Genomic DNA, 55,455 nt, shown 5'->3' on the forward strand with positions numbered 1-55,455 from the left:
CCGTGAGCCACTGGCCGTTGTCGGGCGCCTTCGGGTCGGGCGAGGGAATGAGCCGGCGCGCCTGCAGCGGGTGCTTGATCGCGTCGCGCAGGTAGCGGCCGGTCTGCGACTCGGCCGCCTGCTCGATGTCGGCCACCGCGCCCTGCGCCACCAGGCGGCCGCCGCGCTTGCCGGCGCTCGGGCCGATGTCGATGATGTGGTCGGCGCGGCGGATCGTGTCCTCGTCGTGCTCCACCACCACCAGCGTGTTGCCCTTGTCGCCGAGCTTGTGCAGCGCGTCGAGCAGGATGCGGTTGTCGCGCGCATGCAGGCCGATGGTTGGCTCGTCGAGCACGTAGCACACGCCCTGCAGGTTGCTGCCGAGCTGCGCCGCGAGCCGGATGCGCTGCGCCTCGCCGCCGGACAGCGTGGGCGCGCCGCGGTCGAGCGTGAGGTAGCCCAGGCCCACCTCCTCGAGGAACTCGAGCCGGCTCTTGATCTCGGGCACCAGGTCGCGCGCGATCTCGGCCTCGCGGCCCGAGAGCGAGAGGTTCTCGAACCAGGTGCGGATGTCGGTCACGCTCATGCGCGCGAGCTCGGTGATGCCGATGCCGCCCTCGCCCCAGCCCGGCGTGCCGACATGCGCATGGACCGCGCCGCCGCCGAACAGCACCGCGCGCGCGGTGGGGTTGAGCCGCGTGCCCTTGCAGGTCGGGCAGGCCACGTCGCCCACGTCCTCGGCGTCGGGCTCGGCGAAGGTCTGCTCGCGTCCCTTCTGGTCGTCGGCCATCACCGAGTCGTCGAAGATCTTGCGCTGCTCCTTGCTGAGCTTGACGCCGGTGCCCACGCAGTCGGGGCACCAGCCGTGCTTGCTGTTGTAGCTGAACAGGCGCGGATCGAGCTCGGCATAGCTGGTGCTGCAGACCGGGCAGGCACGCAGGGTCGAGAACACGCTGACGCGGCCGATGCCGGCGGCCGTCACGCCGGCCATCATGGCGGCGCGCAGGCCGTCCATCTCGCTGAGCACGTGCACCACGCCCTTGCCGTGCTCGAGCGCCTTCGTGAGCGCCTCGCGCAGCTGGTTCTCGTTCGTGGGCAGCACGTCGAGGCTGGCCACCGGCAGCTCGATGCTGTGTTCCTTGAAGCGGTCGATGCGCGGGAAGCCCGCGGTCGGCAGGAAGTCGCCATCGACGCGCAGGTGCGTGAAGCCGCGCGGCCGCGCCCAGTCGGCCAGCTCGGTGTAAACGCCCTTGCGGTTGCTCACCAGCGGCGCGAGCAGGCCGATGTGCTGGCCCTTGAAGTTGCGCATCAGCTGCGCCGCAATGCTGTCGGGCGTCTGCGGTTGCACGGCCGCGCCGTCCTTCACGCAGTGCTGCACGCCGAGCTTCACGAACAGCAGGCGCAGGAAGTGCCAGACCTCGGTGGTGGTGCCCACCGTGCTCTTGCGGCCGCCGCGCGACAGGCGCTGCTCGATCGCCACCGTGGGCGGAATGCCGTAGACGGCATCGACCTCGGGCCGGCCCGCGGGCTGCACGATGCTGCGCGCATAGGCGTTGAGCGATTCGAGATAGCGGCGCTGGCCCTCGTTGAACAGGATGTCGAAGGCCAGCGTGGACTTGCCCGAACCGCTCACTCCCGTGACCACGCTGAACTTGCCGCGCGGGATGTCGACGCTGAGGTTCTTGAGGTTGTGCTCGCGCGCGTTCACGATCTCGACCGCGTCGGCGCCCGGCGCCTTCTTGGCCTGCGCGATGTAGCGGCGCGCCGCGCGCTCGGCCACCTTGTAGGCACCGGGGCCGATCGCGAGCTCGTAGTCGGCCAGCGCGGCGCCCGTGAGCGAGGCGCGGTTCTCGCGCAGCTGCTCGGGCGTGCCCTCGGCCACCACCTGGCCACCGCCCTCGCCGCCTTCGGGGCCGAGGTCGATGCACCAGTCGCTGGCGCGGATCACGTCGAGGTTGTGCTCGATCACGATCAGCGAATGGCCGGCGTCGAGCAGCTTGCGCAGCGCGCGCATGAGCCGCGCGATGTCGTCGAAGTGCAGGCCGGTGGTGGGCTCGTCGAACAGGAACAGCGTGCCCTTGCGCGCCACCGCCTGCTTGCTCGAGGTCGCGCCCTTGGCGGCCTCGGCCAGGAAGCCCGCGAGCTTCAGGCGCTGCGCCTCGCCGCCCGACAGCGTGGGCACGGGCTGGCCCAGCTTGACGTAGTCGAGGCCCACGTCCGAGATCGGCTGCAAGACGCGCAGAACGTCGCGGTCGGCATCGAACAGCGCCGCGGCCTCGGCCACGGTCAGCTCGAGGATGTCGGCCACGTTGTAGCTCCTGCCATGGCGCTCGATGCGCACCTCGAGGATCTCGGGCCGATAGCGCTTGCCGTCGCAGTCGGGGCAGCGCAGGTAGACGTCGGAGAGGAACTGCATCTCGACGTGCTCGAAGCCCGAGCCGCCGCAGGTGGGGCAGCGGCCGTCGCCCGAGTTGAAGCTGAACTTGCTCGCGGTGTAGCCGCGCTGGCGCGAGATCGGCGCGGTGGCGAAGATCTCGCGGATCGCGTCCCAGGCGCCGACGTAGCTCGCGGGGTTGGAACGCGCGGTCTTGCCGATCGGCGACTGGTCGACGAACACCACGTCGCCGAGGTGGTCGGCGCCGAGCAGGCGGTCGTGCACGCCGGGCGTCTCGGTGGCCTTGCCGAAGTGGCGCATCAGCGCGGGCGCGAGCACGTCCTGCACCAGCGTCGACTTGCCCGAGCCGCTGACGCCGGTCACGCAGACCAGGCGCGCGAGCGGGAACTCCACGCTGATGTCCTTGAGGTTGTGCTCGCGCACGCCCTCGAGGATGAGCCGGTGCGTGTTCTCGCTGACCAGCCGCTTGAAGCCCATGCCGATCTTCTTGCGCCCGCCCAGGTACTGGCCGGTCAGCGTGTCGGCGTCGCGCAGCGCGTCGGTGCTGCCGTCGAACACGATCTGGCCGCCGCGCGCGCCGGGGCCCGGGCCCATGTCGATCACGCGGTCGGCCGCCAGCATCACGGCCGGGTCGTGCTCGACCACCACCAGCGTGTTGCCCGCATCGCGCAGCCGCAGCATGGCCTCGGTGATGCGGTTCATGTCGCGCGGATGCAGCCCGATGCTGGGCTCGTCGAGCACGAACAGCGTGTTGACCAGCGAGGTGCCGAGCGCGGTCGTGAGGTTGATGCGCTGCACCTCGCCGCCGCTGAGCGTGCGGCTCTGGCGGTCGAGCGTGAGGTAGCCGATGCCGACGTCGTGCAGGTAGCGCAGCCGGGTCGTGATCTCCTCGAACAGCAGCTTGAGCGCCTGGGCCTCGCCGGCCGCGCTCGGACGCTGCGTCTCGCCGGCCGCGGCGGCGCCGCCGGTCGTCATGCGGTCGAACAGCTGGCGCAGCCGCTCGATCGGCAACAGCATCAGGTCATGCAGGCACAGGCCCGGCAGCGCCTCGAGCTGCGCGCGCGTCCACTTCACGCCGACCGGCAGGAAGCGCTTCTCGGGCGGCAACACCGCGTCGGCGTCTTCCTTGCTGCCGATGCGCCACAGCAGGCTTTCGAGCTTGAGCCGCGCGCCCGCGCAAGTGGGGCACGGCGTGTAGCTGCGGTACTTCGACAAGAGCACGCGGATGTGCATCTTGTAGGCCTTGCTCTCGAGGTAGCCGAAGAAGCGGCGGATGCCGTACCACTGCTTGTTCCAGTTGCCCTCCTTGTAGTTGGGCGTGCCCTCGATCACCCAGTGCTTCTGCTCGGCGGTCAGCTTGTTCCACGGCGTGTCGCGCGGAATGCCGGCGGCCTCGGCGTGGCGCATGAGGTCGTCCTGCGCCTCCTTCCAGGCCGGGGTCTGGATGGTCTTGATCGCGCCCGCGCGCAGGGTGAGCTTGTCGTTCGGGATCACGAGGCCGAGGTCGACGCCGATCACGCGGCCGAAGCCGCGGCAGGTGTCGCAGGCGCCGACGGCCGAGTTGAACGAGAACATCGACGGGATCGGGTCGCCGTAGCGGATGTCGCTCTCGGGGCAGTGCAGGCCGGTCGAGAACTTCCATACATCGGTCGGCGCGTTCTCCTCGGCGCCCGTCGCATGCACCGTCACGCGCCCGCTGCCGCGCTTGAGCGCGACCTCGATCGCCTCCACCACGCGCGAGCGCTCGGCGCTCGAGGCGCGGAAGCGGTCGGCCACCACGTCGAGCACCTTGCGCGGCCCGGTGGGCGTGGCCACCTCGCGCTCGGACTGAACGCGCGTGAAGCCGCTGGCCGACAGCCACTGCGTGACCTCGTCGGCCGTGGTGCTCGCGGGCAGCTCGACCGGGAAGGTCACGACCAGCCGCGGATCGCCCGCGGCCGCCGCGCGTTCGACGATCTGCGCATAGATGCTGTCGGGCGAGTCGTGGCGCACCGGCAGCGCGGTCTCGCGGTCGAACAGGTCGGCCGCGCGTGCGTAGAGCAGCTTCAGGTGATCGTTGAGCTCGGTCATCGTGCCGACCGTGGAGCGCGAGGAGCGCACCGGGTTGGTCTGGTCGATGGCGATCGCGGGCGGCACGCCCTCGACCTTGTCGACCGCCGGCTTGTCCATGCGGTCGAGGAACTGGCGCGCGTAGGCGGAGAAGGTCTCGACGTAGCGCCGCTGGCCCTCGGCGTACAGGGTGTCGAACACGAGGCTCGACTTGCCCGAGCCGCTGGGCCCGGTGACCACGGTCATCTCGCCGGTGCGGATGTCGAGGTCGAGATTCTGGAGGTTGTGCTGGCGTGCGCCACGGATGCGGATGGAGCCCTGTGTCATGAGTGCCTTGGGGGTGGGGCAAACATTCTAGGGAGTGGTCCATGACGCTCCCGTGCACTGCGTCACAAGGTCGGTGCGGTCGCAGGGGTTTGTCCGAATGGCCTTCGGAATACTTTTGGAAACAAATAAGGCGTTGGTTTGCAACGGTGGCGACGCCATCGACAACGGGGGACGACCACATGACGAAGAAGCACGGCCGCCTGCGCGCGGTCCTGATCGCGCTCGGTGCGCTGCTGTTGCTGCCCGCGCAGGCGCAGCTGCTGATCGGCCAGACCGCCGGCATGACCGGCCCGGTGGCCGCCAGCGTCAACGAGACCATCGGCGGCGCGCAGCTCGTGATCGATGCCGCCAACGCGCAGGGCGGCGTGCACGGCGAGAAGATCGAGGTGGTCCGGCTCGACGACGGCTTCGACGTGAAGCGCGCGGGCGAGAACGGCCGCGCGCTGATCGAGGACAGGAAGGTGCTCGCGCTCTTCATGAGCCGCGGCACGCCGCATTCGCAGGCCATCATTCCCTGGCTCGACAAGCACGGCGTGGCGCTGATCGGGCCTTCCACCGGCGCGATGGTGCTGCACAAGCCGGTGCAGCGGAACGTGTTCAACGTGCGCGCCACCTACCAGCGCGAGGCCGAGAAGGCGGTGCAGCACCTGCTGACCATCGGCATGGTGCGCATCGCGGTCGTGCACGTGACCGACTCCTTCGGCGCCGACGCGCTCGAGGGCGCGATGACCGGCTTCGGCAAGGCCAAGGCCCAGCCCGCGGCCACCGTGCCGGCCGACCGCGACAAGCCCGACTACGCGGCCATCGTGCCCGCCATCGTCCAGGCCAAGGCGCAGGCGGTGCTGTGGATCGGCTCGGGCAGCGCGGTGGTCGACGGCATCAAGGCGCTGCGCGCGGCCGGCTCGGCGGCGCAGGTGGTCACGCTGTCGAACAACGCTTCCTCGGGCTTCATCAAGCAGCTCGGCGAGGCCAGCCGCGGCGTGGTGGTCACGCAGGTGTTCCCGAGCGAGCGCTCGATCAGCTACCCGATGGTGAAGGAGGCGATCGCGCTCGCGAAGGCCAAGGGCCAGAACGAGCTCTCGCCCGCGGCGCTCGAGGGCTTCGCCTCGGCCAAGGTGCTGGTGGAGGCGCTGCGCCGCGCCGGCCCCAAGCCCACGCGCGCCCGCGTGGTGGCCGCGCTCGACGGCCTGCGCGACTACGACCTCGGCGGCCTCGAGGTCAGCTACTCGCCGCAGGACCACAGCGGCATCGATTTCGCCGACCTCGCGATCATCAGCGAGGGCCGCTTCAAGCGCTGAAGCGCCGCCCTTCCCCCTTGACCAAGCCGGGCCGCGTGCCCGGCTTTTTGCTTTTGCAAACAACGGTTTGACAGGGTTTGCACGAGGAATCGCATGTCACGTCTGGCTACACATAATTGCATTTGCTGACATGGACACGAATCCCGACGGGAAAGGTTTTGTCGATGAAGAAGAAGAAAAGCAACCCGCGCCTGCGCGCCGCCGCCTTGCTGCTCGCACTCGCGGCGACCGGCGCCTCGGCCCAGATCGTGATCGGCCAGTCGGCCGACCTGTCGGGACCGGTGGCGGCCAGCGTGAAGGAAACGATCATGGGCTCGCAGCTGGTCATCGACCAGGTGAATGCCCAGGGCGGCATCAACGGCGAGCAGATCGAGGTCATCCGCATGGACGACGGCCTCGACGCCAAGCGCTCGCTCGAGAACTCGCGCATCCTGATCGAGGACAGGAAGGTGGTCGCGCTGCTGCTCAACCGCGGCACGCCCAACACGCTCGCGGTGATCCCGCTGCTCGACAAGCACGGCGTGCCGCTGGTCGGCCCCTCGACCGGCGCGATGGCGCTGCACAAGCCGGTGCAGAAGAACATCTTCAACGTGCGTTCCACCTACCAGCGCGAGGCCGAGAAGGCGGTGGTGCACCTGCAGACCACGGGCATCCAGCGCATCGCGGTGGTGCAGGCCGACGACTCCTTCGGCAAGGACGGGCTCGAGGGCGCGAACCGCGGCTTCGAGAAGGCCAACCTCAAGCCGGTGGTGATCGCGCTGGCCGACCGCAACAAGCCCGACTTCGCGGCCATCGTGCCGAAGCTGGTCGAGGCCAATGCGCAGGCCGTGCTGTGGATCGGCTCGGGCACCTCGGTGTCCGATGGCGTGAAGGCGCTGCGCGCCGCGGGCTCGGCCGCGCAGGTGGTCACGCTGTCGAACAACGCGGCCTCGGGCTTCATCAAGGACCTCGGCAGCGCGAGCCGCGGCGTGATCGTCACGCAGGTGTTCCCCTACGAGCGCTCGTTCGGCAACCCGCTGATCAAGGAGGCCCTGGCGCTCGCCAAGGCCAAGGGGCAGGAGGAGCTGTCGCCCGCGCTGCTCGAAGGCTTCGTCGCGACCAAGGTGCTGGTGGAGGCGCTGCGCCGCACCGGGCCCAAGCCCACGCGCGCGCGGCTGCTGGCCACGCTCAATGCCTTCCAGTACGACCCGGGCGGCGGGCTCGATATCTCGTATTCGCCGACCGATCACACCGGCATCGAATACGTCGACCTCTCGATCGTGAGCGACGGCCGCTTCAAGCGCTAGGCAGCGCTTCGGAGATTTACTTCGGCGCGCTCGCCGCAGCCGCGGGCGCCGCAGGCGCCGTTTCGTGCGTCACGCCGTGCTTCTCGCCCGACATGTCGACCTTGTCGCCGGCCTTCGAGATCACGTACAGCGCGATGGCCGCGAAGATGGCGAAGCCGACTGCGATTTTCCACATGGGTTCTGTCTCCTGAGATGGGTAATGCGGGGTTCAAGAAAAAGGCCTCATGCCGAGGGTCGGCATGAAGCCTCTTTGTTGAACGGAGGGCGCGCGGCGCCCTCCTCTCTGTTCGATGGCGCCGCGGCGCTCAGTCGTGGGCGTAGATGTCCACGTCCTTGGTCTCGCGGATGAACAGCGTGCCGATCACCAGCGTGATGAACGCGATGATGATCGGGTACCAGAGGCCGTTGTACATGTTGCCGGTCGAGGCCACGATGGCGAAGGCGGTGGTCGGCAGCAGGCCGCCGAACCAGCCGTTACCGATGTGGTATGGCAGGCTCATCGAGGTGTAGCGGATGCGCGTGGGGAACAGCTCGACCAGCATCGCGGCGATCGGCCCGTAGACCATGGTCACCAGCAGCACCAGCCAGAACAGCAGCAGCACCGTCAGCACCTTGTTCATCTTCGCGGGGTCGGCCTTGGCCGGGTAGCCCGCGATCTTCAGGTCTTCGGCCACGCCCTTCTTGAAGGCGGCGATCTCCTTGGCCGAGGCCTCGTCGAACTTGAGGTTCACGACGTTGCCGATCGGTGCTTCCACCGTCTTGTCGCCGATCTTCACGACGGCCTTCGAGCCCGGCGCGCCGGCCACGTTCTCGTAGCTCACCGAGTTCTGCACCAGGTAGCGCTTGGCGATGTCGCAGGAGCTGCGGAAGTCGATCTCGCGCGCCACCGGGTTGCCCTGGAACGAGCAGGTCGCGGGGTCGGCGGTCACGGTCACGCCGGCGGTGGCCTGGGCCTTGGCGAGGTCGGGGTTGGCGGCCTCGGTCAGCATCTTGAAGACCGGGAAGTAGGTCACCACGGCCAGCAGGCAGCCGGCCATGATGATCGGCTTGCGGCCGATCTTGTCCGACAGCGTGCCGAAGACCACGAAGAACGGGGTGCCCAGCAGCAGCGCGGCGGCGATCATCAGGTTGGCGGTGGTCGCATCGACCTTGAGCTGCGCGGTCAGGAAGAAGAGCGCGTAGAACTGGCCCGAGTACCAGACCACGGCCTGGCCGGCCGTCAGGCCCACCAGCGCCAGGATCACGATCTTCAGGTTCTTCCACTGGCCGAAGGATTCGGCCAGCGGCGCCTTCGAGGTCTTGCCCTCGGCCTTCATGCGCTGGAACGCCGGCGATTCCGACAGCGACAGGCGAATCCACACCGAGATGCCCAGCAGCAGGATCGAGACCAGGAACGGAATGCGCCAGCCCCAGTCGTTGAACACCGCTTCGCCCAGGCCTTCGCGCACGCCCAGGATCACGATCAGGCTCAGGAACAGGCCGAGCGTGGCCGTGGTCTGGATCCACGAGGTGTAGGCACCGCGCTTGCCGTGCGGCGCGTGCTCGGCCACGTAGGTGGCGGCACCGCCGTACTCGCCGCCGAGCGCGAGGCCCTGCAGCATGCGCAGCGCGATCAGGATCACCGGCGCCGCGACGCCGATGGTCGCGTAGCTGGGCAGCAGGCCGACGATGAAGGTCGACAGGCCCATGATCAGGATCGTGACCAGGAAGGTGTACTTGCGCCCGATCATGTCGCCGAGCCGGCCGAACACGATGGCGCCGAACGGACGCACCAGGAAGCCGGCCGCGAAGGCCAGCAGCGCGAAGATGAAGGCCGCGCCCGCATCGAGGCCGCTGAAGAACTGCTTCGCGATGATCGCCGCGAGCGAACCGTAGAGGTAGAAGTCGTACCACTCGAACACGGTTCCCAGCGAAGAAGCGAAGATGACCTTCTTCTCCTCCGCCGACATGGGCCGGGGGGCCGGATGCGGCACTCCCCGTGAATCTAGTGTGGCTGCCATTGATCGTCTCCTGTGTATGCGTTCATGCGGCGCCCGAATTCGGGACCGTGGGGCATTCTTGGAGGCGCGACTGACCCGAGCCTTTCGCGAAACTGAACGGGCGCTTACGGATTAAGGTGAAACCCTCGACGCCCGTTTCAGCCTGTAAGAAATGCAGCGTCGGTGCTGAAGATGCTCAGTTTTTGCTGCTGCGCAGCAGGGCCGGACGCTGGTCGGCCTCGGCCCATTGCGGGCCATCGAACCAGGCATCGCCCGCGAGGTAGGCGCGCAGCATCGCGAGGCCGTCGAAGCCCCAGAACAGCCGGCCGTCGACCGCATAGGCGGGCGTGCCGAACACGCCGAGCGCGATCGCGTCCGCGGTGTTGCGCTGGAGCAGGGCCTTGCTCTCGTCGCTGCCGGCATCGCGACGCGGTTGCAGTTGCGCGGTGAGCGCGGCCAGCCGCGCGGGATCGGCCGCCTCGAGGCCGCCGCGCCAGACATGGCGGAACACGGTCTCGGCCACCAGCCGGCTCACGCGGCCGTCGTCGGAGGTGGAGAGCGCGAGCCGCAGGTGCGCGAGCGGGTTGTAGGGATGCGAGGCCGGCATCGCGATCTCGATGCCGTGCTGGTGGCCCAGCCACAGCACGTGGCGGTAGGTCCAGCCGCGCTTGGCGGGAATCTCGGCCGGCCCGAGCTGGCCGTGCGCCTTGAGCACCGCGCCCAGCAGCACCGGGCGGTAGTCCACGCTGCAGCTCAGGCCCTCGAGCGCCTGCGGCAGCTGCTCGAACGCGAGATAGGCATAGGGCGAGATGAAGTCCAGGTAGAAGTCGATGTGCTTCATGCGTCGATGTCTCCGATGGCCGGGGCGCGCCAGATGCCGGCCCGGGCCCGCCACTCTATCGCGCGCCAGACCTGCCGCCGCTCGTCGTCCTCCATGCGGCTCCAGCCCGCGATCTCGGGGATGGTGCGCAGGCAGCCCTCGCAGAAGCCGCTGAGCCGGTCCATGCGGCACACCGAGCTGCAGGGCGAGGGCACCGGCTCGGCCCGCTCGCGCAGGTCGGCGGCGCGGTCGGCCAGGGCCTGCGCTTCGGCGACGTTCACGCCGCGGCCACCACCACGTCGGCCACCGGTGCGCCCGTGAGCGTCTCGAGGTCGTGCGGGCGCAGCTGGAACACCGCGTGCGGATGGCCCGCGGCGGCCCAGATCTCCTCGAAGCGGAACAGCTCGCGGTCGATCAGTACCACCGGCTTGGTCACATGGCCCACGGGCGACACGCCGCCGATGGTGAAGCCGGTGCGCGCCTTCACGAAGTCGGCGTCGGCGCGGCCGGTCTTGCCGACGATCGCATCGACCTTCTTCTCGTCGACGCGCCGGTCGCCCGAGGTGATGACCAGCACCGCGACCTCGTCGCTCTTGCGCCGGAAGATGATGCTCTTGGCGATCTGGCCGACCGCGATGCCGAGCGCGTCGGCCGCCTGCTGCGCGGTGCGGCAGGCGTCGTCGAGCATGCGCGGCGCATGCGGATGGCCGGCGTCCTGGAGCACGCGCGCAACGCGCTGGACACCGTCGGGAAGGGAATGGAGTTCGGAGCCGCACATGGCTTGGGTCTTCGGAGGTTCGTGGGGGCGCGTGCCCCGCGTTGCAGGCTCCCGAGCATACGAAAAAGCCTGCGGCACCGCACCAATGCGGAGAACGCGGCACCGCCGCCGCGCCGATTCGGGTGCGATTCCGGTGCACGCGCGGGCCGCGGCCGGTCTTTTGGGGCGGCATGGATATTGCTGAACCTCGTCGCGGACCTCCCGGCCTGGGTGGGTCCGCAGTGCCTCCGCTAACGACGGCGGGGTTCGAACGACCCGATGGCGATGAGCCGCCGGATTCGTTTGTCCATCCGATTACTCGCATCCGTTCCGTCGCGGAGGCCTCCTGCCGCTGTCGTCCGACAGCCTTGGTGGCCCGCCCTCGAGGACCGGCTGCCCCCGCAGGACCTCAGCATGAAAATCGCAGTCATCGGCCACGGCATGGTCGGCCACAAGTTCCTCGAGCAGCTCCATGCGCTCGGCATTCCCGGCGCGGAAGTCACCGTCCTGTGCGAGGAGCCCCGGCCGGCCTACGACCGGGTGCACCTGTCCGAATTCTTCGCGGGCAAGACGGCCGAAGACCTCTCGCTGGTCGAGCCCGGCTTCTTCGAGCGCAGCGGCTTCACGCTGCGCCTCGCGGCGCGCGCGGTGGCGGTCGAGCGCCGCAACAACACCGTCACCACGGCCGACGGCGAAGTCGTGGCCTACGACAAGCTGGTGCTGGCCACCGGCTCCTTCCCCTTCGTGCCCGCGGTGCCGGGCCGCGACCGGCCCAACTGCTTCGTCTACCGCACCATCGAGGACCTCGAGGCGATGAAGGAATGCGGCGCGCGCTCGCGCAGCGGCGTGGTGGTGGGCGGCGGCCTGCTCGGCCTCGAATGCGCGAAGGCACTGCGCGACATGGGCCTCGAGACCCACGTGGTGGAGTTCGCGCCGCGGCTGATGGCGGTGCAGGTCGACGAAGGCGGCGGCCGCGCGCTGCGCGAGAGCATCGAGGCGCTGGGCCTGCACGTGCACACCGGCCGCAACACGGTGGAGATCGTCGACGGCGCCGCCGCGCGCCACCGCATGGTGTTCGCCGACGGCAGTTACCTCGAGACCGACATGATCGTGTTCTCGGCCGGCATCCGCCCGCGCGACGAGCTCGCGCGCCAGTGCCTGCTGGCCGTGGGTCCGCGCGGCGGCGTGGCGGTCGACGACCATTGCCGCACCAGCGACCGCAACGTCTACGCGATCGGCGAATGTGCCTCGTGGAACGAGCAGACCTTCGGCCTGGTCGCGCCCGGCTACGACATGGCGCGCGTGGCGGCGCGCCACATCGCGGGCGAGCACGAGGCCGCCTTCACCGGCGCCGACATGAGCACCAAGCTCAAGCTGATGGGCGTGGACGTGGCGAGCATCGGCGATGCGCACGGCAGGACGCCGAAGTCGCGCGCCTACCAGTTCATCGACGAGCGCAAGAAGGTCTACAAGAAGATCGTCGTCAGCGAGGACGGCAAGCTGCTGCTCGGCGCAGTGCTGGTGGGCGATGCCGCCGAATACGGCACCCTGCTGCAGATGGCGCTCAACGGCATCGCGCTGCCCGAGGATCCCGAATTCCTGATCCTGCCCTCGAGCGACGGCAAGGCCAAGCCGGGCCTGGGCGTCGAGGCCCTGCCCGACAGCGCCCAGATCTGCTCGTGCAACGACGTCAGCAAGGGCCGGATCTGCGAGGCCGTGGGCCAGGGCGCCTGCACCCCGGCCGCGATGAAGGCCTGCACCAAGGCCGGCGCCACCTGCGGCGGCTGCGTGCCGCTGGTCACGCAGGTCATGAAGATGGAGATGGCCAGGCGCGGCATGGCCGTCGACAACCACCTCTGCGAGCACTTCCCCTATTCGCGCCAGGAGCTCTACCACCTGATCCGCGTGGGCGAGATCCGCAGCTTCGCCGACCTGCTCGCGAAACACGGCAAGGGCCTGGGCTGCGATATCTGCAAGCCCGTGGCCGCGAGCATCTTCGCCTCGTGCTGGAACGAGTTCGTGCTCAAGAAGGACCTGGCCGCGCTGCAGGACAGCAACGACTACTTCCTCGGCAACATCCAGAAGGACGGCACCTATTCGGTGGTGCCGCGCATGCCGGGCGGCGAGGTCACGCCCGACGGGCTGATCGCGGTCGGCCAGGTGGCGAAGAAGTACGGCCTCTACACCAAGATCACCGGCGGCGCGCGCGTGGACATGTTCGGCGCGCGCGTCGAGCAGCTGCCCGCGATCTGGGAGGAACTGATCGCGGCCGGCTTCGAGTCGGGCCATGCCTACGGCAAGTCGCTGCGCACGGTGAAGAGCTGCGTCGGCTCGACCTGGTGCCGCTACGGCGTGGACGACAGCGTGGGCCTCGCGGTCGAGCTCGAGAACCGCTACAAGGGTCTGCGCGCGCCGCACAAGATCAAGTTCGGCGTCTCGGGCTGCACGCGCGAATGCGCCGAGGCGCAGGGCAAGGACGTGGGCGTGATCGCCACCGACAAGGGCTGGAACCTCTACGTCTGCGGCAACGGCGGCATGAAGCCGCGCCATGCCGAGCTGCTCGCGAGCGACCTGTCGAAGGCCGAGCTGATCCGCCTCATCGACCGCTTCCTGATGTTCTACGTGCGCACCGCCGACCGGCTGCAGCGCACCAGCACCTGGCGCGAGAGTCTCGAGGGCGGCCTCGACTACCTCAAGGGCGTGCTGCTGCAGGACACGCTGGGCCTCCACGCCGAGCTCGAGGCCCAGATGCAGGCCGTGGTCGACACCTACCAGTGCGAGTGGAAGACCGCCGTCAACGACCCGGCCACGCGCCAGCGCTTCCGCTCCTTCGTCAACAGCGACAAGCCCGACGAGCACATCGTGTTCGTGAGCGAGCGCGGCCAGAAGCGGCCGGCGCGCGCCGAGGAACGCAGCGAGGCGGCCGACGTCTCGATGGCCTGAAGCACAACGAAAGAGGAAGCCCCATGACCCAGCAAGACCTGCACTGGACCGCCGTGTGCGCGGCCACCGACATCCTGCCCGACACCGGCGTGTGCGCGCTGGTCGAGGGCGTGCACGTGGCGATCTTCCGCGTCGGCCGGGAGGCCACGCTCTACGCCATCGACAACGTCGACCCGAAGGCCGGCGCCAGCGTGCTCTCGCGCGGGCTGGTCGGCAGCCTCGGCGACCGCGTCGTGGTCGCCTCGCCGCTCTACAAGAACCACTTCGACCTGCGCAGCGGCGAATGCCTCGAGGCGCCCGAGCACTCGGTGCGCGCGCATGCGGTGCGCGAGCACGAGGGCCGCGTGCTGGTCGCGCTGGCCTGAGCCTCATCCCCCTTCTTCCCCGGCATTCCATTTCTTCCCAAGGATCCCCATGGCCTATCTAGCCCCCGCCGAGTTCGTCACCAAGATGGTCGATGCCGGCGAATCCAAGCTGCTCATGTCCACGCGCGACACGCTGATCCGTTCGTTCATGGCCGGCGCCATCCTCGCGCTGGCCGCGGCCTTCGCGGTCAGCATCACGGTCAACACCGGCAATGCGCTGGTCGGCGCGATGCTGTTCCCGGTCGGTTTCATCATGCTGTACCTGCTGGGCTTCGACCTGCTGACCGGCGTCTTCACGCTGGCGCCGCTCGCGGTGCTCGACAAGCGCCCCGGTGCCACCTGGGGCGGCGTGATGCGCAACTGGGGCCTGGTGTTCGTCGGCAACTTCGCGGGCGCGCTCACGGTCGCGGTGTTCATGGCGATCATCTTCACCTTCGGTTTCAGCGAGGCGCCCAACGCGATCGGCGAGCGGCTCGGCCACATCGGCGAGGGCCGCACGGTCGGCTACTCCGCGCACGGCGCGGCCGGCATGCTGACGCTGTTCATCCGCGGCGTGATGTGCAACTGGATGGTGTCGACCGGCGTGGTCGCGGCCATGATGTCGACCACCGTCTCGGGCAAGGCGATCGGCATGTGGATGCCGGTGATGATCTTCTTCTACATGGGCTTCGAGCATTCGATCGTCAACATGTTCCTGTTCCCCACCGGCCTGATGCTCGGCGGCAAGTTCACGCTGATGGACTACCTGATCTGGAACGAGCTGCCCACGGTGATCGGCAACCTGGTCGGCGGCCTGAGCTTCGTCGGCCTCACGCTCTACGCCACGCACTACAAGACGGCGCCCAAGCGCGTCGCGGGCTGATCGCGCGCCCATGGCCGCCGGGCGCCCGCCGCGCGTCACGCTGGGCCAGCACTCGCTGGCCGGCGTCGGGTCGGCGGTCAACCAGGACTTCCATGGCGCGATGCTGCCCGAGGGGTCGCTGCGCGCCGCCAAGGGCATCGCGCTCGCGCTGGCCGACGGCATCGGCTCGAGCCGCGTGAGCCAGGTCGCGAGTGCGGCGGCCGTGCGCGGCTTCCTCGAGGACTACTACGCCACCTCCGATGCCTGGTCGGTGCGCCGCGCGGCGCAGCGCGTGCTGGGCGCCACCAATTCCTGGCTGCATGCGCAGACCATGCGCAGCGACGCGCGCTTCGACAAGGACAGCGGCTACGTCTGCACCTTCAGCGCGCTGATCCTCAAGGGCCGCGAGCTGCACCTGCTGCACGTGGGCGATGCGCGCATCTACCGCGTGCACGCGAGCGCGCTCGAGCAGCTCACCGACGACCACCGCGTGCATGTCTCGTCGGTGGAGTCGTACCTGGGCCGCGCGCTGGGCGCGGGCCCCAACGTCGAGATCGACTACCGCTGCTGGGAGGCCGAGGCCGGCGAGGTCTACCTGCTGGCCACCGATGGCGCGCATGCGCACCTCGATGCCGCCGCCGTCAACGACGCACTGGCGCGCTGCGCCGGCGACCTCGACGCGGCCGCGCAGCGCCTGGTGCAGATCGCCCGCGCGCGCGGCGGCCAGGACGATGCCACCGTGCAACTGCTGCGCATCGACGAGCTGCCCGCGCCCGATGCGCCGGCGCCGGCGCTCGAGCGCGAAGGGCTCGCGCTGCCGCCAGCGCTGGCGCCGCGCGACCGCTTCGAGGGCTTCACGCTGGTGCGCGAGATCCACCTGAGTTCGCGCAGCCATGTCTACCTCGCCACCGACGACGCCAGCGGCCGCCCCGCGGTGCTGAAGCTGCCCTCGGTGGACCTGCGCGAGGACGCCGCCTACCTCGACCGCTTCGTGCTCGAGGAATGGGTGGCGCGGCGCATCGACAGCCCGCACGTGCTCAAGGCCTGGCCGCTGGAACGCACGCGCGGCCACCTGTTCGTGGCGATGGAATACGTGGAGGGCCAGACGCTCGCACAGTGGATGGTCGACCATCCGCGGCCCTCGCTCGACAGCGTGCGCGCCATCGTCGCGCAGCTCGCGCGCGGCCTGCAGGCGATGCACGGCAAGGAGATGCTGCACCAGGACCTGCGGCCCGAGAACGCGATGATCGACCGCGCGGGCACGGTCAAGCTGATCGACCTGGGCGCCACCCACGTGGCCGGGCTCGACGACGGCGGCGGCGAGCCGCGCGCGCTCGCGATCGAGGGCACGCCGCAGTACACCGCGCCCGAGTACTTCACGGGCCAGGGCGGCACGGCGCGCTCCGACCTGTTCTCGCTGGCCGTGATCGCCTACCGCATGCTGAGCGGGCAGCTGCCCTACGGGCTGCAGGCTTCGCGCATCCGCGGCACGGCCGATGCCCATCGCCTGCGCTATGTGCCGCTGCGCCAGTTCCGGCCCGAGCTGCCGGCCTGGGTCGACGCGGTGCTGCAGAAGGCGCTGCATCCGCAGCCCGCGAAGCGGCAGCAGGCGGTGTCGGAGTTCGCGCACGACCTGCAGTCACCGGGCGCCGAGTTCCTGCGCGCGCGAGCGCCGGCGCTGATCGAGCGCCGGCCGGTGCTGTTCTGGCAATGCACCACGGTGCTGCTGGCCGTGGCGGTGGTGGTGCTGCTCGGTCTGCGCGCCTTCGGGCGCTGACGACGCTCAGCCCGCGCGCTTGGTGCGGATCGCCTTCGAGGCGCGCGAGTTCGGCTCGCGGCCCAGGGCCTCGCTGATGTAGACGCCGGCGTCGATCAGCTTGTCGAGGTCGATGCCGGTCTCGATGCCCATGCCGTGCAGCATGTAGACCACGTCCTCGGTCGCCACGTTGCCGGTCGCGCCCTTGGCATAGGGGCAGCCGCCGAGGCCGGCCGAGGAGGACTGGAAATTCCACACGCCCAGCTCGAGCGCCGCCAGCGTGTTGACCAGCGCCTGCCCGTAGGTGTCGTGGAAGTGGCCGGAGATCGCGTCGACGCCGAAGTGGGCCAGCGTGGCCTCCATCGCCGCCTGCACCTTGCGCGGCGTGCCCACGCCGATGGTGTCGGCCACGTCGACGCGCTGCACGCCGATGCCCTTCATCAGCTGCGCGAGGTAGCCGACCTTGGCCGGGGCGATCTCGCCTTCGTAGGGGCAGCCGACCGTGCACGACATCGCGCCGCGCACGCGGATGCCCTTGTCGAGCGCCGCGGCCACCACGGGCGCGAAGCGCTCGATGCTCTCGGCGATCGAGCAGTTGATGTTCTTCTGGCTGAAGGCCTCGCTCGCGGCGCCGAACACCACGATCTCGTCGGGCCATTCCTCGCGCGGCGCGGCGATGGCGGCCTCGAAGCCCTTCAGGTTGGGCGTGAGCACCGAATAGCGCACGCCGGCCTTGCGCTGGATGCCGTGCATCACCTCGGCGTTGTCGGCCATCTGCGGCACCCACTTCGGGCTCACGAAGCTGGTGACCTCGATCTCCTCGAGGCCGGCCTCCTGCAGCCGATGCACCAGGCCGATCTTGGTCTCGGCCGAAACCGGCTGCTTCTCGTTCTGCAGCCCGTCGCGCGGGCCGACGTCGACGATCTGGACGCGGGTGGGGAGTTTCATGGCTTGTCTCTGGTGTCGCGGGAGGATGGAAAAGCAAAATCCATTGTCCGGCAGATGGGCCCGGCCTGCCTGGTACACAAGGCGCGGAAGGTAGCAATGCGCGCCACAGCGGTTGCAAATGGTGCCAGTCGTTGGCTAGCCGTCGCTGCGCTCGAGCATGCTGGTGCGGAACGCCATCTTGCGCACGATGGCCGCGAAGGCGCGCGTGGGCGCCGCCTCGCGCGCCTTCGGTGCCCACAGCATGCCGGGCGTGCGCACCGGCGTCGGGCTCTCGAGCCGCACGGTCGCGAGCCCCGAGTTCGGCAGCACCGCGTTGGCCGAGACGATGGCCGCGAGCCGCGTCTTCGCCACCAGGCCCATGATCGGCGCCAGCGTGTTGATCTCGGCCACCACCTGCGGCTCGGCGCCGCAGGAGCGGAAGCACTCGTCGAGCATCTGCCGCGTGGCGAAGCTCGCGGGCAAGAGCGCCATCGGCAGCCGGTGCAGCTCGACCATGCGCAGGCGCTTGCGCCGCGCCAGCGGATGGTCGTGCGCCACCACCAGCACCATCTCCTCGTTGTAGAGCGGCTCGAACTGCAGCGGCCCGGGCTGGGCCGGGCGGTAGGCGATGCCGAGGTCGAGCGTGCCCTGCTGCAGCCGCTGGCCGATCAGGTCGGCCGCGAGCTCGTCGACCCTCACGCGCACGCGCGGATAGCGCTGCTGGAAGCCCGCGATGCAGTCGGGAATGAAGCCGAGGTTGAAGGTGTGGGTGGAGCCGATGCGCAGCTCGCCGGCCGCCTCCTGCGGGTCCTCGCGCAGCGCGCCGAGGCCGCGGTCGATCTCCTGCAGCGCGCGCGTGGCGTGGTGCAGGAAGGCCTCGCCGGCCTCGGTCAGCGCCACGCGCTTGCCGATGCGGTCGAACAGCGGCCGGCCCAGCTCCTCCTCGAGCTGCTTGATCTGGTGCGACAGCGTGGACTGCGTGACGTGCAGCCGCTCGGCCGCGCGCGTGAAGTTGAGCGAGCCCGCCAGGGCGCTGAAGTAGCGCAGGTGCCGCAGTTCCATGGAGGCCTTCCGTTGCGTCGAATGATCGATGCCATCGATGGTATCCATGCAAAACCATCATTGTTAAAAAACGGGCCGCCTGCATAGAGTTCGCTCCCATCCCGCGAGGGCATGACACGACAGCAGGAGACACACGAGTGCACAAGGTCCTCAGCGGCATCAAGGTGCTGGAGCAAGGCACGTTCATCACCGGGCCGGCGGCCGGCATGTTCCTGGCCGACCTCGGCGCCGAGGTGGTCAAGGTGGAGCAGCCCGGCAGCGGCGATCCGTTCCGTTCGTTCCGCGGCGGGCTCTACAGCCCGCACTTCCAGACCTACAACCGCAACAAGCGCAGCGTCACGCTCAACCCCAAGCTGGCCGAGGACGCGGCGGTGTTCGACGAGCTGGTGAAGGACTCGGACGTCTACATCCAGAACTTCCGCCCCGGCGCGGCCGAGCGGCTGGGCGCGGGCGAGACGCGGCTGCGCGAACTCAATCCGCGGCTGATCTACTGCGCCATCAGCGGCTTCGGCCAGACCGGCCCGGCCGCGGCGCGCCCGGCCTACGACACGGTGGCGCAGGCGGCCAGCGCCTTCCTCAAGCTGCTGGTGAACCCGGCCAATCCGCGCGTGGTGGGCCCGGCCGTGGCCGACGCGATGACCGGCTTCTACGCGGCCTACGGCGTGCTCGGCGCGCTGGTCGAGCGCGGGCGCACCGGCCAGGGCCGCAAGGTCGAGGTCTCGATGCTCGAGGCCATGTGCCACTTCAACCTCGACGCCTTCACGCACTACTTCTCCGAGAACGAGATCATGGGTCCGTTCAGCCGGCCCAGCGTCTCGCAGTCGTACGTGCTCGAGTGCGCCGACGGCCTGTGGATCGCGCTGCACATGTCCTCGCCCGAGAAGTTCTGGCAGGGCCTGGCCAACGCGATCGAGCGGCCCGAGCTGTTCCAGGACGCCCGCTTCGCCACGCGCGAAGGCCGCATCGCGCACCAGAACGACCTGATCGCGCTGCTCGACGGCCTGTTCCGCGCGCGCACGCGCGCCGACTGGTGCGCGCGGCTCGAGGCCGAGGACGTGCCGCATGCGCCCATGTACGACACGCGCGAGGCCATGGAGGACCCGCAGGCGCGCCACCTGCAGCTCGAGGTCAGCGCGCCCCATCCCGAGGGCGGCGACTGGCGCACCATCCGCTCGCCCGTGAGCTTCGACGGCGAGCGCGCGCTCGAGGTCACGGCGCCGCCGGTGCTGGGCGCCGACAACGCGGCGATCGTCGAACCCATACGCCGGCGCCTGCGGCAGCGCTGACGCATTCCCACCCCAGAAGAAAAGAACGGAGACAAGCCCCATGACCCCATCGAACGCCGACGAACTGACCCGGGCCGCGCTGCAGCGCCTGGACGGCGCGGCCGACCCGCGCTTCGCGCGCATCATGCAGTCGCTGATCGAGCACCTGCACGCCTTCATCCGCGAGGTCGACCTGCAGCCCGACGAATGGATGGCGGGCATCGAGTTCCTCACCGCCGTCGGCCAGGCCTGCGACGACAAGCGCCAGGAGTTCATCCTGCTGTCGGACACGCTGGGCGCCTCGATGATGGTGGTGATGCTCGACCAGCTGCGCGCCGCCGCGCGCGCCGGCAGGAACGGCGAGGCGCTGCCCGCGACCGAGACCACCGAGGCCACCGTGCAGGGCCCCTACTACTGGGATGGCGCGCCCGAGCTGCCGCTGGGCGCCGACATCGCGCCGGGCGTGCGCGGCGAACCGGCCTTCTACAGCGGCCGCGTGAGCGACACGCGCGGCGAGCCGCTCGCGAACGCGCTGCTCGACATCTGGTCGGGCGACGGCGAAGGCGTCTACGACATGCAGGTCGAGGGCGCGGGCATGGCGGCCCGCGCGCGCATCCGCACCGACGCCGAGGGCCGCTACTGGTTCTGGTCGATCAAGCCCTCGTACTACCCGGTGCCGGTCGACGGCCCGGTGGGCCGCATGCTCGACGGCATGGGCCGCCATCCGAACCGGCCCGGCCACATCCACATGAAAGTGGCGGCCGAGGGCCACGTGCCGGTGACCACGCACCTGTTCGTCGCGGGCAGCCCCTACATCGACTCCGACGCGGTGTTCGGCGTGCGGCCCAGCCTCGTCGTCGACTTCGAGGCCCATGCGCCGGGCCGCGCGCCCGACGGCCGCGCGCTCGAGCAGCCGTACTGGTCCGCGCACTACGACTTCCATCTGCAACCCGCCACCGCGAACGCCCTCCCATGAAAATCGGCAAATCCACCGTCCCGCGCACCGCCATCTGCACCTCGGACGAACACACCATCGTCGTGCGCGGCCAGGACCTCTGCCGCGACCTGATCGGCCGCGTCTCGTTCTCGGACTACTTCTTCCTGCTGCTCACCGGCCGCCGTCCCGATGCCGCCTGCAGCGCGGTGCTCGACGCCACGCTGGTGGCGATCGCCGAGCACGGCCTGGTGCCCAGCGTGCAGGCCAGCCGCATGACCTTCGCGGCCGCGCCCGATGCGCTGCAGGGCGCGGTGGCCGCGGGCATCCTGGGCTGCGGCTCGGTGATCCTCGGCGCCTCGGAGACCGCGGGCCGGCTGTTCGCCGGCGTGGCGGCGCGCATCGACGCGGGCGAGTCGCTCGACGCCGCGGCCGCCGACACCATCCGCGCGCTGAAGGAAGGCCGCCAGGCCATCCCCGGCTACGGCCATCCGCTGCACAAAGCCAACGATCCGCGCGTGGACCGGCTGATCGAGGTCGCGACCGAGGCCGGCGCCGACCTGCGCTACGTGCAGATCGCGCAGGCGCTCGAACGCGCCATCCCCGCCATCGTGGGCCGCGAGCTGCGCATGAACGTCTCGGCCGCGATCCCGGCCGTGCTGCTGGGCGTGGGCTTCCCGGTGGCCTCGCTGCGCGGCGTGCCGATCCTCGCGCGCACCGCGGGACTGATCGCGCACCTGGCCGAGGAGGCCGAGACGCCGAGCGGCTTCGCGCTGTCCTACCAGGCCACGCGCGAGCTGCAGTACGAGGGCGAGCTGCCCGCCGGCTTCGGGAGCGCGGCATGAAGCGCCGCCTGCTGCTGGCCGGCGCGCTGCTGGCCACGGGCGCGGCGCTCGCGCAGGCGCCGGGCGCGGCACGGCCGCTGAAGATCGTCGTGCCCTTCGGTGCCGGCACCTCGACCGACATCGTCGGCCGCATCCTGGCCGACGCGCTGGGCCGCCAGCTCGGCACCGGCGCGATCGTCGAGAACAAGCCCGGCGCGGGTGGCGCCATCGGCAGCGAGCAGGTCGCGCGCGCCGGCGCCGACGGCCAGACCCTGCTGCTGGGCACGGTCGGCACGCACGCCATCAACCCCTCGCTCTACAAGCGGCTGAGCTACCAGCCGCTGCGCGACTTCGTGCCGCTGGGCTTCATCGGCGCCACGCCCACGCTGCTGGTGGTGCCCGCCGGCTCGCCGTGGAAGCGCGTGGCCGACCTGGGCAACGCGAGCGGCAACGTGAACTTCGCCTCGGCCGGCAACGGCACCTCGGGCCACCTGGCCGGCGAGCTGCTCAACGTGCGGCTCGGCAAGAGCTTCATGCACGTGCCCTACCGCGATGGCGCGCAGGCCATGACCGAGCTGATGGCCGGCAACGTGCAGTTCATGTTCTATCACCCGGCCGCGGTGCTGCCGCAGGTGCGCGCGGGCAAGCTGCGCGCGATCGGCGCCTCGGGCGCGAAGCGCAGCGCCGCCGCGCCCGAGGTGCCCACGCTGATGGAACAGGGCGTGAAGGACTTCGACCTCGTCGCCTGGTTCATGTTGTACGCGCCCGCCGGCATGCCCGCCGCGCAGCGCGACCGGCTGCGCGAGGCCACGCGCCAGGTGCTGGCCCAGCCCGAGGTGCGCGAAAAGCTCGCGCAGCAGGGCATCGAGCAGGCCGAGATGAATGCCGACCAGCTCGACGCCTTCGCGCGCACCGAGATCGCCAAGTGGGGCGAGGCGGTGCAGCGCTCGGGCGCGCAGGTGGATTGATCGGTTCGATAAAAAAGAGCGGGACCTCCCGCGACAGGAGACAGACATGCGTACCCGATTCCAATGGCTGGCCGGCCTCTTCCTTGCCCTGGCCTGCAGTCTCGCCCTGGCCCAGGGCGCGGCCTGGCCCGGCAAGCCGATCCGCATCGTGGTGGGCTTCGCGCCCGGCACGCCGCCGGACATCTTCGCGCGGCTCTACGGCGACTACATGGGCAAGCAGCTCGGCGTGCCGGTGGTGATCGACAACAAGCCGGGCACGGCCGGCAACCTCGCCTCCGACACCGTGGCCAAGGCGCCGCCCGACGGCTACACCTTCCTCTACAACCTCTCGACCGCGTTCACGATCAACCCCTACATCTACGCCAGGCTGCCCTTCGATCCGCAGAAGGACCTGGTGCCGGTCGCCACCACGATGCGGCAGGGGCTGGTGCTGATCGCGAGCCCGAAGCTGCCCGCGAAGTCGATCAAGGAATTGCTGGCCGCCGCGAAGGCGAAGCCGGGCTCGATCTCGCATGCCTCCTACGGCGCGGGCAGTCCCTCGCACCTGATCGTGGAATGGCTCAAGGACGAGACCGGCACCGACATGCTGCACGTGCCCTACCGAGCGAGCCCGGTGGCCGACGTGATCGGCGGCCAGGTCGACACGGTGATGGAGCCGATCGCCACCGGCTATCCGCTGATCAGCAGCGGCCGCGTGCAGGCGCTGGCCTATTCGGGCCCGAGCCGGCATCCTTCCATGCCCGAGGTGCCCACGCTCGCCGAGGTGGTGCCGGGCCTCACGATGACCTCGTGGCACGGCCTGTGGGCGCCGGCCGCGACGCCGGCGGCGATCCAGCAGCGCTTCAACGCCGTGATGATCGAGGCCAGCAAGGACCCCGATCTCGCGAAGCGCATCCGCGAGCTCAACAGCGAGCCGCTGGGACTCACGCAGGCCGAGATGGCCGCGGCACTGCGGCGCGACGCGGAGATCTACAGCCGCATCGTGAAGGCGAAGAACATCCGCGTCGACTGACGCTCAGTAGGACTTCGGCAGCCCGAGCGCCTTCTCGGCGATGAAGTTCAGGATCATCTGCGGGCTCACGGGCGCGATGCGCGGGATGTAGCTCTCGCGCAGCAGCCGCTCGACGTGGTATTCCTTCGCGTAGCCCATGCCGCCGAGCGTGAGCACTGCGTTCTGGCAGGCGTCGTGCGCGGCCTCGGCCGCGAGGTACTTGGCGGCATTGGCCTCGATGCCGCAGGGCTCGCCCGCGTCGTAGAGCGTGGCGGCCTTGAGCATCATCAGGTCGGCCGCCTCGAGGTTGGCCCAGGCGCGCGCGAGCGGATGCGCCACGCCCTGGTTCTGGCCGATCGGCCGGCCGAACACGACGCGCTCCTGCGCGTACTGCGAGGCGATGCGCAGTGCCGCGCGGCCGATGCCGATGGCTTCCGCCGCGATCAGGATGCGCTCGGGATTGAGCCCGTGCAGGATGTACTCGAAGCCACGGCCCTCCTCGCCGATGCGGTCCTCCTGCGGCACCTCGAGCCCGTCGATGAACAGCATGTTCGAGTCGACCGCCGCGCGGCCCAGCTTGTGGATCTCGCGCACCTCGACCTTGCTGCGGTCGAGCGCGGTGTAGAACAGCGTGAGGCCCTGCGTGGGCTTCTTCACCTGCTCGAGCGGCGTGGTGCGCGCGAGGATCAGCATGCGGTCGGCCACCTGCGCGGTCGAGATCCAGATCTTGCGGCCGTGCAGCCGGTAGCCGCCGTCGGCCTGGCGCAACGCCTGCGTCTTCAGCCGCGTGGTGTCGAGCCCCGCGTCGGGCTCGGTCACGGCGAAGCAGGCCTTCTCGCGGCCCGCGATCAGCGGCGGCAGGAAGCGCTGGCGCTGTGCCTCGCTGCCGAACACCACCACCGGGTTAAGGCCGAAGATGTTCATGTGCACCGACGACGCGCCCGACATGCCGGCGCCCGAGGCGCTGATGGCGCGCATCATCAGCGCCGCCTCGACGATGCCCAGGCCCGCGCCGCCCTGCGCCTCGGGCATGGCGATGCCGAGCCAGCCGCTCGCGGCCACGGCGCGGTGGAATTCGTGCGGAAACTCCGCGCGGTCGTCGTGCTCGCGCCAGTACTCGGCGGGGAAGTCTTCGCACAGCCGTTCGATGGCCGCGACCAGCGAGCGCTGGTCGTCATTGAGGGAGAAGTTCATTCGCTGTCCTTCGCGGGATCCGGTTGCAGGGTGACGCCGCGCGCGAGCAGCCCGGCGATCGCGTCCTCGGCATAGCCGGCCTCGCGCAGCAGCTCCACGCTCTGCTCGCCGATGCGCGGCGCCGGGCGGCGGATCGAGGCCGGCGTGGCGCCGTAGCGGCCGACCGGCGCGAGCGTGCGGATGCGGCCCTCGCTCGGATGGTCGAGTTCGGGGAAGAAGCCGACGGCGCGCAGGTGCGGATCGTCGAGCAGGCTCTCGGTGCTGTGCAGCCGCGCGACCGGGATGTCGGCCGCCTCGAGCAGCGCGATCCATTCCTCGCTGCCGCGCGTGGCCATCACCTCGGCCACGAACGCATAGACCGCGCCGATGTTCGCGGCGCGCGCGGTGTGGGTGCCGAACATCGGCGAGTCGCGCAGCTCGGGCCGGCCGATCAGCGCGAAGAAGGCCTGCCAGTGCTTGTCGTTGTAGATCAGCACGCCGAGGTGGCCGTCGGCCGTGGCGTAGGGCTTGCGGTGCGCGGCCAGCAGACGCGCGTAGCCGGTGGGGCCCAGCGGCGGCTCGAAGCTGTGGCCGCCGAGGTGGTCGCCCATCACGAACTGCGACAGCGCCTCGAACATCGGCACCTCGACCGCCTGGCCGCGCCCCGTGCGCTGCGCATGCAGCACCGCCGCGAGCAACGCGATCGCGGCCTGCAGGCCCACCGCGCGGTCGGCCAGGGTCACGGGCGCGTAGCGCGGCTCGCCGCCGCTTTGCTGCGCGAACAGCGAGGCCACGCCGGCCGCGCCCTGGATCAGGTCGTCGTAGGCGGGCTTGCCGGCATAGGGGCCGTCTTCTCCATAGCCGAAGGCGCCGAGGTAGACGATCTTCGGGTTGACCGCGGCCACCGCCTCGTAGCCCAGGCCGAGCCGCGCCATCGCCTGCGGCCGCGTGTTGTAGATCAGCGCGTCGCAGCCGGCCGCGAGCCGCAGGCAGGCCTCGCGGCCCTCGGGCTGCTTGAGGTCGAGCACGATCGAGCGCTTGTTGCGGTTGAGGTGCAGCGCCATCGCGCCCATGCCCGCATGGCGCATCGGGCCGACGGCGCGCAGGTTGTCGCCGCCGGGCGGCTCGACCTTGATCACGTCGGCGCCGAGGTCGCCGAGGATCTGCGTGGCATAGGGCCCCATCACCACCGCCGTGAGGTCGAGGATGCGGATGCCCTGCAGCGGGCCGGTGGCGGCGGTCGCTTCGCTCATTCGGGCTGGATCCCCGCGGCCTGGATCAGCTTCTTCCACTTCGCGAGCTCCGCCACCGTGAACGCGCCCAGTTCCTCGGGCGTGCTGCCGAAGGCATCGAAGCCCAGCTTGCTCACGCGCTCGCGGAAGGCCGCGCCGTTGGCCATCGCCGCGAGCACCTTGTTGAGCTTCTGCACCACGTCGCGCGGCGTGCCGGCCGGCGCGAACACGCCGTTCCAGGAGGTGATGTCGAAGCCCTTGAGCTCGGGCGTGTCGGCCAGCGGCGGCAGCTCGGGAAAGAGCTGGGTGCGCTCCTGCGTGGTGACCGCGATCGCGCGCATCTTGCCGGCCTTCACCGTCGCCAGGCCGGCCGCGAGGTCGACCACCATCATCGACACCTGCCCGCCGATCAGGTCGGCGATGGCCGGCGGCGTGCTCTTGTAGGGCACGTGCAGCATCGGCACGCCGCTCATGCGCGAGAGCGTGGCGCCGCTCACGATGCCGGTGCTGTTGCCGCTCGCGTAGCTGAGCTTGCCCGGATGCGCGCGGCCCCAGGCCAGCAGCTCGGCCACGTTCTTCACGGGCAGCTCGTTGTTGACCACCAGCATGAACGGCAGGTTGCCCATGCGGCTCACGGGCGCGAAGTCCTTCACCGGGTCGTAGGGCAGCGACTTCATCAGGCTCGGGTTGGCCGAGTGCGTGGTGTTGGTGGTCATGAACAGCGTGTAGCCGTCGGGCGGCGCCTTGGCCACGAGCTCGGCCGCGATCACGCCGTTGGCGCCCGCGCGGTTGTCGACGATCACCGAGCCCTTGAGCGCCTCGCCGAGCATCTGCGCCGTGATGCGTGCCACCGCGTCGGTGCCGCTGCCGGCCGCGAAGGGCACGATCATCTTGATCGGCTGCTTCGGATAGCCGTCCTGCGCGAAGGCCCAGGGCGCGGCGCCCACGAGGCCGGCGGCGGCGCCGATGGCAATGAAACGGCGGCGCTGCGCCACCGCGACCGGTTCTGTCGCGTTCTTCGTCTGCATGGTGGTTGTCTCCGGGTGGTTGTGGTCAGGGCCGGATCACGCGCTCCGGCGATTCCTCGTAGGGCGGGCTGTAGATCACCAGCACGCGCACCGGCTCGTCGCTCACCACCGTGAAGGTGTGCATCGCGTCGGCCGGAAAGAAACAGCTGTCGCCCGGGTGCAGCTCCTGCCGCTGGCCGCCGACCTCGGCCACCGCGCGGCCTTCGAGCAGGTAGCAGACCTGCTCGATGCCCGGGTGCGCATGCGGCAGCGCGCCCTTGCCCTTCTGGATGTGGCCCACCAGCACCTCGAGCTGCTTCGCGCCCACGGTCTCGGGGCCGATCAGCCGCTTGTTGAGCGTGCCCGTGTGGTTGGCGGGGTGGTAGCCCTCGATCTCGGCTTCGCGCACGAAATAGCGGGGGGCGGTGGGGGTCGTCATCGGGGGTTCTCCGTCTTGGGTTCGATCGCGAGGCAGGCCGAGCGCAGCATCGCGGCGATCTCCTCGATGCGCGCCTCCATGCGGTAGCGCGGGCCGGCGACCGAGATCGCATAGGCCTCGCCGCCGATGCGCAGCGGCCAGGCCAGGCCGATCAGGTCGGGAATGCTCTCGCCGAGGTTGCCGTACCAGCCGCGCGTGGCCGAGCGCTGCAGCTCGGCCTCGATCGCCTCGACCGTGGTCAGCGTGGCCTCGGTCAGCGGCGCCAGCGCCATGCCCTCGAGCAGCAGGCGGCGCGCGTCGGGCGCCAGCGTGGACAGCAGCGCGCGGCCGATGGAGTTGGCGTAGGCCGGGCGCGTCTCGCCCGACTCGGCCGTGTAGCGGATGCTCTGCGGCGCGCTCAGCACCTCGAGGTAGACCACCTGGCCCGCGTCGCGGAACTTGCCGAACACCACCGTCTCGCGCGCCGCGTCGCGCAACTCCTCGAGCGTGGCCTTCACGCGGTCGAGCACCGGGTCGTGCGCCGCGATGACCTGCGCCATCGCGAGCAGCCGGCCGGTCGGGTAGTAGCCCTGGCGCCGGCCGGTCTCGTACATGTAGCCCTGCTCCTCGAGCGTGCGGATCAGGCCCAGGCAGCTCGACACCGGCATGTCGAGCAGGCGCGCCATCTCCGAGAGCGCGAGCGGCTGCTTCTCGCGGGCGAAGAGCTCGACGATCTCGATCACCCGGAAGGCGGTTTTCACAATCATGAAAAGATTTTCATACTTGTGAAAAATTATTGCCCCAGGGTTTCCCCTGCCCGCGGCGCATTCCGGCGGGCGACGGAAGGATTCGTTGGCTCAGTAGCCGCGCACCGGGTCGACCACGCCCGCGATCGGCAGCCCCTGCTCCATCGCGCGGATCTTCCCGGCGATCTGCGCGATCGACTCCTCGCGCAGCGTGCGCGCCGAGCCGTGCGGCGTCACGACGATTCTTGGATGGCGCCAGAAGGCATGGTCGGCCGGCAGCGGCTCGACCTGGAACACGTCGAGCGTGGCGCCCGCGAGCTGGCCGCCGTCGATCAATGGAATGAGGTCGTCCTCGACCAGGTGCGCGCCGCGCGCGATGCTGATCAGGTAACCCTCGGGCCGCAGCTTGCCGAGCGTCTCGCGGTTGAGGATGCCGCGCGTGGCCTCGGTCAGCGGCAGCAGGTTGACCAGCACGCGCGTGGACGACAGGAACTCGTCGAACTGCGCCTCGCCGCTGAACACGCGCACGCCCTCGATCTGCTTGGGCGAGCGGCTCCAGCCCAGCACCGGGAACTCGAACTGCGCGACCGCCTTCGCGACCCGCTCGCCGAGCACGCCCAGGCCCATGATGCCGACCGGGAAGTCGCTGCGCGCCTTGGGCCGGCGGTAGCTCCACTTGCCTTCGCGCGCATCGGCCTCGTAGGCATCGAACTCGCGGAAGTGGCGGATCAGCGTGTGGCACACGTACTCGGCCATCTGCACCGACATGCCCGCGTCGTCGAGCCGCACGATGCGCGTGCCGGTTGGAATGCGGAGCTTGAGCAGCGCGTCGACGCCGGCGCCGATGTTGAAGATGCCGCGCAGCGCGGGCTGCTCGTCGATGAACTGCTGCGGCGGCGCCCACACGACCGCATGGTCGGCCTGCGGCGCGCCGGGGCGCCAGGCTTCGATCTCGGCGTCGGGCAGTTCGGCCTTCAGGCCTTCGATCCAGGGGTCGGGACGGTTGTCGGTGAGGTAGACGGTGATTCGCATGGAGCGAATCTTAGGGGCGCGCGGCGAACGCCGCCGTCGCCGAGGCGGCCCGCGTCACCACTCGCGCCATTCCTCTGTGATGTCCTCGCCCTCGGTCTCCAGGCCCGCATGGCTCGCGGCCGCGATGATCAGCTCGCACAGGTCCTCGCGCTGGTCGGTCTCGATCAGGCTGCCCTCGCTGTCCTCGTTGAGGCGGTTGAGCTGCAGCACCACGCGCTCGACGGCCGCGAGGATCGCGGCGTCGCGCTTCGCCTCCGAGGCCTCGTCGATCGCCGTCAGCGTCGCGAGGTACTCGTCGACGATCTCGGCGCAGCGGTCGACCTCGGCCTGCGTGTAGCCGGGATCGAATTCGGGATCGTGATCCGGGTCCTCCTCGTCGTTGCGCATGTAGTCGACCATGCTCGCGAGGGTCTTGTCCTTCAGGGCTTGCAGTTCGGGTGTCATGGTTGCGTCACTCGGTGGGTCCAGGGGTCGTACCGATGGCGACAGCCCACGCCTTGTGTGCCCATGCGCCATCTCCTATGCTCGATCGTTCAATCCGGAGACCCTACCCATGATCAAAGTCAGTGTGATGTACCCCTACACCGAAGGCGCCCGCTTCGACCACGACTACTACCGCGACAAGCACATGCCCCTGCTGAAGGCGCGCATGGGCGATGCCTGCAAGTCCTACACCATCGACAAGGGCCTGGCCGGCGGCGCGCCCGGCGCCAAGCCCACCTACGTCGGCATGTGCCACGTGTTCTGCGATTCCGTCGAGGCCTTCCAGGGTGCCTTCGGCCCGCATGCCAAGGAGATCCTCGGCGATGTGAGGAACTACACCGACATCGCGCCGGTGATGCAGATCAGCGAGGTCGTGGTCGGCTGAACGGCCACCCACGCACCCTCGCTTCCCTCGTGCCGGTGCCGCCGCCTCAGGCGGCCCTGGCCTGGCGCCGGCGCAGCCACAGCCGGCGCACGCCCCACAGCACGGGCACCAGCAACAGCAGCCACGGCAGCACCGCCGCCACGAAAGTGATCAGGCTGCCCACGCTCTCGGCCAGCACGCGGCCCGCGTTGCGCAGGGCCTGCGTCATCGGGTTGTAGCTCTCGCCGCCGCCGACCAGCGCGCGCACTGTCGTGAACTGGATCTGGATGTGCTGCTTGCTGGTCTGCTGCTGCAGCACCTTGCGCTGCGTCGCCGAGGCATCGAGCTCGGCCTGGGTGTCGGCCAGCGTGCGCTGGATCTGCAGCAGGTCGGCCATGGTGCGCTTGGTGGTGGTGTCGCGCAGCATGACGCGCAGGCTGTCGCGGAACTCGGTGCGGTTCTTGATGCGCGCCTCGACGTCGATCACCTCGGCGGTCTTGTCCTCGCTGGTGGTGTTGTGCGCCACCACCTTCGCCACGCCCGCGAGGCCGGCCAGCAGCTTCTCGACGTCGGCCGGCTCCACGCGCATCTCGAGCGTGGCATTGCCGGCCTGCTGCGGCGTCTCGCGCAGCAGCGAGGACGACAGCAGCTCGCAGCGCAGGGTGCCGCAGAGGTCGCGCACCTTGCCCCAGGATTCGGCGAGCTGGTCGGGCGCGACCTCGACGTTGAGGTCCTGGCGGATCGCGAGGTAGCGCTGCAGCGGCGCGCTCTCGCCCGCCTGCTTCCCGGCCTGCTGGTCGAGCGACATCGCGGCGGGCGCGGGCGGTGCCGGCTCGGCCATGCGCATGCGCCTGGACTCCATCGCGCCGCCGGCCGCGTAGTTGCCCGAGGGCCGGGCCGCGGCGGCATCGACTTCCGCGGCCGCGTCGCGCCGCTCGCAGGCGCTGAGCGTCAGGGCCGCGGCCAGCGCGAGCAGCAGCATGCGGGGGCGGGCGCCGAGGCGCTGGAAGGGAGAGAACGAGGAAGGCTGCGGCTGGCGATGCGTCATGAAGAATCCTTCAAGAGAAGTGGGCATCGCGGTGATACGGCCTGTGGGCGGCGCCGGGGTTAAAACCGGCGTCGCCATCTGGTAACAGCTTGCAAGCCCCGTGACCGGGGCCGCGGATTCAGGCCGCTGATTCAGGCCGTTGCGGCCATGCGCAGCAGCTCGTCGCCCTCGGCCACCTGCTCGCCCGGCGCGAACAGCAGCTCCTCGACCGTGCCGTCGGCCGGCGCGGCGATGGTGTGCTCCATCTTCATCGCCTCCATCACCGCCAGCGGCTGGCCGCGGCTGACCTTGTCGCCGGCCTTGACCGAGAAGGACACGACCTTGCCCGGCATCGGTGCCGTGAGGCGACCGCCCTCGGCCTGCGTGTCGCCGGCATGGGCGAGGCGGTCGATGGCGGTGATGCGGGTCGCGCCGGCCGCGGCGAACACATGGGCCGTGGCATCGTCGAGGTAGACGTCGAGCGTCTGGCGCTGGCCCGCGAACTCGAGCTCGATCTCGCCCGTGGGCAGGCGGCCGACGACCAGCGGACCGGCCACGCCGCCGGCCTCGAGCCACAGGCTGCCGTCGCGCTTGTAGGTCAGCAGCGCGCTCTGCTCGGCGCCGCGGAATTCGAAGTCGAAGCGGCGCGTGTACTCGCCGAGCGCGCGCCAGCCGTCGCGGCGCGCGAAGGGGTCGATGCTGCCGGCCGGCGCCGCGGCGAGCGCGGTACGCGCCACGGCCGCGGCCGCCGCCAGCGGCAGGCCCAGGGTCTCGCGGTCGAACAGCACGGCGCGCTCGCGCTCGATCAGCGCGGTGTCGAGGTTGGCCTTCGAGAACGACTCGGTGGCCAGCACGCCGCGCAGGAACTGCACGTTGGTCGCCACGCCCACGATGTGGGTCTGCGCCAGTGCCGCGTCGAGCCGCGCGAGCGCCTCGTCGCGCGTGGCGCCGTGCACGATCAGCTTGGCGATCATCGAGTCGTAGAAGGGCGAGATCTCGCCGCCCTCGCGCACGCCGTCGTCGATGCGCACGCGGCTGCGCTGGAAGGCCGTGGCCTGCGGCTTGCGGTAGATGCGCAGGGTGCCGGTGGCGGGCAGGAAGTTGTTGTCGGGGTTCTCGGCGCAGATGCGCGCCTCGATCGCATGGCCGTGGATCCGCAGTTCGGACTGCTGCGCGGGCAGCGTGCCGCCCGCGGCGACGCGCAGTTGCCATTCGACGAGGTCGAGGCCGGTGATGGCTTCGGTCACCGGGTGTTCGACCTGCAGGCGGGTGTTCATCTCCATGAAGAAGAAGTTCATCTCGCCGCCGTCGCGCTGCTCCACGATGAACTCCACCGTGCCCGCGCCCACGTAGTCCACGGCGCGCGCCGCGGCCACCGCGGCCTCGCCCATCTGCTGGCGCATCGCCTCGGTCATGCCGGGCGCGGGCGCTTCCTCGAGCACCTTCTGGTGGCGCCGCTGCACCGAGCAGTCGCGCTCGAACAGGTAGACGTAGTTGCCGTGGCTGTCGCCGAAGACCTGGATCTCGATGTGGCGCGGGCGCTGCACGTACTTCTCGATCAGCACCGCGTCGTCGCCGAAGCTGTTGATGGCCTCGCGCTTGCACGAGGCCAGCGCGGCCTCGAAGTCGGCCGCCTTGTCGACCGCGCGCATGCCCTTGCCGCCACCGCCCGCGCTGGCCTTGATCAGCACCGGGTAGCCGATGCGGTCGGCCTCGCGCTGCAGCAGCGCCGGGTCCTGGTCGTGGCCGTGGTAGCCGGGCACCAGCGGCACGCCGGCCTTCTCCATCAGCTGCTTCGACTCGGCCTTCAGGCCCATGGCCTTGATCGCCGAGGGCGGCGGGCCGATGAAGACCAGGCCGGCGTCGGCGCAGGCCTGCGCGAACTCCTCGTTCTCGCTGAGGAAGCCGTAGCCCGGATGCACCGCCTCGGCGCCCGTGGCCTTGGCGGCCTCGAGGATCTTCTCCCAGCGCAGGTAGCTGTCCTTCGGCGCGCTGCCGCCCAGGTGCACCGACTCGTCGCAGGCGCGCACGTGGTTGGCATGCGCGTCGGCATCGGAGTACACGGCGACCGTGCGGATCGCCATGCGGCGCGCGGTGGCGGCGACGCGGCAGGCGATCTCGCCACGGTTCGCAATCAGGATCTTCTTAAACATTGGACGAGTCTCCCGGAGGATTCTTTTTCAGTTGAAACGCGGGCACGACGCCCGGATCGGGCCGGCCGCTGAAGATGCGGGCGACGCGGGAGAACAGCGCCCTGAGGAAGCGCCAGCTCTTGCGGATCAGCCACACGCTCGCGACCAGCACGAGCACGAACAGCACGAGGAAGACGAAGGGATGCGCCACGGCCAGCCACAGGCCCGCGGGCACCATGGTGTCCTCGACCAGCGAGGCGCCCACGTTCGAGAACGGTTCGGGCGAGGTGTTGATGGCCGCGCGCGTGGTGGCCTTGGCCGCATGCGCGGTGGCCGCGAAGCCGCCGCCGAGCAGCGCCGCCACCAGCGCCATCGCGCCATGGTCGACGCCGAACACGCTGGCCGCGAGCGCCGCGCCCGCGGGGATGCGGATCGCGGTGTGGACCACGTCCCAGAGCGAATCGAGCCCCGGGATCTTGTCGGCGAAGAACTCGACGAACACCATGAAGCCGCTGGCCGCGATCACCACCGGGTGCGCGAGCAGCTGCAGCCCGCCCGGCAGCGGCACCCAGCCGAGGTAGCCGACCAGGCCCGTGAGCAACACCACCAGGTACAGCCGCACGCCGCTGGCCCAGCCGATGGCGGCGGCCAGGGCGAGCAGCTGGGGCATGTCGAGCGAAGTCATGCGGTACGCCGGTCAGAGAACGAAACCGGGAGCGGACAACCGAACGCAGAAGTCGCGAAGGTTTCGCAGAGGTCGCAGAAGGAAAAACCAGAAATGGTTTTCTTCTGCGACCTCTGCGTCACCTTGGTATTCCTTCTGCGTTCGGCTGTTCGTATTCATGAGCTCATCCACGAAGGCTTGCGCTTCTGCAGGAAGGCCTGCACGCCCTCGCGGCCCTCGTCGCTGGCGCGGATGTCGGCGATGCCCTCGACCGTCTTCGCGATCAGCGCATCGTCGATCTCGCGGCCCGCCACGTCGGCCACCAGCTGCTTGCAGGCGCGCACGGCGGCCGGGCTCGCGCCGGTCAGCGCCTTCAGCAGCTCGTCGACCTTGGCATCGAGCGCATCGGCCGCCACCACCTCGTGCACGAAGCCGATGCGGTGCGCCTCGGCGGCGCCGAAGCGCTCGGCCGTGAGGAAGTAGCGCTGCGAGGCGCGCGTGCCCATGGCGCGCAGCACGTAGGGGCTGATGGTGGCGGGCACCAGGCCGATCTTGACCTCGCTCAGGCAGTACCAGGCGCTGTCCACGCTCACGGCCATGTCGCAGGCCGCGACCAGCCCCATGCCGCCCGCGTAGACGTCGCCCTGCACGCGCGCGATGGTCGGCTTGGGGCACTCGGCGATGGTGCGCAGCATGGCGGCGAGCTTGCCGGCGTCGGCGATGTTCTCGTCGCGGCTGTAGTCGGCCATGCGGCGCATCCAGTTGAGGTTGGCGCCGGCGCAGAAGGCCGGGCCGTTGGCGCCCAGCACGATGGCCTTGACCTGCGGTGCCGCGCCGGCCTCGGTGAAGGCCCGCGTCAGCTCGGCGATGACCACGTCGTCGAAGGCGTTGCGTGCCTCGGGCTGGTCGAGCCAGATGCGCGCGACGGCGCCGTCGATCGTGAGTTGCAGCTTGGTGAAGTCGCTCATGCCGCGTTCCTCCTCACATGCGGAAGATGCCGAACTTCGGCTCGGGGATCGGCGCGTTGCGCGCGGCCGCCAGGCCCAGCGCGAGCACGCGGCGCGTGTCGGCCGGATCGATGATGCCGTCGTCCCACAGCCGCGCGGTGGCGTAGTAGGGATGGCCCTGGTCCTCGTACTGCTGGCGGATCGGCGCCTTGAAGGCCTCTTCCTCGTCGGCGCTCCACTGGCCGCCCTTGGCCTCGATGCCGTCGCGCCGCACGGTCGCGAGCACGCTCGCGGCCTGCTCGCCGCCCATCACGCTGATGCGCGCGTTGGGCCACATCCAGAGGAAGCGCGGGCTGTAGGCCCGGCCGCACATGCCGTAGTTGCCGGCACCGAAGCTGCCGCCGATGATGATGGTGAACTTCGGCACGTTGGCGGTGGCCACGGCCGTCACCATCTTGGCGCCGTGGCGCGCGATGCCTTCGTTCTCGTACTTGCGGCCCACCATGAAGCCCGTGATGTTCTGCAGGAACACCAGCGGCGTCTTGCGCTGGCAGCACAGCTCGATGAAGTGCGCGCCCTTCTGCGCCGATTCGGAGAACAGGATGCCGTTGTTGGCGACGATGCCCACCGGCATGCCCTCGATCTCGGCGAAGCCGCAGACCAGGGTGGCGCCGAAGCGGGCCTTGAACTCGTGGAACTCGCTGCCGTCGACCACGCGCGCGATGATCTCGCGCACGTCGAAGGGCTTGCGCGTGTCGGTGGGGATCACGCCGTAGAGCTCCTCGCGCGGGAACGCGGGCTCGCGCACCGCGGCCTTGGCCGGGCCCTCGGCCGCCTTCGCGTTGAGGTTGGCCACCGCCGAGCGCGCGAGCGCCAGCGCATGCAGGTCGTTCTGCGCCAGGTGGTCGGCCACGCCCGACAGCCGCGTGTGCACGTCGCCGCCGCCCAGGTCCTCGGCCGTCACCACCTCGCCGGTGGCCGCCTTCACCAGCGGCGGGCCGCCCAGGAAGATGGTGCCCTGGTTCTTCACGATGATCGATTCGTCGCTCATCGCCGGCACGTAGGCGCCGCCCGCGGTGCACGAGCCCATGACCACGGCGATCTGGCCGATGCCCTGGGCGCTCATGTTGGCCTGGTTGTAGAAGATGCGGCCGAAGTGCTCGCGATCGGGGAACACCTCGTCCTGGTTCGGCAGGTTGGCGCCGCCCGAGTCGACCAGGTAGATGCAGGGCAGCCGATTCTGCTCGGCGATCTCCTGCGCGCGCAGGTGTTTCTTCACCGTCATCGGGTAGTAGGTGCCGCCCTTCACGGTGGCGTCGTTGCACACCACCATGCAGTCGACGCCGTTGACCCGGCCGATGCCCGCGATGATGCCGGCGCCGGGCGCGTCGCCCTTGTACATGCCGTGCGCGGCCAGCGGCGACAGCTCGAGGAAGGGCGTGCCCGGATCGAGCAGCTCGGCCACGCGTTCGCGCGGCAGCAGCTTGCCGCGCGCCGTGTGCTTGGCGCGCGCGGCCTCGCCGCCGCCTAGCTCCACCCTGGCGAACTGCGACTGCAGGTCGTCGACCAGCGCGCGCATGGCGGCGGCATTGGCCTGGAAGTCGGCCGAGCGGGCGTTGAGTTTGGTTTCGAGTTGGGTCATGGTGCAGTCAATGTCGGGAACGGGGCGCGCGGGCCCCCGTGTTCAGGCGGTGCGCGCTTCGTCGAGGCCGAGCTCGGCCTTCATCTCGTCGCGGATCTTGAACTTCTGGATCTTGCCGGTCACGGTCATCGGGAAGGCCGGCACGAAGCGGATGTACTTCGGCACCTTGTAGTGCGCGATCTGGCCCTTGCAGAAGTCGCGCACCTCTTCCTCGGTGACGCTCTGGCCGGGCTTGGCGATGATCCAGGCGCAGAGCTCCTCGCCGTACTTGCGGTCGGGCAGGCCCACCACCTGCACGTCCTGCACCTTGGGGTGGCGGTAGAGGAACTCCTCGATCTCGCGCGGATAGATGTTCTCGCCGCCGCGGATCACCATGTCCTTGATGCGGCCCACGATGTTGACGTAGCCCTCGGCGTCCATGGTCGCGAGGTCGCCGGTGTGCATCCAGTGCTCGGCATCGATGGCCTCGCGCGTCTTGGGCTCGTCGTCCCAGTAACCGTGCATCACCGAATAGCCGCGCGTGCAGAGCTCGCCCGACTGGCCCGGCGGCATGGTCCGGCCGGTCTCGGGGTCGACGATCTTCACCTCGAGGTGCGGCTGCACCGTGCCCACGGTCGACACGCGGCGGTCGAGCGGCGTGTCGGTGCTGCTCTGGCAGCTCACGGGGCTGGTCTCGGTCATGCCGTAGGCGATGGTGATCTGCTCGAGGTGCATCTCGCTGACCACGCGCTTCATCACCTCGATCGGGCACGGCGAGCCGGCCATGATGCCGGTGCGCAGGGTCGAGAGGTCGAACTCCTTGAAGCGCGGATGGTCGAGCTCGGCGATGAACATCGTGGGCACGCCATGCAGGCCGGTGCATTTCTCGGCCTGCACCGTCTCGAGCACGGTCAGCGGATCGAAGCCGTCGTTCGGATAGACGATGGCCGAGCCGTGCGTGAGGCAGGCCAGGTTGCCGAGCACCATGCCGAAGCAGTGGTAGAGCGGCACCGGGATGCACAGCCGGTCGTCCGGCCCGAGCTTCATGCACTCGCCGATGAAGAAGCCGTTGTTGAGGATGTTGCGGTGCGTCAGCGTCGCGCCCTTGGGAAAGCCCGTGGTGCCGCTGGTGAACTGGATGTTGATCGGGTCGGTGGCCTTCAGCGTCTTCTGCACCGCGGCCACCTTCGGGTCGGCCGCGTCGCCGCCGGCCAGCAGCGCCGAGAAGCGCCGCATGCCGGGCACCTCGGCGCCCTCGCCGGCCTTGTCGATCCAGAAGGTGTGGGCCAGCTGCGGCAGCCGCTTCGGGCCGAGCTCCTGCAGCATGCCGAGGTAGTCGCTGGTCTTGAACTGCGCCATCGTCACCAGCGCCTTGCAGCCGACCTTGTTGAGCGCGTACTCGAGCTCGGCGGTGCGGTAGGCGGGATTGATGTTGACGAGGATCAGGCCGACCTTGGCGGTGGCGATCTGCATCAGCACCCACGGCGCGTTGTTGTGCGACCAGATGCCCACGCGGTCGCCCGGCGCGAGCCCCAGCTTCAGCAGCGCGCTGGCGAGCCGGTCCGACTCAGCCTGCAGCTCGCGGTAGCTGAAGCGCAGGCCTTCGTGGCGGCTCACGAGCGCCTCGCGATCGGGTTGCCGCTCGACCATGTCGTCGAAGAAGTCGCCGATGGTCTGTTCGATGAGGGGGACGTCGGTGGCGCCCTTGCCGTAGCTCTCGGTCAGTGCTGCAGTCATGTTGATGTCCTTGTCTCCTGGTCTGCGCCCTCCCGCGGGGAGGGGGAACGACGGCTTATGCGGTCTCGGCGAACAGCTCGCGCCCGATCAGCATGCGCCGGATTTCGCTGGTGCCCGCGCCGATCTCGTAGAGCTTGGCGTCGCGCCACAGCCGTTCGACCGGGAATTCCTTGGTGTAGCCCACGCCGCCGAGCGCCTGGATTGCCTCGCCGGCCATCCAGGTCGCCTTCTCGGCCGAGTAGAGGATCGCGCCGGCCGCGTCCTTGCGGAAGGTGCGCGCATGGTCGTTGCGGTCGCAGGCCTTGCCCACGGCGTAGACGTAGGCACGCGTGGCCTGCCAGGTCGAGTACATGTCAGCGATCTTGCCCTGCATGAGCTGGAACTCGCCGATGCTCTGGCCGAACTGCTTGCGCTCGTGGATGAAGGGCAGCACCGCATCCATGCAGGCGGCCATGATGCCCAGCGGGCCGCCCGAGAGCACGGCGCGCTCGTAATCGAGGCCGCTCATCAGCACCTTCGCGCCCTGGCCCTCGCCGCCGAGCACGTTCTCCTCGGGCACCTCGCAGTTGTCGAAGAACAGCGGGAAGGTGTTGGAGCCGCGCATGCCGAGCTTGTCGAGCTTGGTGCCGGCCGAGAAGCCCTTGAAGCCCTTCTCGACGATGAAGGCGGTCATGCCGCGCGCGCCCATCTCGGGCTCGGTCTTGCCGTAGATCACCAGCGTGTCGGCGTCGCCGCCGTTGGTGATCCACATCTTGCCGCCGTTGAGCACGTAGTAGCCGTCCTTCTTCTCGGCCTTGAGCTTCATGCTCACCACGTCGGAGCCGGCATTGGGCTCGCTCATGGCCAGCGCGCCCACGTGCTCGCCGCTCACCAGCTTGGGCAGGTACTTCTTCTTCTGCGCCTCGCTGCCGTTGCGGTGGATCTGGTTCACGCACAGGTTCGAGTGCGCGCCGTACGACAGGCCGACCGAGGCCGAGGCGCGCGACACCTCTTCCATCGCCACGATGTGCGCGAGGTAGCCGAGCTCGGTGCCGCCGTACTCCTCCTTCACGGTCATGCCGTGCAGGCCGAGGTCGCCGAGCTTCTTCCAGAGGTCGTGCGGGAACAGGTTCTCGCGGTCGATGTCGGCGGCGCGGGGCGCGATTTCATTCGCGGCGAAGTCCTGGATCGCGCTGCGCAGCGAGTCGATGGTCTCGCCCAGGTCGAAGTTCAGGCCGGGATCGTGCATGGGTGTTGTCTCCTCTGAAGGGGGCCGGCGCGTGGGGCTGCCCGCGCCACGACGCGCTGGAAAGGTCGCAGCTTACGCCTCGTCGCGCCGCAATTGGCGCCACAATGGTTGCAATTTGCGCCACGCCGGCACTGCCTTGCCATGTCCTCCCCCTCCTTCCTCCGACCTGCCCGCGCCGTCACGCCGATGGCCTTCGTGCGAGCCATCGTCAAGGGCTACGAGCGCTACGGCCAGGACCCGTCCGAGGCGCTGAAGGCGGCACAGATCACGCCGCGCGAGCTCGCGCGGCCCGGCGCGCGCGTGACGGCGGCGCAGTTCGAGGCGCTGTCGGGCCATGCGATGCAGGAGCTCGACGACGAGGCGCTGGGCTGGTTCTCGCGCCGCCTGCCCTGGGGCAGCTACGGCATGCTGTGCCGCGCCTCGCTGACCTCGCCCGACCTCGGCGTGGCGATCAAGCGCTGGTGCCGCCACCACCGGCTGCTGACCGAGGACATCGGCCTCGCGCTTGAGGTGGCGGGCGGCGTGGCCACGCTGCGCATCGCCGAGAACCGGCCGCTGGCCCCGGCCTTCCGCGAGTTCTGCCTCGTGACCAGCCTGCGCTTCATGCACGGCTACATGTGCTGGGCCATCGATTCGCGCATCTCGCTGCGGCAGGCCGGCTTTCCCTTTCCGGCGCCGGCGCACCGCGACGCCTACGCGGCGATGTTCACGCCCGAGGTGCGCTTCGACGCGGCGCGCGCGAGCATCGCCTTCGACGAGCGCTACCTCGCGCTGCCGCTGCAGCGCGACGAGCGCGCGCTGCGCACCATGCTCAAGCGCGCGCTGCCGCTCACGATCCTGCAGTACCGGCGCGACCGGCTGCTGGGCCAGCGCGTGCGCGAGCTGCTGCGCTCGCGCGCCGCCGAGACCACCACCGCCGAGGCGCTGGCCACGCTGCTCAACGTGTCGAGCCGCACCCTGCACCGCCAGTTGCAGGAGGAAGGCAGCTCGCTGCAGGCGCTCAAGAACGAGGTGCGGCACGAGCTCGCGGTCGACCTGCTGCGGCGCACCCACCGGCCGATCAAGCAGGTCGCGCTGGCGGCGGGCTTCCGCAACGAGAAGAGCTTCTCGCGCGCCTTCCTGCAATGGACGGGACTCGCGCCCAGGGACTTCCGGCAGCAGGCGGCCACGCCCGCGCCCGGGCCGTCGCGAGGCAGGGAGGCCTCCACGTGAGCGCCGCGGCGGCCGCGGCGCTCACTGCGCCTCGATGCTCAGTTCGCGCATGCGCCGCGTGATGACGTCGAACTCGGCGCGGTAGGCGCTGGCGAACTGCTCGGGCGTGCTGTTCATGATCTCGAAGCCGCGGGCCACGAACTGCTGGCCGACCTCGGGCGCGCCCACCACCTCGCGCACCTCCTTCGCGAGCCGCTCCACGATCGGCTTCGGCGTGGCCGCGGGCGCCAGCAGGCCGATCCAGACGTTGCTGTCGTAGAGCGGGTCGTCGAAGCCCAGCTCGTGCATCGTCGGCACCTGCGGCAGCGTGCTCGAGCGCTGGCGCCCGAGCACAGCCAGCGGCACGATCTTGCCGCCCGGCACGTGCTGCATAGCGCTCGCCACCGACGACAGCCCGATGTCGACCGTGCCCGACAGCAGGTCGGTGACCACCAGCCCCTCGCCGCGCTGCGGCACGTGCACCATGCCGCCGCCCAGGCCGCGGTTGAGGCTCTCGCCGGCCAGGTGGCCCAGGCCGCCGATGCCCCAGGAGGCATAGCTGAGCTTGGCGCCGCCGGAGCCGGCCTTGGCCTTGAGGTCGGCGAGGCTGCGCAGGCCCGAGCCCGGGTGGGTCGAGATCAGCGCCGGGCTGCGCACGATCTGCGTGATCGGCGCGAAGTCCTTGCGCGGGTCGTAGGCCAGCGTGCGGTAGAGCGCGGTGTTGTTGATCTGCGAGTCGGTGATCGTCATCAGCAGCGTGTAGCCGTCGGCCCTGGCGCGCGCCACCTCGGCGGCACCGATGGCACCGGCCGCGCCCGCCTTGTTGTCGATCACCACCGGCTGGCCCAGCGCCTTCGACAGGCGTTCGCCGACGGTGCGCGCCACGTAGTCGGTGGCGCCGCCGGCCGGATAGGGCACGACGATGCGGATCGGCCGCGACGGGTAGGCCTCCTGGGCGGCGGCGGGAACGGCGAAGGCCAGCGCGGTGCAGGCGATCGAAAGCAGCTTGAACATGGTCTTGTCTCCTCGTGGGTTCTTGTGTTGTCTGGCGGCGCGTGTCAGCAGCTCGCGGCACGCTCGGGCTGCGCGCGCTGCGGGGACGCATCGTTGCGCCGCTCGTCCTCGAGCGCCTGCGCCACCAGCCGGCGGAACTGCACCAGCGCCGAATCCATAGCCAGCGGCAGCATCGGCAGCAAGGGCGCGTGCTCGATGTTGCGGGCCTGCGCGGTGATCATGTCGCGGTCCTCGTTGAAGGCCACGATCAGGCTGTCGTAGAGCGTGCGCGTGAGCTGCTCGCCGCCCAGCGAGGGCCGGTGCGCCTGCTGGAAGAAGTAGTGGGTGCTGGTCTCGGTCTCGGGCGTCAGGGTCTGGCAGCTGTGCAGCTCGACGGCATGGCGCATGTCGCCCTCGGCGTCCTCCACGGGACGCCCACCCGACTGCATCAGCAGCGTGCCCGGCAGCATGAAGTCGTAGACGAACCAGCGGTCGAAGCGCGCACCGGGCGCGAAGGGCCGCGCGCCGGCCCAGTGCGCGGGCGGCGGCACGTTCGCCACCCGGCGCGTCACGCGCAGGCCGCGCTCGATCTTCTCGATCTCGGGCCGCGCCTGCGCGATCGCGGTCGAGCCGCCGAGCGTCTTCTCGTGCACGTAGCTCAGGTGCGAGAAGTCCAGCAGGTTGTCGCAGATCAGCAGGTAGGGCGTGTCGTAGTGCAGGTAGCCCGGGATGTGGCGCCACTCGGGGTGGTCGCACGAGAAGTTGTCGGGCAGCAGCGCCGTGTCGGCGCGCTCGGCCTCGCCCATCCACACGAACACCCAGCGGTTGCGCACCGCCACCGGGTAGCTGCGCACCCGTGCGCGCGGCGGCACCGTCGCCATGCCCGGCACCTCGACGCAGAGGCCGCGCGCATCGAACTTGAGCCCGTGGTAGCCGCAGCGCACGCAGTCGCCCTCGCGCCGGCCCTTGGACAGCGGCGCATGGCGATGGCAGCAGCGGTCCTCGAGCGCCACCACCTCGCCCTGCGCGGTGCGGTACAGCAGCAGCGGCTCGCCGATGACGGTGCGGTTGAACAGGCTCTCGGCGGGAATCTCGTGGTCCCAGGCGACCACGTACCAGCAGTTGCGGATGAACATGCGTTTCTCGTCTCCATCGAATGATCTGTCTTCGATGGTGGTCGCATGCGCCGCGGCGCGCGTCCCCCGCGCAGGGGACGTTGGTGGGTATGCGGCCTCAGCCGGCCAGCCGCACCAGCGCCGCGCGGTCGTGGATGCCGAGCTTGCCGTAGGCGCGCTTGCGCAGCGTGTGCACGCTCGACAGCGCGATGTCGAGGTCGGCCGCGATGCCGTCGGCCGTGAGCCCGCAGGCGATGCGCGCGCAGACCTCGCGCTCGCGGCGGCTCAGCGGCGTGTCGGCGAGCCGGGCCTGCGCGAGCGCGATGCGGCTGTCCATGTCGAGCGCGCCCGCGCCGGTGCCCAGCGCATGCCGGTGCACCTGCCGCAGCAGCGGCGCGACCGCGAGCACGCGCTCGATCTCGCCGGGCGCGAAGCGGCCCATCGAGTCGCGCCGGTAGAGGTTGACCGAGAAGGCGCGGCCGCGGGCCACCGGCAGGTAGAGCAGCGCGAGCCGGTCGCTCAGGTGCTCGCGCTCGTAGATCTGGCGCCGCCAGCCGGGGTCGGGGATCTGCTCGGCATGCATGTGCAGCGCCGTCACCTCGTCGACCTCGCCGCCCGTGCCCGCCATGCGCTGCGCGATGCCCGTCGCATCGTCGAAACCGTAGAAGTGGCGCCGGTACTGCGCGAAGCAGTCGCGCGTGACGTTGCGCACCCCCGCGCCATGGGAGTGGCCCTCGATCTGCACCGGTGCATCGGGCGCATGCTGCACCAGCGAGATGTACTCCACCGGCAGCAGCGCATTGAGGAAGTGCAGCATCGCGCGCGCGGGCGCCAGGTCGCGCGGCACGTCGAGCAGCAGCGACACGGCCCGCAGGTCGAGCGACTGCTGGCTGGCGAGGGCCGGAACGCACCACATGGCTTGCATGCGGAAATTGTCCCCCCGCGGGCGCGCCGCACGAAGCGGCGGCGGATCGGGATTAACCCGCGGCGGCCTTCAGGCGGCCGCCGCGTGGCCGCGGCTCAACGCGGCGAAGGTCCGGGCCTGCCACGCGAACTCCTCGGCGAAGGCCTCGGGGTCCGCGATCGCGTAGGCGCCATAGGCATAGACGGTGGCGTAGGCCGCGTACTCCGCGGCCTGCAGCGCGCGCCCGGCCACGGCCTGGAACACCGCGTAGGTCGCGGACACCGCCGCATGGGCCGACGCATCGATCGAGCCGGAGCCCGGATGGCTGGCGGCGATACGCGCCATGCGCTGCGCCGCCTGCGCGAGTTCGACGCGGCTGCCGCGGCCTTCGAGGTACGCGCCGAGCACGTCGAGGCCCTGCAGCGCCTCGGGCGCCTCGAGCAGATGCCGCACGCGCTGCACGCAGGCGAAGCCGAAGCGCAGCCGCAGCGGCTCCTGCGCGGCATCCTCCAGCCGGGCCGCGGCGGCGAGCCGCTGCAGCGCCTCGTTCATGCCGGAGTGGGCGCGGCGCGCAGGCGGCCGAGCACCTCGGGATTGACGACGTTGCTCGGCTGCCCGCCGGCAAAGGCCACGATCTGGTCGAACACGTCGGAGAACTGCAGCTCGTACTCCTCGCGCGTCACGTAGCCGATGTGCGGCGTGCAGACCAGGTTCGGCAACCGCAGCAGCGGATCGGCGGGATCGAGCAGCGGCTCGGTCTCGTAGACGTCGACCGCGCCCATGCCGGGCCGGCCGGCCCGCAGCGCCGCCACCAGCGCACCGGGCTCGATCAGGCCGGCGCGGCTGGTGTTCACGAGGATCGCATCGGGCTTCATGCGCGCGAGGTCCTCGCGCCGCACGATGCCGCGCGTGGCCGGCACCAGCCGCATGTGGAGCGAGACCGCGTCGCAGTCGCCGAAGAAGCTCTCGCGGTCGGGCGCGCATTCGCGGCCGTCCGCGCGCGCCCGGGCCATCGATTCGGGCCGCGCCCACACGCGCACCTTCATGCCGAAGGCCTCGGCGTAGCCCGCCACCGCCTGCCCGATGCGGCCATAGCCGTAGATTCCGAGCGTCCTGCCGCGCAACGTGCCGCCCACGCCGGTCTGCCAGCCGCCGCGCTGCAGCGACGCCATCTGCTGCGGAATCCGCCGTGCCGCACACAGCAGCAGCGCCCATGTGAGTTCGGCCGCCGCGTACGAAGGCGTGCCCGCGTGCTGGTCCGACGACAGCACGATGCCCAGCCGCGTGCAGGCCTCGACGTCGATGTGCGGATAGACGCTGCGCTGGCTGATCAGCCGCAGCCGCGGCAGCCGCTCGAGCACCGGCGCGCGCAGCGCGGTGCGTTCGCGGATCAGCACCACCGCGTCGGCCTGCGACAGCCGGCGCACCAGTTCGTCGGGCTCGTCCACGTGGTCGTTCCATACCGTCACCTCGTGCCCCTTGAGCTTGGCGAAGCAGGGCAGCGTGCGCAGCGTGTCGAAGTAGTCGTCCAGCACCGTGATGTTCATGCGGCGGATTCTGTGCCCGCAACCCGGCTGCGTAAAATGAATTTATCTGGACCATTGCTGCAATCGCCTCATGAAAGTGGACATGCTCGGCCTGCAGGCATTCCTCGCCGTGGCGGAGCACGGCAGCTTCCATGCCGGTGCCGATTCGCTGCACATCAGCTCCACGGCGCTGACGCGCCGGCTGCAGAACCTCGAGGCGGTGCTCGGCGTACGGCTGGTGGAACGCACCACGCGCTCGCTGGCACTCACCGCGATCGGCCAGAACTTCCTGCCGCAGGCGCGGCGGCTGCTCGCAGACATCTCCTCGGCCATGCTCGGCATCCGCGAGGCCGGCCAGGCCTCGCGCGGCAACGTGACGCTGGCCTGCGTGCCGACGGTGGGCGTGCAGTTCCTGCCCGCGGTGATCCAGGCCTACAGCGCGCTGCACCCGGGCAACCACATCCGCATCCTCGACCACGCCTCGGCCGGCGTGGCGGGCGCGATCCTGCAGCGCGAGGCCGAGTTCGGCATCAGCATCGCCGAGTCCTACGACCCCGCTCTGGAGCGCGTGCCGCTGCTGGACGACCGCTTCGTGCTGGCCTGCCGCGACGACCATCCGCTGGCGCGCCGCCGCAGCATCGCCTGGTCGCAACTCGAGGGCCACGCGCTGATCGTGCCCGGGCCGGGCAGCAGCAATCGCCCGCTGCTCGATGCGGCGCTGGCACCGAGCGGGCTCGACCTGCCCTTCGTCTACGAGGTGCAGCGCAGCTCGACGGCCGTCGGGCTGGTGGCGCAGGGCGTGGGCGCCGCCGTGGTGCCCCGGCTGGCCGTGCAGGACGGCACCTATCCGCGCATCGTGCTGATCGCGCTCGCGCGGCCCACGGTGCGGCGCAGCTTCGCGCTGCTGTCGCGCAAGGGCGCGGTGCTGTCGCCCGCCGCGCAGGCGCTCTACCGCCTGATCCTGTCGATGGCCAGGCCGGCGCGCGGCCGGCGCGCTCAGGCCGGCTGAGCGATCTTCGCGAGCGCCTCGGCGATCGAGGCGCTGTCGGTGGGCCGCACCAGCTTGGCCACTTCGCGGCCGTCGCGCATGAACACCAGCGTGGGCCACAGCTTCACGCCGAACGAGCGGCCCAGCGGACGCCCGCTGCCGTCCTCGACCTTGATGTGGCGCAGGCCCGGATGCTGCGCGAAGGCGGCGGCGATGTCCGGCTGCGCGGCCTTGCAGACGCCGCACCAGTTGGTGCCGAACTCGACCACCGCGGGGCCTTGCAGGGCGTCGATCTCGCTGCGTTCGGGCTGTTCGGTCTTGTACTCGGAGGTCATGCGCGGGGGCTCCTGGTGGGCATTGGATGGTGTGCAGCCGCCGCCGGCGGCCGGTCGTGATTCGATTCGAACAGAAAGCCGGCAGCCCTGCCGCCGGTGGGTGTTCGCTTCAGCCGACGGGCCGGTGCGCCGCGAGCAGTGCCGGCAGTTCGGCCATGTCGCTGAACACCTGCACCGCGCCGACGCTGCGCAGCGCCTCGGGCCCGCTGTGGCCCGACTCGCCCGTGCTGTAGCCGAACACCGTCGCGCCCGCCGCCACGCCCGCCATCGCGCCCGTGACCGTGTCCTCGACCACCGCGCAGCGCTTCGGGTCCACGCCCAGCGCCGCCGCCGCCGCGAGGTACACGTCGGGCGCCGGCTTCGAGCGCGGCATCTCGTGCCCGCTGAAGACCCGCCCCGCGAAGCACTCGAGGATGCCGACCTTCTCGAGCTGCAGCTCGACCTTGAAGCGATCCGCGCCCGAGGCGCAGGCGATGCGCCCGTCGAGCTGCTCGAACAGCGCGCGCACCGCGGCGGGCGCATTCGGAATCGCCGTCAGGTCCCGCTCGAGCGCCTCGTTGCGGCGCTCGCGAAAGCCATGCAGCCATTCGGGCGTGATGCGAAAGCCGGTCTTCGACTCGATCAGGTCGGCTTCGTCCTTCACCGCCTTGCCGGTGAAGATGCGCATCGATTCGTCGGTGGTGAGAGGCCAGCCCAGTTCGCCGAGCATCTCGGCAAGCACGCGGTTGGTGATGGGTTCGGAGTCGACGAGGACACCGTCGCAGTCGAAGAGAACCGCGGCGAAAGGAAAAGAAGACATGGGGAGATGGTACCGGCCGAGCAAAGCGAAGGCCCGGCCACCATGCAATGGCCGAGCGAAGCGATGGCCCGACCCACTCCCCTCTGGCTGTGCCGAGGAGCGCAGGAGAAGGCGGGATCAGGGCCGCAGCTGTCTGAGCGAAGCGAGTTCTGCGGACCCCCGCTTTCTCCGAGCACCGCAGGTTGCCCGCAGCGAAGCGGAGGGACACAGACAGCGGGGTCGCCTTTTCTTTGGTTACTTTCTTTTGGCGAAGCAAAAGAAAGTGACTCGCCCGCCGGGGCGAGACCCGGCCGACAACCTCAAAAAAGTCAAACCGCCCGAATAGGGATGTACATCTCCCCCCCACCCGCCACGAACTCCTTCGACTTCTCCTCCATCCCCTTCTCCACAGCCAGTGCCTCCGCCACCCCCTTGGCCGCGGCGTACTCACGCACCTCCTGCGTGATCTTCATCGAGCAGAACTTCGGCCCGCACATCGAACAGAAGTGCGCCACCTTGCTCGAATCCTTCGGCAGCGTCTCGTCGTGGAATTCGCGCGCCGTATCCGGATCGAGCCCCAGGTTGAACTGGTCCTGCCAGCGGAACTCGAAGCGCGCCTTGCTCAGCGCATCGTCGCGCGAGCGCGCTCCCGGGTGTCCCTTCGCCACGTCCGCCGCATGCGCCGCGATCTTGTAGGCAATGATCCCCTGCTTCACGTCGTCGCGGTCGGGCAGCCCCAGGTGCTCCTTCGGCGTCACGTAGCACAGCATCGCCGTGCCGGCCCAGCCGATCATCGCCGCGCCGATCGCGCTCGCGATGTGGTCGTAGCCCGGCGCGATGTCGATCGTCAGCGGGCCCAGCGTGTAGAACGGCGCCTCGTGGCAGTGCTTGAGCTGCTCGTCCATGTTCGACTGGATCATGTGCATCGGCACATGGCCCGGGCCTTCGATCATGGTCTGCACGTCGTGCTTCCAGGCGATCTGCGTGAGCTCGCCGAGGGTGCGCAGCTCGGCGAACTGCGCCTCGTCGTTGGCATCGGCGCCGCTGCCGGGGCGCAGGCCGTCGCCGAGCGAGAAGCTCACGTCGTAGGCCTTCATGATGTCGCAGATGTCCTCGAAGTGCGTGTAGAGGAAGCTCTCCTTGTGGTGCGCGATGCACCACTTCGCCATGATCGAGCCGCCGCGCGAGACGATGCCGGTCATGCGGTCGGCCGTCAGGTGGATGAACGGCAGCCGCAGCCCGGCGTGGATGGTGAAGTAGTCGACGCCCTGCTCGGCCTGCTCGATCAGCGTGTCGCGGTAGATCTCCCAGGTCAGGTCCTCGGCCACGCCGCCCACCTTCTCGAGCGCCTGGTAGATCGGCACGGTGCCGATGGGCACCGGGCTGTTGCGCACGATCCAGTCGCGCGTGGTGTGGATGTTCTTGCCGGTCGACAGGTCCATCACGTTGTCGGCGCCCCAGCGGATCGCCCACACCAGCTTCTCCACTTCCTCCTCGATGCTCGAGGTGACGGCCGAGTTGCCGATGTTGGCGTTGATCTTCACCTTGAAGTTGCGCCCGATCGCCATCGGCTCCACCTCGGGGTGGTTGATGTTGGCGGGAATGATCGCGCGGCCGCGCGCCACCTCGTCGCGCACGAACTCGGGCGTGATGATGCGCGGGATGCTCGCGCCCATCGGGTTGCCGGCCACGCGCCTGGCGCGCTCCTCGTTGGCGAGGTACTCGGCCATCCACTCGCGCTTGCCGTTCTCGCGCAGCGCCACGTACTCCATCTCGGGCGTGACGATGCCGCGGCGCGCGTAGTGCATCTGCGTGACGTTGGCGCCCGACTTCGCGCGGCGCGGCGTGCGTTGCAGCGCCGAGGCGCCGGCGCGCAGCTCGGCCAGGCGCTGCGCGTCGCGGTCCTCGTTCTTGGCGCCGTCGTCGAGCGCATGGTGCACGCGCCCCTCGTAGCTCTCGGTGTCGCCGCGCTCGGCGATCCAGGCACCGCGCACGTCGGGCAGGCCGCGGCGCACGTCGATCTCGACCTTCGGGTCGGTGTAGGGACCCGAGGTGTCGTAGAGCGACACGGTCTCGCCGTTGGTGAGCTTCACGTCGCGCACCGGCACGAACAGGTCGGGCCGGCTGCCGGGGATGACGCACTTGTGCGACGCGGGGAAGGGCTCGCGCGTGAGCGAGAGCAGGGAGGTGAACTTGTCGGGGGCATTCATGCGGGGCACTCCTTGTGGATGGAAAGGGTGCTCCGCAATCGCTCGGTGGGCTGTGGGCGCCATCCCGGGTGGGGAGGGACGACGGACCGAAGCCAGGGAGTGCAGCTCTTCTTACGCCGGTATGACCCGGATCAAGTTCGCGGGTCGGCAGCTTTGCCATCTCAGCACGCCACATGCGTGCACCCCGGAGCGGGGCCGATTGTGCGAGCGCCGGCGTTCGCCGTCAACCGCCCGCGTCAATGCGGGGTATCAGGCCCGGGCTTGCAGGTCGCCGTCGACGTAGTACCAGCGCGACAGGCCCGCGTCGTCGGACTCGCGCACGAAGCGGCTGCGCTCGTGCAGCCGCGAGGCCGTGCCGGAGGCGCCGCGCTGGCGCGCGACGAACTCGACCTCGGCATGGTCGGCATCGCTCATCGAGCGGCCGCGCACGTCGAGCCCGAGCCAGCGCACGCCGGGCTCGAAGTCGAGCGAGGCCGGCCGCGTGCTCGCGTGCCAGGTGCCGAGCAGGTACTCGGCACGCTCGCGCACGAAGGCCGTATAGCGCGAACGCATCAGCGATTCGGCATCGGGGGCGGGGGTGTGCTCGAAGTCGTCGAGGTAGCGGCCGCAGCACATCGCGTAGGCGATGGGCTTGTCGCGGCGGTCGGTGCGGCCGCAGGGGCAGGGTGCGGTGGAGGGATCGGGAACGCTGGGCATGGAGGCCCCTATTGGAACACCGTGCGGGCAGGGGCCTCCAGAGGGCAAGCCCTGGGGCCGCGGGCATCCACCCTTGGCGTGCCGCTTGCTACCCGCTAACGTGGCGCCCCGGAGACCGGGGTTGACCACGGGAAGACAACGCACACCATCGAGGAACAACGGCCATGTACCTGAGCGCTTCCGAACAGCAGGCCCTGCGCGGCGTGTTCACGCTGCTCGCGCGCGACGAATGCGGCGAGCGCGAGATCCGCGAGCGCCTCGGCCATGCGCTGCTCGGCCTGCTGCGGGCCGACCAGTTCGCGTCCTTCGTCTGGGACGCCGAGCGCGGCGGCTTCGGCTCGCGCGTGGCGATCAACATGGCGCCGGCCAACCTCGACACCTATGCGCAGTGGCACCAGCACCACGACCCGATCACCTTCGTGCTGCAGTCGCGCCGCCGCGCCACGCGCGTGACCGAGGTGATGCCGCAGCGCGAACTGATGCGCACGCCCTTCTTCAACGACTTCCTCGCGCGCGACGGCCTGCACTGGGGCCTGAACCTTCACACCTTCGACGGCGAGCGCGCGCTCGGCGACCTGCGCATCTGGCGCCGCAAGGAGCGCGGCGATTTCGGCGCGCGCGAGACGCTGATGCTCGACCTGATCGAGCCCGCCTTCGCGGGCGCGCTGCTGCGGGCCCGGCAGCGCGCGCAGGCACCCCGCGCCGCGGCGCAGGACATCGCCGCCTCGCCCTGGGCCAGCCTCAGCGCGCGCGAGCAGCAGGTGGCGCGCGCGGTGCGCGAAGGGCTCACCGACAAGGACATCGCGCGCCGCATGGCGGTGGGCGTGCCCACGGTGCGCACCTACCTGCGGCGCATCTTCGACAAGCTCGGCATCGAGCGCCGTTCGGCGCTCGCGGGCGTGTTGCCGCGCGATTGAACTACTTCGCCGCCGGCAGCCGTCCGAGCAGCGGCTCGATCGCCAGGCCCAGCGCCAGCAGGCGGCGGTCGCTGCCCGCGGGGCCGTCGAGCTCGAGCCCGATCGGCAGGCCGCTGGTCGCGCCCAGCGCCGAGGGCAGTTGCAGCCCCGGGATGCCGGCGTTGCTGCCGGGGTCGGTGTTCTGGATCAGCGCGCCGAAGTTCTCGGGGCTGCTGGCCTCGGGCGCGGCCAGCAGCGCCACCTGCGGCACGGTCGGGAACACCAGCGCGTCGAGCCGGTGCTTCGTGAAGGTGTCGCGGTAGAGCTTCTGCAGCGCCGGGCGCGCCACGCGCATCGCGTTGTCGTAGGCCGGCCTGGCGTCGACCGTGCCGTTCGCGGCCGGCAGCTTGCGCGGCAGCACCAGGCCGTCGAAGGTGCCCTTGACGTCGGGGCTGGCGATGCCCGCGGCGAGCTGCTTGAGGTCGATGCCCGTGTCGTACTTCGCGAGGTAGGCCGCCATGTCGTCGTTCGCCTCGTAGAGCGCGACCGGGAAGCCCACCGCGCCGTTGAGTTCGGCGAGCTTCGGCATCTCGAGCTCGACCAGCGTGACGCCGGCCGCGCGCAGCTTGGCCAGCGCGGCATCGGTGGCGGCACGGGTGTCGGCATCGAGGTTGGCGAAGAAGGCCGGCACCACGCCGAGCCGCACGCGCTTCAGGTCGGCGGGACGCACCGCCGCGCCGCCCGCGATCGCGCGGTCGAGCAGCACCAGGTCGGCCACCGACAGCGCCATCGGGCCGGCGGTGTCGCGCGTGTGCGAGATCGGCGCGATGCCCTGCTGCGGATAGCGCCCCATCGAGGGCCGAAGCGACGCGCAGCCGTTGAAGGCACAGGGAATGCGCACCGAGCCGCCGGTGTCGGTGCCCAGCGCGGCCGACACCATGCGCGCGCCCAGCGCCGCGCCATTGCCCGAGGAGGAGCCGCCCGCGATGCGGCGCGGGTCGTAGGCATTGCGCACGCCGACCTCGGGGCCCGAGGGGAAGGCCGGGTTGTAGCCGGTGACGCCGAAGGCCAGCTCGTGCATGTGGGTCTTGCCCAGCACGATGGCACCGGCCGCGCGCAGCTTCGCGACCACCGGCGCGTCGGCCGCCGGCACGAAACCCTTGAGCGCGGGCGTGCCGGCGCTGGCGGGCAGGCCGCGCACCTGGATGTTGTCCTTGATCGCCACCGGCAGGCCATCGAGCGGCTTGCAGGCCGCGCCCGGCTTGCGCGCGGCATCGGCGGCGCGCGCAGCCGCGAGCGCGCCCTGTTCGTCGAGCGTGATGAAGGCGTTGAGATTGGCCTTCGCCCTGGCCTGCGCGACGTAGGCCGTGACCAGCTGCTCGCTGGTCAGCCGGCCGGCGCAGAGCTCGCGCACCGCGTCGCTGGCGGTCAGGGTGGCGATGTCGGGCGCGGCCGGTTGCTGGGCGTGGGCGCCGATGGCGCTCATTGCGAGCACGGCCAGCGCGGACGCGGCGAGACGCGCCGGGCGGCGCAAGGGAACGAAGGAAGAACGGGTCATGGAGACGGCCTCGATGAACGAACGGAAGGCCGCCATCGTGCGCCGCCGCGCGGCGGCTGTCTGTCGTCGAAACCGATGACAAGGCGCGGATGCGCGATGAGGGAGCCCTACTCGAACATCACCCACTCGGGCCGCATGTTGAAGCGCACCGGCAGGATGCTCACGCCCAGGCCACTGGTCACGTACATGCGCCGACCGCGGTTCTCGATCCAGCCATAGGCCCAGGTGCGCGGCGCCGCGCCGGGCACGATCGGCGCGCCGTAGCCCGGCACCCAGACCTGGCCGCCATGGGTGTGGCCGGCGACGGTGAGCACCGGCGCGGGCGCGGCGAGGCGCGGCATCCGGGCCAGGCTCGCCGGGTCGTGCATCAACACCAGCGTGGGAGCGCCGGCCGGCACGCGCGACAGGGCGCGATCGGGCTGCGAATGATCGGTGGAGTGGTCGCCGATGCCCACCACCCAGAGCTCGCGCCCGGGCAGCGGCACGGCGTCGTTCTCGAGTACCACGATGCCCTGCGCCGACAGCGCGTGCGCGATGCGCGCGCCGTCGTGCCACCAGTCGTGATTGCCGAGCACGGCGTACACGCCCAGCGGCGCCTTCAGCCGCCCGAGCACGCCGGCCATGGTCTCGATCGGCAGCGGCTCGTCGCCGCCGTGGCCGGCCAGGAAGTCGCCGGGCAGCAGCACCACGTCGGGCTGCGCGGCATTGATGTCGTCGACGATGCGGCGCGCGCGCTCCACGTCGGTCACGCGCCAGAGGCTGCGTTCGGTCAGGTGCCAGTCGCTCGCGACCGCGATGCGCAGCCGCGGCTGCGCGCCCCAGGCGGCGCTGTCCAGCGTCTCGGTGCGCGCCGCGACCCAGCGCGGCTCGATCGCGACGCTCCAGAGGCCGAGCGCGGCCAGCGCGAGCGCCGCGAAGGCGCGCCATCCGGGGCGGCGCATCAGCGCGGCCGGCTCACAGCGCCCGCTGGATCAGCAGCTTCTGGATGTCCGAGGTGCCTTCGTAGATCTGGCACACGCGCACGTCGCGGTAGATGCGCTCGAGCGGGAAGTCGTTCACGTAGCCGTAGCCGCCCAGGGTCTGGATCGCGGCGCTGCACACGCGCTCGGCCATCTCGCTCGCGAACAGCTTGGCCATCGCGGCCTCTTTGAGGCAGGGGCGGCCGGCGTCGCGCAGGCTCGCGGCATGCCAGATCAGCTGGCGCGCGGCCTCAAGCTGCGTGGCGCAGTCGGCGAGCCGAAAGCCCACGGCCTGCTGATCGAAGATGGAACCGCCGAAGGCCTGGCGCTCCTTGGCATAGGCCACGGCCACGTCGAAGGCGCTGCGCGCCATGCCCACGCTCTGCGCGGCGATGCCGATGCGGCCGCCCTCGAGCGCGCCGAGCGCGATCTTGTAGCCCTCGCCCTCGGCGCCGATCAGGTTCTCCGCCGGGATGCGGCAGCCGTCGAAGTTGATCTGCGCGGTGTCGCTGCTGTGCTGGCCGAGCTTGTCCTCGAGCCGCGCCACCTGGTAGCCCGGTGCGTCGGTCGGTACGATGAAGGCGCTCATGCCGCGCTTGCCCGCGGCCTTGTCGGTGACCGCGATCACGATCGCCACCTGGCCGTTCTTGCCGCTGGTGATGAACTGCTTCACGCCGTCGATCACATAGCCGTCGGCGTCCTTGCGCGCGGTGGTGCGCAGGCTCGAGGCATCGCTGCCGGCCTGCGGCTCGGTCAGGCAGAAGGCGCCGAGCATCCGCCCCTGCGCGAGCGGCTCGAGCCACTGCTTCTTCTGCTGCGCATTGCCGTAGCGCATCAGGATCGCGTTGACGGGGCAGTTGGTCACGCTGATCGCGGTGCTGGTGCCGCCGTCGCCGGCCGCGATCTCCTCGAGCACCAGCGCGAGCGTGAGGTAGTCGAGGCCGGCGCCGCCGTGCTCCTCGGGCACGCAGATGCCGTAGGCACCGAGTGCCGCGAGGCCCTGGTGCACTTCCTTCGGGAAGCTGTGTTCGCGGTCCCACTTCGGCGCGTGGGGCCAGAGTTCGGCCTGCGCGAAGTCGCGCACGGCGTCGCGGATGGCTTCCTGGTCGGTGCTCAGCAGCATGGCGTGTCTCCTCGTGTCGTTCTCGTCGTCGTTACTTGCCGGAACCCAGGTCCATGATCAGGCGGGCGGCCATGTACAGGCGGCGCGGGATCGCGCTGATGTCCACGTACTCGGCCTTGTCGCTGTGGTAGCCGAAGCCCGGCAGGCCCAGGCTCTCGATCACGGGCTTGCCCGACAGCGCCGCGTAGGCCGCGTCGGTGCCGCCGCCGGTGCGTTCTTCCACGCCCAGCGTGCCGCCGGCTTCCTTGTAGTAGCCCACCGCCTTGTCGACCAGCTTCCTGCCGCCTTCGCCGGCATTGAAGGCCGGGCGACCGCGCGTGACGATCACCTTCACGTCGGCATCGGGCAGCTTCTTCTGCTGCGCGCGCTCCTCGAGCGTCTTCATCGCGGCATCGAAGTCCTCGTTGCGCGCATAGCGCACGTCGGCGTTGAGCGTGGCGCTGGCCGGGATGATGTTCGAGACGTTGCCGGCCTTGGCGATGGTCCAGTTGAAGCGCAGGTTCTTCGACTTGTCGTCGATGCTCATGGTGCGCAGCACCAGGTCGGAGGCCTCGACCAGCGCGTTCACGCCGAGGTCGGGCGCGGCGCCCGCGTGCGAGGCCTTGC

General features: G+C 70.3%; 50 protein-coding genes and 1 riboswitch (2 of these 51 running past the window's edge). Of the genes, 15 read left to right on the top strand and 35 right to left on the bottom strand.

Annotated elements, in window-relative coordinates; all coding sequences use genetic code 11:
• A protein-coding gene (gene uvrA / locus AC1HIL_RS00545) for an excinuclease ABC subunit UvrA (protein ID WP_479670910.1) crosses the window boundary here: on the bottom strand, positions 1-4,750 show its 5' portion. Its footprint begins 1,046 nt before the window's first position; only the first 4,750 of its 5,796 coding nucleotides appear in the window; its start codon is at positions 4,748-4,750; the stop codon falls past the left edge of the window.
• 179 nt (positions 4,751-4,929) lie between these two features.
• On the opposite strand from uvrA, the gene AC1HIL_RS00550 reads away from it, so the two are divergent.
• Together AC1HIL_RS00550 and AC1HIL_RS00555 are read left to right on the top strand one after the other, a co-directional pair.
• On the top strand, positions 4,930-6,048 hold the full coding sequence (locus AC1HIL_RS00550; RefSeq protein WP_057590728.1) for an ABC transporter substrate-binding protein: 1,119 nt from the start codon (positions 4,930-4,932) through the stop codon (positions 6,046-6,048).
• A 164-nt stretch (positions 6,049-6,212) separates the two neighbouring features.
• Positions 6,213-7,334: an ABC transporter substrate-binding protein gene (locus AC1HIL_RS00555; protein WP_413762251.1), complete on the top strand. Its 1,122-nt coding sequence runs from the start codon at positions 6,213-6,215 to the stop codon at positions 7,332-7,334.
• A gap of 16 nt (positions 7,335-7,350) precedes the next feature.
• Here the strand turns inward: AC1HIL_RS00555 and AC1HIL_RS00560 are convergent, their stop codons facing one another.
• The 5 genes from AC1HIL_RS00560 to AC1HIL_RS00580 all read right to left on the bottom strand — a co-directional run bounded on the left by AC1HIL_RS00560 (position 7,351) and on the right by AC1HIL_RS00580 (position 10,911).
• Positions 7,351-7,509, bottom strand: a complete 159-nt coding sequence (locus tag AC1HIL_RS00560; protein ID WP_296727529.1) for a hypothetical protein — start codon at positions 7,507-7,509, stop codon at positions 7,351-7,353.
• A 130-nt stretch (positions 7,510-7,639) separates the two neighbouring features.
• Positions 7,640-9,334, bottom strand: a complete 1,695-nt coding sequence (locus AC1HIL_RS00565) for an MFS transporter (RefSeq protein WP_261211620.1) — start codon at positions 9,332-9,334, stop codon at positions 7,640-7,642.
• A 175-nt stretch (positions 9,335-9,509) separates the two neighbouring features.
• The gene (locus AC1HIL_RS00570; RefSeq protein WP_479670911.1) at positions 9,510-10,154 is read right to left on the bottom strand and encodes a DsbA family protein; all 645 of its coding nucleotides are present in this window, start codon (positions 10,152-10,154) and stop codon (positions 9,510-9,512) included.
• Complete coding sequence (locus AC1HIL_RS00575; RefSeq protein WP_057590724.1) at positions 10,151-10,414, bottom strand: DUF1289 domain-containing protein; 264 nt, start codon at positions 10,412-10,414, stop codon at positions 10,151-10,153. Before AC1HIL_RS00575 ends, AC1HIL_RS00570 begins: the two co-directional genes overlap by 4 nt.
• Entirely contained in the window at positions 10,411-10,911 is a 501-nt protein-coding gene (locus tag AC1HIL_RS00580; RefSeq protein WP_057590723.1) for a YbaK/EbsC family protein, read from the bottom strand. Before AC1HIL_RS00580 ends, AC1HIL_RS00575 begins: the two co-directional genes overlap by 4 nt.
• 393 nt (positions 10,912-11,304) lie before the next feature.
• On the opposite strand from AC1HIL_RS00580, the gene nirB reads away from it, so the two are divergent.
• The 4 genes from nirB to AC1HIL_RS00600 are packed head-to-tail and all read left to right on the top strand — an operon-like array spanning position 11,305 to position 16,816.
• Positions 11,305-13,833, top strand: a complete 2,529-nt coding sequence (gene nirB / locus AC1HIL_RS00585) for a nitrite reductase large subunit NirB (RefSeq protein WP_479670912.1) — start codon at positions 11,305-11,307, stop codon at positions 13,831-13,833.
• 23 nt (positions 13,834-13,856) lie between these two features.
• Entirely contained in the window at positions 13,857-14,198 is a 342-nt protein-coding gene (gene nirD / locus AC1HIL_RS00590; protein WP_057590721.1) for a nitrite reductase small subunit NirD, read from the top strand.
• Between the two features lie 49 nt (positions 14,199-14,247).
• Entirely contained in the window at positions 14,248-15,060 is an 813-nt protein-coding gene (locus tag AC1HIL_RS00595; protein ID WP_057590720.1) for a formate/nitrite transporter family protein, read from the top strand.
• A gap of 10 nt (positions 15,061-15,070) precedes the next feature.
• A complete protein-coding gene (locus AC1HIL_RS00600) occupies positions 15,071-16,816 on the top strand; it encodes a bifunctional protein-serine/threonine kinase/phosphatase (RefSeq protein ID WP_479670913.1) in 1,746 nt (581 codons plus the stop codon).
• A 6-nt stretch (positions 16,817-16,822) separates the two neighbouring features.
• Here AC1HIL_RS00600 and AC1HIL_RS00605 read toward each other — a convergent pair whose 3' ends face one another.
• Together AC1HIL_RS00605 and AC1HIL_RS00610 are read right to left on the bottom strand one after the other, a co-directional pair.
• Complete coding sequence (locus AC1HIL_RS00605) at positions 16,823-17,743, bottom strand: hydroxymethylglutaryl-CoA lyase (RefSeq protein ID WP_296727511.1); 921 nt, start codon at positions 17,741-17,743, stop codon at positions 16,823-16,825.
• Between the two features lie 135 nt (positions 17,744-17,878).
• A complete protein-coding gene (locus tag AC1HIL_RS00610; RefSeq protein ID WP_093348407.1) occupies positions 17,879-18,784 on the bottom strand; it encodes a LysR substrate-binding domain-containing protein in 906 nt (301 codons plus the stop codon).
• 137 nt (positions 18,785-18,921) lie between these two features.
• Here AC1HIL_RS00610 and AC1HIL_RS00615 point away from each other — a divergent pair, with 137 nt between their 5' ends.
• From AC1HIL_RS00615 to AC1HIL_RS00635, 5 genes are read left to right on the top strand one after another with little or no spacing between them, the layout of a single operon-like run.
• Positions 18,922-20,070, top strand: a complete 1,149-nt coding sequence (locus tag AC1HIL_RS00615) for a CaiB/BaiF CoA transferase family protein (RefSeq protein ID WP_479670914.1) — start codon at positions 18,922-18,924, stop codon at positions 20,068-20,070.
• Positions 20,071-20,110: 40 nt separating this feature from the next.
• Positions 20,111-21,025: a dioxygenase family protein gene (locus AC1HIL_RS00620; protein ID WP_413762246.1), complete on the top strand. Its 915-nt coding sequence runs from the start codon at positions 20,111-20,113 to the stop codon at positions 21,023-21,025.
• Complete coding sequence (locus AC1HIL_RS00625) at positions 21,022-21,828, top strand: citryl-CoA lyase (protein ID WP_479670915.1); 807 nt, start codon at positions 21,022-21,024, stop codon at positions 21,826-21,828. The genes AC1HIL_RS00620 and AC1HIL_RS00625 overlap by 4 nt, the downstream gene beginning before the upstream one ends.
• Positions 21,825-22,775, top strand: a complete 951-nt coding sequence (locus tag AC1HIL_RS00630; protein ID WP_057590714.1) for a Bug family tripartite tricarboxylate transporter substrate binding protein — start codon at positions 21,825-21,827, stop codon at positions 22,773-22,775. Before AC1HIL_RS00625 ends, AC1HIL_RS00630 begins: the two co-directional genes overlap by 4 nt.
• A 46-nt stretch (positions 22,776-22,821) precedes the next feature.
• Positions 22,822-23,787 (top strand): Bug family tripartite tricarboxylate transporter substrate binding protein, encoded by a 966-nt coding sequence (locus AC1HIL_RS00635; protein ID WP_479670916.1) that lies wholly within the window; start codon positions 22,822-22,824, stop codon positions 23,785-23,787.
• A 3-nt stretch (positions 23,788-23,790) separates the two neighbouring features.
• Here AC1HIL_RS00635 and AC1HIL_RS00640 read toward each other — a convergent pair whose 3' ends face one another.
• From AC1HIL_RS00640 to AC1HIL_RS00670, 7 genes are all read right to left on the bottom strand, one after another.
• Positions 23,791-24,960: an acyl-CoA dehydrogenase family protein gene (locus AC1HIL_RS00640; RefSeq protein ID WP_479670917.1), complete on the bottom strand. Its 1,170-nt coding sequence runs from the start codon at positions 24,958-24,960 to the stop codon at positions 23,791-23,793.
• A complete protein-coding gene (locus AC1HIL_RS00645; RefSeq protein ID WP_479670918.1) occupies positions 24,957-26,192 on the bottom strand; it encodes a CaiB/BaiF CoA transferase family protein in 1,236 nt (411 codons plus the stop codon). Before AC1HIL_RS00645 ends, AC1HIL_RS00640 begins: the two co-directional genes overlap by 4 nt.
• Positions 26,189-27,199, bottom strand: coding sequence for a Bug family tripartite tricarboxylate transporter substrate binding protein (locus AC1HIL_RS00650; RefSeq protein ID WP_057590711.1), 1,011 nt, complete (start codon positions 27,197-27,199; stop codon positions 26,189-26,191). Before AC1HIL_RS00650 ends, AC1HIL_RS00645 begins: the two co-directional genes overlap by 4 nt.
• A 25-nt stretch (positions 27,200-27,224) precedes the next feature.
• The gene (locus AC1HIL_RS00655) at positions 27,225-27,617 is read right to left on the bottom strand and encodes a cupin domain-containing protein (RefSeq protein WP_093348187.1); all 393 of its coding nucleotides are present in this window, start codon (positions 27,615-27,617) and stop codon (positions 27,225-27,227) included.
• Positions 27,614-28,363, bottom strand: coding sequence for an IclR family transcriptional regulator (locus AC1HIL_RS00660; RefSeq protein ID WP_479670919.1), 750 nt, complete (start codon positions 28,361-28,363; stop codon positions 27,614-27,616). The genes AC1HIL_RS00655 and AC1HIL_RS00660 overlap by 4 nt, the downstream gene beginning before the upstream one ends.
• 90 nt (positions 28,364-28,453) lie before the next feature.
• Positions 28,454-29,374, bottom strand: coding sequence for a 2-hydroxyacid dehydrogenase (locus AC1HIL_RS00665; RefSeq protein ID WP_479670920.1), 921 nt, complete (start codon positions 29,372-29,374; stop codon positions 28,454-28,456).
• A gap of 54 nt (positions 29,375-29,428) precedes the next feature.
• Entirely contained in the window at positions 29,429-29,818 is a 390-nt protein-coding gene (locus AC1HIL_RS00670) for a hypothetical protein (protein WP_057590707.1), read from the bottom strand.
• 109 nt (positions 29,819-29,927) lie between these two features.
• On the opposite strand from AC1HIL_RS00670, the gene AC1HIL_RS00675 reads away from it, so the two are divergent.
• A complete protein-coding gene (locus AC1HIL_RS00675) occupies positions 29,928-30,242 on the top strand; it encodes an EthD family reductase (RefSeq protein WP_057590706.1) in 315 nt (104 codons plus the stop codon).
• 46 nt (positions 30,243-30,288) lie between these two features.
• Here the strand turns inward: AC1HIL_RS00675 and AC1HIL_RS00680 are convergent, their stop codons facing one another.
• From AC1HIL_RS00680 to AC1HIL_RS00710, 7 genes are all read right to left on the bottom strand, one after another.
• Positions 30,289-31,269, bottom strand: a complete 981-nt coding sequence (locus tag AC1HIL_RS00680; RefSeq protein WP_479670921.1) for a DUF4349 domain-containing protein — start codon at positions 31,267-31,269, stop codon at positions 30,289-30,291.
• Positions 31,270-31,400: 131 nt separating this feature from the next.
• Positions 31,401-33,401 (bottom strand): acetyl/propionyl/methylcrotonyl-CoA carboxylase subunit alpha, encoded by a 2,001-nt coding sequence (locus AC1HIL_RS00685; protein WP_479670922.1) that lies wholly within the window; start codon positions 33,399-33,401, stop codon positions 31,401-31,403.
• Positions 33,394-34,065, bottom strand: a complete 672-nt coding sequence (locus AC1HIL_RS00690; protein ID WP_479670923.1) for a DUF4126 domain-containing protein — start codon at positions 34,063-34,065, stop codon at positions 33,394-33,396. Before AC1HIL_RS00690 ends, AC1HIL_RS00685 begins: the two co-directional genes overlap by 8 nt.
• Before the next feature lie 155 nt (positions 34,066-34,220).
• A complete protein-coding gene (locus AC1HIL_RS00695) occupies positions 34,221-35,012 on the bottom strand; it encodes an enoyl-CoA hydratase/isomerase family protein (protein ID WP_479670924.1) in 792 nt (263 codons plus the stop codon).
• Between the two features lie 13 nt (positions 35,013-35,025).
• On the bottom strand, positions 35,026-36,633 hold the full coding sequence (locus tag AC1HIL_RS00700) for a carboxyl transferase domain-containing protein (RefSeq protein WP_261211650.1): 1,608 nt from the start codon (positions 36,631-36,633) through the stop codon (positions 35,026-35,028).
• 42 nt (positions 36,634-36,675) lie between these two features.
• Complete coding sequence (locus AC1HIL_RS00705) at positions 36,676-38,349, bottom strand: AMP-binding protein (protein ID WP_413762236.1); 1,674 nt, start codon at positions 38,347-38,349, stop codon at positions 36,676-36,678.
• Between the two features lie 55 nt (positions 38,350-38,404).
• A complete protein-coding gene (locus AC1HIL_RS00710) occupies positions 38,405-39,577 on the bottom strand; it encodes an isovaleryl-CoA dehydrogenase (protein ID WP_057590699.1) in 1,173 nt (390 codons plus the stop codon).
• Positions 39,578-39,718: 141 nt separating this feature from the next.
• Here AC1HIL_RS00710 and AC1HIL_RS00715 point away from each other — a divergent pair, with 141 nt between their 5' ends.
• Entirely contained in the window at positions 39,719-40,789 is a 1,071-nt protein-coding gene (locus AC1HIL_RS00715) for an AraC family transcriptional regulator (protein WP_296727464.1), read from the top strand.
• Between the two features lie 21 nt (positions 40,790-40,810).
• Here the strand turns inward: AC1HIL_RS00715 and AC1HIL_RS00720 are convergent, their stop codons facing one another.
• From AC1HIL_RS00720 to AC1HIL_RS00740, 5 genes are all read right to left on the bottom strand, one after another.
• Positions 40,811-41,782, bottom strand: a complete 972-nt coding sequence (locus AC1HIL_RS00720) for a tripartite tricarboxylate transporter substrate-binding protein (protein ID WP_479670925.1) — start codon at positions 41,780-41,782, stop codon at positions 40,811-40,813.
• A gap of 44 nt (positions 41,783-41,826) precedes the next feature.
• Positions 41,827-42,897 carry an aromatic ring-hydroxylating dioxygenase subunit alpha gene (locus AC1HIL_RS00725; protein ID WP_479670926.1) on the bottom strand — a complete coding sequence of 357 codons (1,071 nt, stop codon included), beginning with the start codon at positions 42,895-42,897 and terminating at the stop codon, positions 41,827-41,829.
• A 97-nt stretch (positions 42,898-42,994) separates the two neighbouring features.
• Entirely contained in the window at positions 42,995-43,801 is an 807-nt protein-coding gene (locus AC1HIL_RS00730; protein ID WP_479670927.1) for a helix-turn-helix transcriptional regulator, read from the bottom strand.
• Between the two features lie 69 nt (positions 43,802-43,870).
• A complete protein-coding gene (locus AC1HIL_RS00735) occupies positions 43,871-44,332 on the bottom strand; it encodes a hypothetical protein (RefSeq protein ID WP_479670928.1) in 462 nt (153 codons plus the stop codon).
• Positions 44,329-45,327, bottom strand: coding sequence for a D-2-hydroxyacid dehydrogenase family protein (locus AC1HIL_RS00740; RefSeq protein WP_479670929.1), 999 nt, complete (start codon positions 45,325-45,327; stop codon positions 44,329-44,331). The genes AC1HIL_RS00735 and AC1HIL_RS00740 overlap by 4 nt, the downstream gene beginning before the upstream one ends.
• A gap of 70 nt (positions 45,328-45,397) precedes the next feature.
• Between AC1HIL_RS00740 and AC1HIL_RS00745 the strand changes: the two genes are divergently transcribed.
• Positions 45,398-46,315 (top strand): LysR family transcriptional regulator, encoded by a 918-nt coding sequence (locus AC1HIL_RS00745; RefSeq protein WP_261211662.1) that lies wholly within the window; start codon positions 45,398-45,400, stop codon positions 46,313-46,315.
• Here AC1HIL_RS00745 and AC1HIL_RS00750 read toward each other — a convergent pair.
• The 4 genes from AC1HIL_RS00750 to AC1HIL_RS00765 all read right to left on the bottom strand — a co-directional run bounded on the left by AC1HIL_RS00750 (position 46,303) and on the right by AC1HIL_RS00765 (position 50,313).
• Positions 46,303-46,629, bottom strand: a complete 327-nt coding sequence (locus tag AC1HIL_RS00750; protein ID WP_093348235.1) for a thioredoxin family protein — start codon at positions 46,627-46,629, stop codon at positions 46,303-46,305. The two genes, AC1HIL_RS00745 and AC1HIL_RS00750, sit on opposite strands and share 13 nt — an antisense overlap.
• A gap of 109 nt (positions 46,630-46,738) precedes the next feature.
• Positions 46,739-47,428: an HAD family hydrolase gene (locus AC1HIL_RS00755; protein WP_479670930.1), complete on the bottom strand. Its 690-nt coding sequence runs from the start codon at positions 47,426-47,428 to the stop codon at positions 46,739-46,741.
• A gap of 308 nt (positions 47,429-47,736) precedes the next feature.
• Positions 47,737-49,617, bottom strand: a complete 1,881-nt coding sequence (gene thiC, locus AC1HIL_RS00760) for a phosphomethylpyrimidine synthase ThiC (protein WP_261217217.1) — start codon at positions 49,615-49,617, stop codon at positions 47,737-47,739.
• 91 nt (positions 49,618-49,708) lie between these two features.
• Positions 49,709-49,814, bottom strand: a riboswitch (TPP riboswitch).
• Positions 49,815-49,866: 52 nt separating this feature from the next.
• Positions 49,867-50,313: a YchJ family protein gene (locus AC1HIL_RS00765; RefSeq protein ID WP_057596573.1), complete on the bottom strand. Its 447-nt coding sequence runs from the start codon at positions 50,311-50,313 to the stop codon at positions 49,867-49,869.
• A 164-nt stretch (positions 50,314-50,477) separates the two neighbouring features.
• Here AC1HIL_RS00765 and AC1HIL_RS00770 point away from each other — a divergent pair, with 164 nt between their 5' ends.
• A complete protein-coding gene (locus AC1HIL_RS00770) occupies positions 50,478-51,230 on the top strand; it encodes a response regulator transcription factor (RefSeq protein ID WP_398497549.1) in 753 nt (250 codons plus the stop codon).
• Between the two features lies 1 nt (position 51,231).
• On the opposite strand, the gene iaaH is transcribed toward AC1HIL_RS00770, so the two are convergent.
• The 4 genes from iaaH to AC1HIL_RS00790 all read right to left on the bottom strand — a co-directional run.
• A complete protein-coding gene (gene iaaH / locus AC1HIL_RS00775) occupies positions 51,232-52,695 on the bottom strand; it encodes an indoleacetamide hydrolase (protein WP_479672457.1) in 1,464 nt (487 codons plus the stop codon).
• A 179-nt stretch (positions 52,696-52,874) separates the two neighbouring features.
• The gene (locus tag AC1HIL_RS00780) at positions 52,875-53,708 is read right to left on the bottom strand and encodes a metallophosphoesterase (RefSeq protein ID WP_479670931.1); all 834 of its coding nucleotides are present in this window, start codon (positions 53,706-53,708) and stop codon (positions 52,875-52,877) included.
• Between the two features lie 13 nt (positions 53,709-53,721).
• Positions 53,722-54,849 carry an acyl-CoA dehydrogenase family protein gene (locus tag AC1HIL_RS00785; RefSeq protein WP_057596576.1) on the bottom strand — a complete coding sequence of 376 codons (1,128 nt, stop codon included), beginning with the start codon at positions 54,847-54,849 and terminating at the stop codon, positions 53,722-53,724.
• Between the two features lie 31 nt (positions 54,850-54,880).
• A protein-coding gene (locus tag AC1HIL_RS00790; RefSeq protein ID WP_057596577.1) for a glutamate carboxypeptidase crosses the window boundary here: on the bottom strand, positions 54,881-55,455 show its 3' portion. Its footprint extends 673 nt past the window's final position; only the last 575 of its 1,248 coding nucleotides appear in the window; its start codon lies beyond the right edge, outside the window — the gene reads right to left on this strand; it ends in the stop codon at positions 54,881-54,883.

The organism is Variovorax sp. ISS6 (assembly GCF_056523145.1).

Bases quoted from the DNA above. Each gene is read 5' to 3' on its own strand.
- AC1HIL_RS00625 (WP_479670915.1), top strand. From the start codon at position 21,022: ATGAAAATCGGCAAATCCACCGTCCCGCGCACCGCCATCTGCACCTCG.
- AC1HIL_RS00640 (WP_479670917.1), bottom strand. From the start codon at position 24,960: ATGAACTTCTCCCTCAATGACGACCAGCGCTCGCTGGTCGCGGCCATC.
- AC1HIL_RS00720 (WP_479670925.1), bottom strand. From the start codon at position 41,782: ATGTTCAAGCTGCTTTCGATCGCCTGCACCGCGCTGGCCTTCGCCGTT.
- AC1HIL_RS00630 (WP_057590714.1), top strand. From the start codon at position 21,825: ATGAAGCGCCGCCTGCTGCTGGCCGGCGCGCTGCTGGCCACGGGCGCG.
- AC1HIL_RS00755 (WP_479670930.1), bottom strand. From the start codon at position 47,428: ATGTCTTCTTTTCCTTTCGCCGCGGTTCTCTTCGACTGCGACGGTGTC.
- AC1HIL_RS00595 (WP_057590720.1), top strand. From the start codon at position 14,248: ATGGCCTATCTAGCCCCCGCCGAGTTCGTCACCAAGATGGTCGATGCC.
- AC1HIL_RS00565 (WP_261211620.1), bottom strand. From the start codon at position 9,334: ATGGCAGCCACACTAGATTCACGGGGAGTGCCGCATCCGGCCCCCCGG.
- AC1HIL_RS00560 (WP_296727529.1), bottom strand. From the start codon at position 7,509: ATGTGGAAAATCGCAGTCGGCTTCGCCATCTTCGCGGCCATCGCGCTG.
- AC1HIL_RS00675 (WP_057590706.1), top strand. From the start codon at position 29,928: ATGATCAAAGTCAGTGTGATGTACCCCTACACCGAAGGCGCCCGCTTC.
- AC1HIL_RS00715 (WP_296727464.1), top strand. From the start codon at position 39,719: ATGTCCTCCCCCTCCTTCCTCCGACCTGCCCGCGCCGTCACGCCGATG.
- AC1HIL_RS00600 (WP_479670913.1), top strand. From the start codon at position 15,071: ATGGCCGCCGGGCGCCCGCCGCGCGTCACGCTGGGCCAGCACTCGCTG.
- AC1HIL_RS00645 (WP_479670918.1), bottom strand. From the start codon at position 26,192: ATGAGCGAAGCGACCGCCGCCACCGGCCCGCTGCAGGGCATCCGCATC.
- AC1HIL_RS00680 (WP_479670921.1), bottom strand. From the start codon at position 31,269: ATGACGCATCGCCAGCCGCAGCCTTCCTCGTTCTCTCCCTTCCAGCGC.
- AC1HIL_RS00750 (WP_093348235.1), bottom strand. From the start codon at position 46,629: ATGACCTCCGAGTACAAGACCGAACAGCCCGAACGCAGCGAGATCGAC.
- AC1HIL_RS00665 (WP_479670920.1), bottom strand. From the start codon at position 29,374: ATGCGAATCACCGTCTACCTCACCGACAACCGTCCCGACCCCTGGATC.
- AC1HIL_RS00690 (WP_479670923.1), bottom strand. From the start codon at position 34,065: ATGACTTCGCTCGACATGCCCCAGCTGCTCGCCCTGGCCGCCGCCATC.
- AC1HIL_RS00605 (WP_296727511.1), bottom strand. From the start codon at position 17,743: ATGAAACTCCCCACCCGCGTCCAGATCGTCGACGTCGGCCCGCGCGAC.
- AC1HIL_RS00580 (WP_057590723.1), bottom strand. From the start codon at position 10,911: ATGTGCGGCTCCGAACTCCATTCCCTTCCCGACGGTGTCCAGCGCGTT.
- AC1HIL_RS00710 (WP_057590699.1), bottom strand. From the start codon at position 39,577: ATGCACGATCCCGGCCTGAACTTCGACCTGGGCGAGACCATCGACTCG.
- AC1HIL_RS00705 (WP_413762236.1), bottom strand. From the start codon at position 38,349: ATGACTGCAGCACTGACCGAGAGCTACGGCAAGGGCGCCACCGACGTC.
- AC1HIL_RS00610 (WP_093348407.1), bottom strand. From the start codon at position 18,784: ATGGAACTGCGGCACCTGCGCTACTTCAGCGCCCTGGCGGGCTCGCTC.
- nirB (WP_479670912.1), top strand. From the start codon at position 11,305: ATGAAAATCGCAGTCATCGGCCACGGCATGGTCGGCCACAAGTTCCTC.
- AC1HIL_RS00700 (WP_261211650.1), bottom strand. From the start codon at position 36,633: ATGACCCAACTCGAAACCAAACTCAACGCCCGCTCGGCCGACTTCCAG.
- AC1HIL_RS00740 (WP_479670929.1), bottom strand. From the start codon at position 45,327: ATGAACATCACGGTGCTGGACGACTACTTCGACACGCTGCGCACGCTG.
- thiC (WP_261217217.1), bottom strand. From the start codon at position 49,617: ATGAATGCCCCCGACAAGTTCACCTCCCTGCTCTCGCTCACGCGCGAG.
- nirD (WP_057590721.1), top strand. From the start codon at position 13,857: ATGACCCAGCAAGACCTGCACTGGACCGCCGTGTGCGCGGCCACCGAC.
- AC1HIL_RS00660 (WP_479670919.1), bottom strand. From the start codon at position 28,363: ATGATTGTGAAAACCGCCTTCCGGGTGATCGAGATCGTCGAGCTCTTC.
- AC1HIL_RS00670 (WP_057590707.1), bottom strand. From the start codon at position 29,818: ATGACACCCGAACTGCAAGCCCTGAAGGACAAGACCCTCGCGAGCATG.
- AC1HIL_RS00745 (WP_261211662.1), top strand. From the start codon at position 45,398: ATGAAAGTGGACATGCTCGGCCTGCAGGCATTCCTCGCCGTGGCGGAG.
- AC1HIL_RS00635 (WP_479670916.1), top strand. From the start codon at position 22,822: ATGCGTACCCGATTCCAATGGCTGGCCGGCCTCTTCCTTGCCCTGGCC.
- AC1HIL_RS00555 (WP_413762251.1), top strand. From the start codon at position 6,213: ATGAAGAAGAAGAAAAGCAACCCGCGCCTGCGCGCCGCCGCCTTGCTG.
- AC1HIL_RS00620 (WP_413762246.1), top strand. From the start codon at position 20,111: ATGACCCCATCGAACGCCGACGAACTGACCCGGGCCGCGCTGCAGCGC.
- AC1HIL_RS00770 (WP_398497549.1), top strand. From the start codon at position 50,478: ATGTACCTGAGCGCTTCCGAACAGCAGGCCCTGCGCGGCGTGTTCACG.
- AC1HIL_RS00570 (WP_479670911.1), bottom strand. From the start codon at position 10,154: ATGAAGCACATCGACTTCTACCTGGACTTCATCTCGCCCTATGCCTAT.
- AC1HIL_RS00780 (WP_479670931.1), bottom strand. From the start codon at position 53,708: ATGCGCCGCCCCGGATGGCGCGCCTTCGCGGCGCTCGCGCTGGCCGCG.
- AC1HIL_RS00685 (WP_479670922.1), bottom strand. From the start codon at position 33,401: ATGTTTAAGAAGATCCTGATTGCGAACCGTGGCGAGATCGCCTGCCGC.
- iaaH (WP_479672457.1), bottom strand. From the start codon at position 52,695: ATGAGCGCCATCGGCGCCCACGCCCAGCAACCGGCCGCGCCCGACATC.
- AC1HIL_RS00655 (WP_093348187.1), bottom strand. From the start codon at position 27,617: ATGACGACCCCCACCGCCCCCCGCTATTTCGTGCGCGAAGCCGAGATC.
- AC1HIL_RS00550 (WP_057590728.1), top strand. From the start codon at position 4,930: ATGACGAAGAAGCACGGCCGCCTGCGCGCGGTCCTGATCGCGCTCGGT.
- AC1HIL_RS00785 (WP_057596576.1), bottom strand. From the start codon at position 54,849: ATGCTGCTGAGCACCGACCAGGAAGCCATCCGCGACGCCGTGCGCGAC.
- AC1HIL_RS00730 (WP_479670927.1), bottom strand. From the start codon at position 43,801: ATGCAAGCCATGTGGTGCGTTCCGGCCCTCGCCAGCCAGCAGTCGCTC.
- AC1HIL_RS00695 (WP_479670924.1), bottom strand. From the start codon at position 35,012: ATGAGCGACTTCACCAAGCTGCAACTCACGATCGACGGCGCCGTCGCG.
- AC1HIL_RS00735 (WP_479670928.1), bottom strand. From the start codon at position 44,332: ATGAACGAGGCGCTGCAGCGGCTCGCCGCCGCGGCCCGGCTGGAGGAT.
- AC1HIL_RS00765 (WP_057596573.1), bottom strand. From the start codon at position 50,313: ATGCCCAGCGTTCCCGATCCCTCCACCGCACCCTGCCCCTGCGGCCGC.
- AC1HIL_RS00650 (WP_057590711.1), bottom strand. From the start codon at position 27,199: ATGCAGACGAAGAACGCGACAGAACCGGTCGCGGTGGCGCAGCGCCGC.
- AC1HIL_RS00725 (WP_479670926.1), bottom strand. From the start codon at position 42,897: ATGTTCATCCGCAACTGCTGGTACGTGGTCGCCTGGGACCACGAGATT.